Genomic DNA, 57671 nt, shown 5'->3' with positions numbered 1-57671 from the left:
CGGTGATCGGCCTGATCCTCAAACTGCGCACTCGCGGCACGCCGAACGCCGTGGTGGAAAACCTCAATGCGCGCATCAACGCCTGGTGGGTGATGGTGGTGGTGATCGGCATCGCCTTCTGGCTCGGCACCGGCGCGGTGATCCTGCTGTTCTACGCCGTGTCGTTTTACGCGTTGCGCGAATTCCTCACGCTCACGCCGACGCGCCGCAGCGATTACCCGGCGCTCGTCGCCGCGTTTTATCTGGCGTTGCCGCTGCAATATTTGCTGATCTATTTCGACTGGTACGGACTGTTTTCGATCTTCATTCCGGTCTACGTATTCCTGCTGCTGCCAATCCTCGCCTCGCTCGGCGGCGACAGCACACACTTCCTCGAACGCGCCTCGAAAGTGCAGTGGGGCCTGATGATCGCGGTGTTCTGCGTGTCGTTCGTGCCGGCGCTGCTGACCCTCGACATCGCCGGTTACGAAGGACGCAACCTGCTGCTGATCGCCTATTTGGTGATCGTCGTGCAACTGTCCGACGTGTTGCAGTACGTGTGCGGCAAGTTGTTCGGCAAACACAAAATCGCCCCCAACCTGTCGCCCTCGAAAACCGTCGAAGGCTTCGTCGGCGGCGTGCTCCTGTCCTCATTGATCGGCGCAGCGCTGTGGTGGACCACCCCGTTCAACCCGTGGCAGTCGTTCCTGATTGCACTGCTGATCAACTTGCTCGGCTTTGCCGGCGGGATCGTCATGTCGGCGATCAAACGCGATCGCGGCGTGAAGGATTGGGGCCACATGATCGAAGGTCACGGCGGGATGCTGGATCGGCTGGACTCGGTGTGTTTCGCGGCACCGATCTTCTTTCATCTGGTTCGGTATTGGTGGACTTGAGGTAGCTCGATTCGTTATTTCACAGTAAAAAAAACCGCAGCCAATGCTGCGGTTTTTTTCTCCAAGCGGTCGTTACTGGAAAGTCGGCTCTGCGTAATTGGTTGAGGTAGCACGGAGCGTCCCCAAACCTGACAGTACAATAATGACCATCACCAGCCCCGCAGCGATGGGCACTCCGAAACCCGCGCGCGCACCGAAAGCGTCGATGATCACCCCCGCTAATACACCACCGAGCGCAACGCCGATGCTGATTCCGGTGGTCATCCATGTCAGCCCTTCGGTGAGCCTGGACGCTGGAACGATGATCGTTCCGAGATTCATCACGATGACCATCGTTGGCGCGAAAGACACGCCCGCCACAAAGAGCATTGCCGCCAGGAAATACACGTCCGGCGAAAGGACCGGTAATACCGCGGTCACGGCCGTCACCACTATGCCGATCAGAAATTGCTTCTCAATTGCCATGGACACCCTTAACGCGCCAAAGGTAAGCCCAGCAATCATTGAGCCGAGCGCATAGGCTGCCAGGATGAAACTGGCAGAGGTTGGCCACCCTTGTTCTGTGGCAAAGGCTACAACCGCGACGTCGATCGAACCGCCAATCACGCCCATCGCCAACAGCGCCAGAACGATAATGCGAAGGCCGGGGATACGTAATGTCGAGTCGGCGCTTCTCTTCATATCGACGACCACTGCGGGTTCCGTTTTCCGCTGCATGAGAAAAGCAGCCACGCCAATAATCAGCAATATAACGGCAACCAGCGGCCCGGCTTCAGCGAAAAAACTGGTGCTCAAACCAATGGCCAGCGGCGGACCAATGATGAAGGCCAGTTCGGTCAAAACGGTGTCAAGGGAGAACGCCGTGTGTAGTTGCGGTTTGCCCCGGAAGAGCTGAGTCCAGCGCGCTCGGATCATCGCCGGCATGCTCGGCATCGTTCCCGCCAACGCGGCAAGAACAAACAGGACAGATGCCGGCGCTCTCATATAAACCGCAAAGATCAACGCAAGCAGCATGCCGATGCTGAAGGCAGTCACCCATGGAAGCACGCGACTTTGGCCTCGCCGGTCCACGAGTTTGGAGACCTGTGGGCCAACCAGCGCATTAGCCAAAGTAAAAGTGCCTGCAACCGAGCCCGCCAGCCAGTAGAGACCAGTTTGCTGGACCAGCATCGTAATGATGCCGATACCAATCATTGCTTGCGGGAGACGAGCGATGGAGCTCGCGACTACTAACCCCATAACGCCTGGAGCGGTCAGAAGTTCGCGATAGGGATTGGCCATGAGTTCTCCAGTTTTATAACTCGGCGGTAGCTGGGGCTCAACCGCGGAACAGGCTCAACGTTTGGACCTGGTCGTAGGTTCGTGACAATTCATATAGGATCTGCTAATTCACGTTTTTCGGTGCGACGTTGTCCTAGCCGAAACAACGGCAAGGGTCTGCTCTCTCAATATCGAAGTCAATAACGTTAATCAGATAAAAAATGAAGAGATTCGAGTGCTGGCGCTCGGCTGATCAGCAGTCAAGACTGCGATTTCTTTAAATATGGTCAGTATCCTAATTCATGAATCCAAAAGAAGTTTTCGTCGTCAGAAAAAGAGCTAATTGAAGTAGGAAAACGTCACTACTTAGAAGCGAGGAAATGTTATACCTGTTCAGAACCTTGGCCCGCGAAGGAAAATATCGTGTTGCCTGCACTGTCCTGATGTCGAGGTGTAATAAATTCCCTGTTAAGGATCGGCTATTCGTTCTCCTTAACAAGGGCGCTTGTGGATTCACATCAGGAGGTTAGCCACGTTAGTGATTACCCATTGGGAATCGAGATGTTTGCGTAAAATTTTTGGGCTATTCGCCAATGAAAATCGCGAATACCTGTTCGTCAGCAATTTGGCTACCATCGTGCCAGACAGAAACGTGCATGTAGTGAAGCCCGGTATATGACGCATCTTCCCAGTGAGAAGCAAAATATTCTCCAGAGTCTCTACGTACGGCTGAAACATCGTTGTGATGGTTGCCATTAATTGGTTCTTTAACTTCCGCTGCTTCCTTGCCAGTGTTCTCAACACGAAATCTTACAGATACGCCTGTTAAGTTTTCTGCCAAAAAGAATGCCGCTTTAAATGTTATTCCGTATGGTTTGTAAATTGAGCGCGAGCAAGCATGATAATCAGTGTCGGCCTGAGTTTGATATTTTGTTTTCACACTTGCCGTTATTTTTATTTTTCTTTGTTCGTCTCTTGGACTTGGTAAAAGCGGAAAATATAGCTTGTGATTTAAAACATATTGCTTATAGTTTAAAGGGGTATTTTCACGAGTTCTATAGTTGGGTGTCACATATCGCTCTAGCTCGCCACCAACGTTTTTATGCTCGATGATAGGCTTAGGAAGGTCAAGCATGTCACAGAGACTTTGTCCGAGCATGACGCGATTACGAGGGGCTTTTTGCTGTAACTTGGCAGCTACATCAACATGGAATGAAGTGGCAGTGACTTCTGAAACACCTGGATAACCATACATTCCCCAGAGCACTTTATCGTGCGGTCCGTAATCGATACCGATACGTATACCAATATCTTCGTCTAGTCCAAAATTTTGAATTTCGGGCTGAACGATATCTTTCATGAATTGGACAAGGTATGTTCCGCAGTTAATAGCGTCTATTGCTGAATCTCGGGGGCTACTGCCGTCGCTTCGAAAAAAGGCTAAAACCGCATCTCCCATAATTCTATGTACATGTCCATCAAAAGCCTGAATGCATTCTATTGCACACTTGATAATCGTATTTTTATAGAAAAAAACTTTCTCCAAATCATATATAACGCCCAGCCGAGTAGACCCTTTTATATCCATAAACAACGTGGTGACGTATCCATTAGAAATAGATTTGCTCTTCGCTAATTCGTCAAAATCGGGGTGTCCGCCTATTTTTGTTTTGCTCAATATCCGCTTCCCAAAGAGTTCACGAATTTTTTCGTTAACATCAAAATCGCGAATCGGAAAATTATTGCCTGCAGATATTGATTCAGTAACGTAGTTTTCCAATCCTCCTAAAGCTGCATCATTTAAACTCCGATCAAAAGATTTATGAGTTCTCGAGTTTGAGAATACATCGCCAAAAACGTCTTTCATCCCTGACATAGCGCAACTCCAAAGTGGTGTAGGCAAGTTGCAATAGCAAGCGCTACAAGTGAGATTATAGTTATTTTTGAGAACAACGTCGACTTAGCTATAAGTTGGAATTTTAGCTGAGTTATGGTTGCCACTTCATGGATCTGAACACAGAGGTCTCTTTCGATTTCCTTGCTCGATCTCTCAGCCATGGTGGACTTAAAGCTTTCGACCGAAAAATTATTCGCAACGGAACCAAAGAATATCATAGAAGGATCAACTGGCTTAGCATTACTGGCGCTGGTTAAGTTTGGCCAAATGCTTTTTATTACCCAATATAACGCAACGCTCGTACTTATGAAAACAGTAACCAGAAGAGCTAGAATGACCCATTTGTATAAACCATTGTAAATATTCACGGTTTCTATCTTTAATAAAATCCCACCAAATACTGCCACATTGAAGGACGCTAGCAAGCCGCTTTTGAAATTAACGCTGCCTATATAGACGTCATATCTTTTCAACGTTTCCCATAAGCTTGATATTCTCGTTTTATCTTCGTCATTCATAGCGCTATCTTTGGAGAGAATATTATCTGTCATACGAATTCCCTATAAATTGCAAACTCCTATGCAGTGTGCTTGGAGGCTGGCTTTCTGACATTACCCTAACTTGCATAATTACTTCAACTACGAAAGCGCGCCTTCAACGTGAATCTCAGCTTGAGGATCCGTAGGTCTGACGACTCGTAGAACCCGCTAAGCTCTAAATGAAAGCTCACGAAATTCAATGATCCCTCCAAGACGAAGCTCCGTGATGTCTTCTGCCATATACGGAAATCACTTGTGATGGCGAAGCATCATCTCTTTGATGGGCACGGGAAGGGTCCTACGCAGAGATTGTGACGCTCAGGAAATCTTTAAAAAATCATAATCAGTGGACTGGATTGAGATTGTCGAACACTAGGTAGCCTTGGAGTAATCACGATTCGTAGTCAAGGAGATGCCCTCCGTCCTGACACATGACTGCGAAGGTCACGGCGGGATGCTGGATCGGCTGGACTCGGTGTGTTTCGCGGCACCGATCTTCTTTCATCTGGTTCGGTATTGGTGGACTTGAGGTAGCTCACACCTGGATTTCACAGCAAAAAAAACCGCAGCCAACGCTGCGGTTTTTTTTGTTTCGGCATCAGCTGTGGATAACTTATTCCACAGTCACCGACTTGGCCAAGTTACGCGGCTGATCGACATCTGTACCTTTCAACACCGCCACGTAGTACGACAACAACTGCAACGGGATGGTGTAGAGGATTGGCGACAGGATGTCGTGGATGTGCGGCATCTGCACCACGTGGGTGCCTTCGCCGTTGCTCATGCCAGCCTTTTCGTCAGCGAAGACGATCAGCTCGCCGCCACGCGCGCGGACTTCCTGGAGGTTGGATTTGAGCTTCTCCAGCAGTTCGTTGTTCGGCGCCACCGTGACCACTGGCATGTCGTTGTCGACCAGCGCCAACGGGCCGTGTTTCAGTTCGCCGGCCGGGTAGGCTTCGGCGTGGATGTAGGAGATTTCCTTGAGCTTCAAGGCACCTTCCATCGCGACCGGGTATTGCGCGCCACGGCCAAGGAACAGGGTGTGGTTCTTGTCGGCGAACAGTTCGGCGATTTTTTCCACGGTGCTGTCCATCGCCAGGGCTTCGCCGAGACGGGTCGGCAGGCGACGCAGTTCTTCCACCAACGTTGCTTCCATGCCCGCCGCCAGGGTGCCGCGCACTTGGCCGAGGGACAGGGTCAGCAACAGCAGGCCGACGAGCTGGGTGGTGAAGGCTTTGGTCGAAGCCACGCCGATTTCGCGGCCAGCCTGGGTCAGCAGGGTCAGGTCGGATTCACGCACCAGCGAGCTGATGCCGACGTTGCAGATTGCCAGGCTGGCGAGGAAACCCAGTTCCTTGGCGTTGCGCAACGCGGCCAGGGTGTCGGCGGTTTCGCCGGACTGCGAAATGGTCACGAACAGCGAGTCGGGCTGCACCACTACTTTGCGGTAGCGGAATTCACTGGCGACTTCGACCTGGCACGGGATGCCGGCCAGTTCTTCGAGCCAGTAACGCGCGACCATACCGGCGTGGTAGCTGGTGCCGCAGGCAACGATCTGCACATTGCGCACTTTGGCGAACAACTCCGGCGCTTCCGGGCCGAACGCTTCTACCAATACTTGTTGCTGGCTCAGGCGACCTTCCAGCGTGCGTTGCACGACCGAAGGCTGCTCGTGGATTTCCTTGAGCATGTAGTGACGGAACTCGCCTTTTTCGGCGGATTCAGCGTTGTCGCCGTACTGCACGGTTTCGCGCTCGACGAGTTGACCGTCTAGGTCCCAGATCTGCACGCTGTCGCGGCGAATCTCGGCGATATCGCCTTCTTCCAAGTACATGAAGCGGTCAGTCACCTGACGCAGCGCCAATTGGTCGGAAGCGAGGAAGTTTTCGCCCATGCCCAAGCCAATCACCAGCGGGCTGCCGCTGCGTGCTGCGACCAGACGGTCTGGCTGATCAGCACTGATCACTGCCAAACCGTAAGCGCCGTGCAGTTCTTTGACGGTGGCTTTGAGTGCGGTGGCCAGATCCGGCAGATCCTTGAGCTTGTGCGCCAGCAAGTGCGAGATGACTTCGGTGTCGGTGTCCGAGGAGAACACGTAACCCTGCGCCTTCAATAGTTCGCGCAGGGCTTCGTGGTTCTCGATGATGCCGTTGTGCACGACCGCCAGGTTCTGCCCGGAGAAATGCGGGTGCGCGTTGCGTTCGCACGGCGCGCCGTGGGTGGCCCAACGGGTGTGGGCGATGCCCAGACGACCGACCAAAGGCGCCGCTTCCAGCGCCATATCGAGCTCGCTGACCTTGCCCGGACGGCGCACGCGATCAAGGATCCCGTCGTTGGTGAAGACCGCCACACCGGCGCTGTCATAACCACGGTATTCGAGGCGCTTGAGGCCTTCGACGAGGATGGCGGTGATGTTACGTTCAGCGACTGCGCCGACAATGCCACACATGTTATTTCTCCTGACTGACAGCCGCGAGGATCAAATTGATTCCGCGAGCCTGTATCTGATCCCGTGCCTCTTGCGGCAGGCGATCATCGGTAATAAGGGTATGGACGCTGCTCCAGGGCAGCTCCAGGTTGGGAATCTTGCGGCCGATCTTGTCGGCCTCGACCATCACCACCACTTCGCGGGCGACTTCAGCCATGACGCGGCTCAAACCCAGCAGTTCGTTGAAGGTCGTGGTGCCGCGGACCAGATCGATGCCATCGGCACCGATGAACAACTGGTCGAAATCGTAAGAGCGTAGTACCTGCTCCGCCACCTGCCCCTGAAAGGACTCGGAATGCGGGTCCCACGTGCCGCCGGTCATCAACAGCACCGGCTCGTGCTCCAGATCGCTCAAAGCGCTGGCCACGTTGAGGGAGTTGGTCATCACCACCAGACCGGGTTGTTGCCCCAGTTCCGGGATCATCGCGGCGGTGGTGCTGCCGCTGTCGATGATGATTCGCGCATGCTCGCGAATCCGCGTGACAGCGGCGCGAGCGATGGCTTGTTTGTATTTGGAAATCGGTTGACCGAGATCCGCCACCAATTCCTGTGGCATCGTCACCGCGCCACCGTAACGGCGCAGTAGCAGCCCATGGCTTTCAAGGGCGGCGAGGTCTTTGCGAACCGTCACTTCCGAGGTTTCGAAACGCTTGGCCAACTCGTCGACACTGACTTCGCCCTGCTCATTGAGCAAGGCGAGGATGTTGTGGCGACGTTGAGGTGTATTGCGCTTGGACATTGGCTACTAAGTTTCGATTCGAAAGATAACGGAAGCAATCAAAACCTATTGGCGAAACTTCGTCAAGCGCCGTTTAAGATTGGCAGACCTGCGGCGATGGGTTGTACTGCACGTTATTGGCTCCCGCTCGCGACCGCGTGCTGCTGGCCCGGATTTCAGCGTTTGAGGTGGATTGAAGCCATGGAAGAGTCCCTGATACTGGTGGATCAGAACGATCAGCAAATCGGCACTGGCCACAAAATGGCAATTCACCGTGAAGGGCTGATGCATCGCGCGTTTTCGCTGTTCATCTTCGACCGCCACGGGCGTTTGCTTCTGCAACAACGCGCGCAGAGCAAATATCACTCGGCCGGGCTGTGGACCAATTCATGCTGTGGCCATCCGCGCCCGGGCGAAACCACCGCGCAAGCGGCGCATCGCCGGCTCGGCGAGGAGATGGGTTTTGATTGCGTGCTGGAGGAAGTCACGACCCTGATCTACAAGGCTGAAGTGCCGGGCGATCTGATCGAGCACGAGTTCGATCACATTTACATCGGCCGCTTTGACGGTGAACTGCAGCTCAATCCCGAAGAAGCGGCGCAGGCGCGCTGGATCGAAACCGCGGAATTACTGCGCTGGATCGACGCCGAGCCGCAAGCGTTTACCGTGTGGTTCAAGACCATCCTGCTGGCCCCGGCGTGCGCGCTCGAACACTGGAAATCCCGCGCACAAGCCGGTTTGCAGATTGATCCGGTGGTTTACCAGGATCAAATCCTCACGCAAGTGTCGCGCACCTTTGCCCTGACCATCCCGCAACTGCCCGCCGAGCTCTACCCCGCTGTCGCCAATGCGTATTTGCTGTGCCGGATTGCCGACACCATCGAAGACGAGCCTGGGCTCAGCGTTCGGCAGAAACACCATTACGAAGACGGGTTCCTCAATGCGTTAGCCGGTGGCGCGGAGGCCCGGCGTTTCAGCGAAGACTTAAGCGAGCAACTGACAGAACAGACGCCGCTGGCTGAACGCGATCTGGTCCGGCACCTGCCTGAGGTGTTGAGCTTGTTCCACAGCCTGAAGGCTTCGCATCGCGCGGCGATCTTTGATTGCGTGAAGGTGATGACCGAAGGCATGAGCGAGTTTCAGGAGAATGCCGGGGTTCAGGGCTTGGCCACTCACCAGCAACTCGACCGTTATTGTTATTGCGTGGCCGGCGTTGTCGGAACGCTGCTGACCGATCTGTTCATCGATTACGACCCGACGCTGTTAGCGCACAAAACCAAGCTGCATCACTTGGCCCTGTCGTTCGGCATGGGTTTGCAATTGGCCAATATCCTCAAGGATCAGGCGGACGACCGTAAACGCGGGATCAGTTGGCTGCCGCAAGACTTGCTGGCCAGGCACGGCGTCGAGTTGGCGCAAGTGCAATCCGCACCCAATGAAATGGTCTACGCGCAGGCGGTTGATGAGCTGATCGGTACCGCCCACTCGCATTTGCAACGGGCACTGGACTACGCGCTGCTCATCCCTGGCAGGCATGCGGGCATTCGGCGTTTCATGTTGTGGAACATCGGATTGGCGTTATTGACGTTGCACAACGTCCATAAAAATCCAACCAGACCTGTAAAGGTCTCGCACGCCGGGGTGGCGTGGATTATCGGGTCGACGCGGCTGTTGCAGCGATCGAATGGCGGCCTGCGCGTGCTGTATAAAATCGCTGCACGCGGGTTACCGGTGACACCGCTGGAAGCCGAGTGGCATGTGCCACTCGACTGTTAGCCAGCTGTTTCTTCGAGGTTATTTCAGCGGGGGATAAAACCTGAGCTGTGGATAACTCAGCTCTTTTTGATTTTCTCCGGACGCTTCCAGCCATCGATGTTGCGCTGACGTGCGCGACCGACCGCCAATTGAGCGTTATCCACATTTTGCGTAATGGTCGAACCGGCCGCCGTGGTTGCGCCGCTGGAGATATCCACAGGCGCGACCAGCGAATTGTTGGAGCCGATGAACACGTCTTCACCCAACACGGTTTTCCACTTGTTCGCGCCATCGTAGTTGCAAGTGATGGTGCCCGCGCCGATGTTGGTGCGCGCGCCGACTTCGGCGTCGCCCAGGTAAGTCAGGTGACCGGCCTTGGCGCCTTCGCCCAGATGGGCGTTTTTCAGTTCGACGAAGTTACCCACATGCGCGCGCGCTTCGAGCACGGTGCCCGGACGCAGACGCGCGAACGGACCAGCATCGCTGCCCTCGCCGAGAATCGCGCCTTCAATGTGACTGTTGGCCTTGATCACCACGCCTTTGCGCAGGGTGCTGTCCTTGATCACGCAGTTCGGACCGATGACCACGTCATCTTCGATGACGACTTTGCCTTCGAGGATCACGTTGATGTCGATCAGTACGTCGCGACCGACGCTGACTTCACCGCGTACATCGAAGCGTGCCGGGTCGCGAAGCGTGACGCCTTGCGCCATCAAACGACGGCCGGCGCGCAGTTGGTAGTGACGCTCGAGCTCGGAAAGCTGCTTGCGATCGTTGGCGCCCTGCACTTCCATGGCGTCGTGCGGCTGTTCGGTGGCCACCACCAGACCATCGCTGACTGCCATCGCAATCACGTCAGTCAGGTAATACTCGCCTTGCGCGTTGTTGTTGGAGAGACGGCTCATCCAGTCGCCCAAACGCTCGAACGGCACGGCCAGAATGCCGGTGTTGCCTTCGGTGATTGCGCGCTGGGCGTCGTTGGCGTCTTTCTGCTCGACGATGGCGGTAACCTTGCCGTCGGCGTCACGCACGATGCGCCCGTAACCAGTCGGGTCGTCCAGTTCAACGGTGAGCAGGCCCAGTTGCTGCGGCTCGACTTTTTTCAGCAGGCGTTGCAGGGTTTCCACTTCGATCAGCGGCACATCACCGTAAAGGATCAGCACGGTATCGGACTTGATGAAAGGAACGGCCTGCGCCACGGCATGCCCGGTGCCCAGTTGCTTGTCTTGCAGGACGAAATTCAGATCATCCGCCGCCAGGCGATCGCGCACAGCGTCGGCGCCGTGGCCGATCACTACGTGAATGCGCTGTGGGTCGAGTTGCCGGGCGCTGTGGATAACATGGCCAAGCATCGAGTTGCCGGCAATCGGGTGCAGAACCTTGGGCAACGCCGAACGCATGCGAGTGCCTTGGCCGGCAGCGAGGATAACGATTTCTAGAGACATGACTGGCTACCATTCCTGGGTGGTCAGCAACTGCGACCAGGTGATGAAAATCGGAAAAGAAAAAAGGGTAGCCGAGGCTACCCTTTTTAATCAATCGCGCAACAAGTGATGGCCTGTTAGTGGCCGAACTTCTTGCGGATCTGCTGAACGGTGCGCAGCTGAGCTGTCGCCTCGGCCAGACGTGCAGCAGCAGAACCGTAATCGAACTCGGCGCCACGTTCATGCAAGGCTTTCTCGGCAGCCTTGACGGCTTGCTGAGCAGAAGCTTCATCCAGATCAGCAGCACGTTGCACGGTATCGGCAAGTACTTCGACCTTGTTCGGCTGAACCTCGAGGAAACCGCCGGAGATGTAGAACACCTCCTCTTCCCCGCCCTGCTTGATCAGGCGAATCGGACCTGGTTTGAGATTGGTGAGCAACGGCGCGTGACCCATGGCGATACCAAGATCACCGAGTGCACCGTGCGCAATCACCATCTCGACCAGACCGGAGAAGATTTCCCCTTCCGCGCTGACGATATCGCAATGGACTGTCATAGCCATCTGATTGCCTCAACCTAATGTGCGCCCGTTGCCGGGCGCCAGGGTTACAGTTTTTTGGCTTTCTCGATCGCTTCTTCGATGCCGCCGACCATGTAGAACGCTTGTTCTGGCAGGTGGTCGTAGTCACCGTTGAGGATGCCTTTGAAGCCTGCAATGGTGTCTTTCAGGGAAACGTATTTACCCGATGCACCGGTGAAGACTTCAGCCACGAAGAACGGCTGCGACAAGAAACGCTGGATCTTACGAGCACGGTTTACCAACTGCTTGTCGGCTTCCGACAGCTCGTCCATACCCAGGATCGCAATGATGTCCTTCAGTTCTTTGTAACGCTGCAGAACATACTGGACGCCGCGAGCGGTGTCGTAGTGGTCCTGGCCGATCACGTTCGGGTCCAGCTGGCGCGAAGTCGAGTCGAGTGGATCGACCGCTGGGTAGATACCCAGGGAAGCGATGTCACGGGACAGAACGACGGTGGCGTCCAAGTGGGCGAAAGTGGTCGCTGGCGACGGGTCAGTCAAGTCATCCGCAGGTACGTATACCGCTTGGATCGAGGTGATCGAACCGTTTTTGGTCGAAGTGATGCGCTCTTGCAGAGTACCCATCTCTTCGGCCAGGGTCGGCTGGTAACCTACTGCGGAAGGCATACGGCCCAGCAGTGCGGATACTTCAGTACCGGCCAGGGTGTAACGATAGATGTTGTCGACGAACAGCAGAACGTCGTTACCTTCGTCACGGAACTTCTCGGCCATGGTCAGGCCGGTCAGTGCTACGCGCAGACGGTTACCCGGCGGCTCGTTCATCTGACCGTAAACCAGTGCCACTTTGTCCAGAACGTTGGAATCCTTCATCTCGTGGTAGAAGTCGTTACCCTCACGAGTACGCTCACCCACACCGGCGAACACGGAATAACCGCTGTGCTCGATGGCGATGTTACGGATCAGTTCCATCATGTTTACGGTTTTGCCTACACCGGCACCACCGAACAGACCAACTTTACCGCCCTTGGCGAACGGGCAAACCAGGTCGATTACCTTGATCCCGGTTTCCAGCAGGTCGTTGCCGCCTGCTTGTTCAGCGAAGGATGGCGCAGGACGGTGAATGCCCCAGCGCTCTTCGGTGTCGATCGGGCCAGCTTCGTCGATCGGGTTACCCAGAACGTCCATGATCCGGCCCAGGGTCGCTTTACCGACCGGTACGGAGATGGCTGCGCCAGAGTCGGTAACTTCCAGACCGCGCTTCAAGCCCTCGGTGGAACCCATCGCAATGGTACGAACCACGCCGTCGCCCAGCTGCTGCTGAACTTCCAGGGTGGTTTCAGCCGCGCTTACAACTTTCAGCGCGTTGTAGATGCTCGGTACGCTGTCGCGTGGAAATTCCACGTCGATAACGGCGCCGATGATTTGAACGATACGTCCGCTACTCATAGCTGGATCCTCTGAATATTTGAACCGTTAAACCGCGGCAGCGCCGCCGACGATTTCCGAGATCTCTTGGGTGATCGCAGCCTGACGCGCCTTGTTGTAGATCAGCTGCAAATCGCTGATCAAATCACCGGCGTTGTCGGTAGCGTTCTTCATCGCGATCATCCGCGCAGCTTGTTCAGCCGCGTTGTTCTCGACCACCGCCTGGTAGACCTGCGACTCCACGTAACGGACCATCAAGCCGTCAAGCAGCTCTTTGGCGTCCGGTTCGTACAGATAATCCCAGTGGTGCTTGAGGTTTTGATCCGGGGTTGCCACCAATGGAATCAACTGCTCCACGGTAGGCTGTTGCGTCATGGTGTTGATGAACTTGTTGGACACAACGCTCAGACGGTCGATACGACCATCGAGGTAGGCATCCAGCATCACCTTGACGCTGCCGATCAGGTCATTGATCGACGGTTCTTCACCCAGGTGGCTGATAGCTGCTACGACGTTACCGCCGAAGTTACGGAAGAAAGCCGCACCCTTGCTACCAACAACACACAGATCGATCTCGACGCCGTTTTCACGGTTTACCGCCATGTCCTTGACCAGGGCCTTGAACAGGTTGGTGTTCAAGCCACCACACAAACCACGGTCACTGCTCACCACGACATAACCCACGCGCTTGATGGCGCGGTCGATCATGAACGGGTGGCGATATTCCGGGTTGGCGTTGGCCAAATGACCAATAACCTGGCGGATGCGCTCCGCGTAAGGACGGCTAGCAGCCATGCGCATTTGTGCCTTGCGCATTTTACTGACCGCCACTTTTTCCATGGCGCTGGTAATCTTTTGCGTGCTTTTGATGCTCGCAATCTTACTGCGAATCTCTTTTGCGCCTGCCATGTAACACCTATCAGGTTAGCAAGCGGGAGCCTTGCGGCTCCCGCTGCGGCTTACCAGGTTTGGGTGGCCTTGAACTTCTCGATACCGGCTTTCATGCCAGCGTCGATTTCGTCATTGAAGTCACCCTTAACGTTGATCTTGGCCATCAAATCGGCGTGATCGCGGTTGAAGAAAGCAATCAGCGCTTGTTCGAAGCTGCCGATCTTGGCGATTTCAATGTCAGTCAGGAACCCACGCTCAGCGGCATACAGCGACAGCGCCATGTCAGCGATCGACATTGGTGCGTATTGCTTCTGCTTCATCAGCTCGGTAACGCGCTGACCATGCTCAAGTTGCTTACGGGTCGCTTCGTCCAGGTCAGAAGCGAACTGGGCGAATGCCGCCAGTTCACGGTACTGAGCCAGAGCGGTACGGATACCACCGGAGAGCTTCTTGATGATCTTGGTCTGAGCGGCACCACCCACACGGGATACCGAAACACCGGCGTTCACTGCAGGACGGATCCCGGAGTTGAACATGGCCGATTCCAGGAAGATCTGACCGTCGGTGATGGAAATCACGTTGGTCGGAACGAACGCGGAAACGTCGCCAGCCTGGGTTTCGATGATCGGCAGTGCGGTCAGGGAACCGGTTTTGCCGGTCACTGCGCCGTTGGTGAACTTCTCTACGTATTCTTCCGAAACGCGGGATGCGCGCTCCAGCAGACGGGAGTGGAGATAGAACACGTCGCCTGGGTAAGCTTCACGGCCTGGTGGACGGCGCAGCAGCAGGGAAATCTGGCGGTAAGCCACTGCTTGCTTGGACAGATCGTCATAAACGATCAGCGCGTCTTCACCGCGGTCGCGGAAGAATTCACCCATGGTGCAACCGGAGTACGGTGCCAGGAATTGCAGTGCTGCAGATTCCGAAGCGCTCGCCGCGACAACAATGGTGTTAGCCAGTGCGCCGTTTTCTTCCAGCTTGCGAACCACGTTGGCGATGGTCGATTGCTTCTGACCGATCGCTACGTAAACGCAGAAAATACCGCTGTTTTTCTGGTTGATGATCGCGTCGATCGCCAGAGCGGTTTTACCGATCTGACGGTCACCGATGATCAGCTCACGCTGGCCACGGCCGACAGGGATCATGGCATCGACAGCCTTGTAGCCAGTCTGTACAGGCTGGTCTACCGACTTACGCCAGATCACGCCTGGAGCAACTTTCTCGACCGCGTCGGTCTCGGTGTTGCCCAGTGGACCTTTGCCGTCAACAGGGTTACCCAGTGCGTCGACTACGCGACCCAGCAGTTCCTTACCAACCGGAACTTCGAGGATGCGACCGGTGCACTTGGCGCTCATGCCTTCAGCCAGAGACTGGTAGGAGCCCAAAACTACGGCACCTACAGAGTCTTGCTCGAGGTTGAGAGCCATACCGAAGACGCCGCCCGGAAACTCGATCATCTCGCCGTACATTACGTCGGCCAGACCGTGAATCCGCACGATACCGTCAGATACGCTGACGACTGTGCCTTCGTTACGGGCTTGGGAGGTCACATCGAGCTTGTCGATGCGGCCCTTGATAATTTCACTTATTTCGGAAGGATTGAGTTGCTGCATTGCTCTGCTGCCCCTTCAAACTCAAGATTTCAATGCTTCGGCAAGGTTTGCGAGTTTTCCGCGAACCGAGCCATCGATAACCAGGTCGCCGGCGCGGATGACAATGCCCCCGATAAGGGATTTGTCTTCCTCGACTTGCAGGCGCACTTCCCGGTTGAGTCGTGCACTGAGAACCTTGGCGAGTTTGTCTTGCTGTTCTTGGTTCAATGCAAAAGCACTGGTCACTTCAACGTCTACCGATTTCTCTTGTTCGGCCTTGTACAGGTCGAACAGAGCGGATATCTCCGGCAAAAGCGGGAGACGGTCGTTTTCGGCAACGACGTTGATGAAGTTCTGTGCCTTCACATCAAACTTGTCGCCGCACACGTCAATAAACGTGGCGGCCTTGTCTGCGCTCGTCAGTCGCGGGGCCTTGAGCACGCGCTGCATAGTGTCGTCTTGCGACACTGCTGCAGCCAGGCCGAGCATGGCTGACCAAGAGGCCAGTTGCTGGTGGGCCTGGGCGTGCTCGAAGGCTGCCTTAGCGTAAGGTCGGGCCAACGTGGTCAATTCTGCCATGATCGCCCTCGCTTAAATTTCAGCAGCCAGTTTGTTTACCAGCTCCGCGTGCGCGTTTTGATCGATTGTGGCACCCAGGATCTTCTCTGCGCCGCCGACCGCCAGTGCACCCAATTGGGCACGCAGCGCGTCTTTGACACTGTTCAGTTCCTGTTCGATCTCGGCCTGAGCCTGAACCTTCACACGGTCAGCGTCGATACGGGCTTTTTCAACAGCCTCTTCAACAATCTGGTTACCGCGTTTCTTGGCTTGCTCAATGATTTCGGCTGCCTGAGCTTTCGCTTCGCGCAGTTGCTGACCCGCTTTATCTTGGGCCAGCTCCAGGTCGCGAGCTGCTCGGGCGGCAGCGTCCAGTCCATCCGCGATCTTCTTCTGACGTTCGTGCAAAGCCGCGATGACCGGAGGCCACACGAACTTCATGCAAAACAGTACAAAAATGAAGAACGCAACGGACTGGCCAATCAGGGTTGCATTAATGTTCACGCCAACACCTCGCTCGTTCGTTGCACATCAAACCAATCACTCGAAGGTTCGAGTGATTAGCCAGCGAGTTGACCAACGAATGGGTTCGCGAAGGTGAAGAACAGAGCGATACCAACACCGATCATGGTTACGGCGTCGAGCAGACCGGCAACGATGAACATTTTGACTTGCAGCATTGGAACCATTTCTGGCTGACGCGCTGCGCCTTCCAGGAACTTGCCGCCCAACAGGCCGAAACCAATTGCGGTACCCAGTGCACCCAGGCCGATCAACAGTGCAACAGCGATAGCGGTTAGACCAACTACAGTTTCCATCTTTCCTCCCGACTTTTACGTCGTATGGTTTAGGTTTTTTAGATTTTAAAGCGGTAAAACAAATCGTTTCATAAGCCCTGTTCGGGCACCCACCCGTTTGACCGGGTGGGACATCAGACTAGTCGAGACTGGTCTTAATGGTTCTCTTCGTGCGCCATCGACAGGTAGACGATGGTCAGCATCATGAAGATAAACGCCTGCAGGGTGATGATCAGGATGTGGAACACAGCCCACGCCCACTGCAGAACTACGCCCAGGCCGCTAAGCCAGAGCAGACCGCTGCCGAACATCACAGCAATCAGAATGAAGACCAGTTCGCCGGCGTACATGTTGCCGAACAGACGCAGTGCCAACGAAATCGGCTTGGCGATCAGTGTCACGAACTCCAGCAGGAAGTTCACCGGGATCAGCAGGGCTTGAACGAAGATGTTCTTGCTGCCGAAAGGGTGCAGGGTCAGTTCGCCGATGAAGCCGCCGATGCCCTTGACCTTGATGCTGTAGAAAATGATCAGCGCGAACACCGACAGGGCCATGCCCAGGGTAGCGTTCGGGTCAGTGGTCGATACGGCACGGAATGGAATGTGCGCATCACCGGTGATCAGGATGGCCAGCTGAGGAATCCAGTCGACCGGTACCAGGTCGACGGCGTTCATCAGGAACACCCAGACGAAGATAGTCAGTGCCAGCGGTGCAATCACCGGGCTACGACCATGGAAGCTGTCTTTCACGCTGCCATCGACGAATTCGACCAATACTTCAACGAAGTTCTGCAAAGCACCCGGTTGACCCGAAGTCGCCTTCTTTGCCGCCATGCGGAAAATCAGAACGAAGATCAGACCCAATGCGACCGACCAGCCGAGAGTATCGACGTGGAAAGCCCAGAAGCCCATTTCCTTGGCTTCTGCTGCGGTGTGGGCAAAGCCCCAGCCGCCGGTAGGATGCTGACCGAAGGTCAGGTTCTGCAAGTGGTGCTGGATATAGCCCGAAGCGGTTGTCTCTGCCATGGTTGCCTCAAACGCCCTAAGGTCTCGAAAGTCTTGTTCTCATCAGCAGGGGCGCGAACCAGCTGACCAGTTGGGTCAACACGAAGACGCCGAATACAGCTAACGGCGCCAATGGCTTCACACCTGCAAACGTCAATGCAAAGAGCACTGCCGTCAGAATTAATTTGCCCGCCTCGCCAGCATAAAAAGACCGGACGATGGCTTGAGCTGCTCGGGCGCCGGAAAACCGAAATGCCCTGTGAGCGAAATAAACATTGGGTAACAAGGCTATCAGGCCTCCGCAAAGACCTGAGTACCCGGCAACGACTCCATACCATTGCCAGAGCGCCAGAGCGGCAATGAGCAAAACGATAAATTGAGCCATTAACACCGGAAAAACTGCCAGGCGATGGAACGGCAAGCGGTTTGGCGTGCGGGTTTCCATCACTTTTACTCCCCAATGGTCGGCTGCCAGAATTCAGTAACTTGGCATAATTTGTGCCGACAAAATGCGCGCAGAGTATAGGGGCGGTTCAGCCCCTATTCAACTGTCAGGTAGTGATTTCCGACTGCGCGCTACATGAGGAAATGTTTCAGCGGATGTGCGCAAGCACGCCTTGAAGCTCGTCGAGAGAGTTATAACCAATCACCAACTGCCCTTTACCCTTCTTTCCATGACGGATCTGCACCGCAGAGCCTAGGCGCTCGGCCAGGCGCTGTTCGAGTCGAGCGATATCCGGATCGGGTTTTGCCGCTTCCACCGGCTCCGGTTTGCCGCTCAACCACTGGCGAACCAGTGCCTCGGTTTGGCGCACGGTCAGCCCGCGTGCGACAACGTGTCGCGCCCCTTCGACCTGTTGATCCTCCGGCAAACCGAGCAAAGCACGTGCATGACCCATTTCCAGGTCACCGTGCGAGAGCATGGTTTTGATGACTTCCGGCAATGCGATCAAGCGTAGCAGGTTCGCCACGGTGACCCGGGATTTGCCCACGGCCTCTGCAACTTGCTGCTGAGTCAGCTGGAATTCCTGCTGCAAACGCTGCAGGGCCACGGCTTCTTCGATCGGATTGAGGTCTTCGCGCTGAATGTTTTCGATCAGCGCCATGGCGATCGCGGTTTCATCCGGCACATCGCGCACCATCGCCGGGATGGTTTCCTGGCCAGCCTGCTGGCTCGCGCGCCAGCGACGTTCACCGGCAATGATTTCGAAACGACCGCTGCCGATCGGACGCACCACAATGGGCTGCATCACGCCTTGGGCCTTGATCGACTGCGCCAGCTCTTCGAGTGCCTGCGGGTCCATGTCGCGACGCGGCTGATACTTGCCACGCTGGATCAGGTCCAGCGGCAGATGCTGCAGCTCACGCTGATCGGCCTGCACCGCTTGCTCTTCGAGCGAGCTGACAGTCGGACCACTCAGCAGTGCATCCAGTCCACGTCCGAGACCTCGTTTCTTGACGGCCATGGGGATTCCTTAAGTTGCCTGAGCGGCGGCGGTGCGTGAGTTTTTGCGTTGACGGCGCACCAGCTCGCCGGCCAAAGCCAGGTAAGCGATGGCGCCACGCGATGATTTGTCGTACGCCAGCGCCGGCATGCCATAACTCGGCGCTTCGGCCAGGCGGATGTTGCGCGGAATCACCGTGTCGTAGAGCTGCTCGCCAAAGTGTTCCTTGAGCTGCGCCGAAACGTCGTTCATCAGGCTCAGGCGCGGGTCGTACATGGTCCGCAACAGGCCTTCGACTTTCAGGTTCGGGTTCAGCAGTTCGGCGATGCGCTTGATGTTATCCACAAGGTCGCTCAACCCTTCGAGCGCGAAATACTCGCACTGCATCGGGATGATCACCCCATCGGCCGCAACCAGCGCGTTCAATGTCAGCATCGACAGGGACGGTGGGCAGTCGATCAGAATGTAATCGTAGTTTTCGCGGATCGGCGCCAGCGCGCTGCGCAGACGACTTTCCTTCATCTGCATTTCCAGCAGCACCACTTCGGCCGCGGTCAGATCGCGGTTGGCCGGCAACAACTGGTAACCACCGTGCTCGGAGTAATGCATGGCCTGAGCCAGATCGCATTCGCCGATCAACAGGTCGTAGACCGAGTTTTCCAAGCCATGTTTATCCACACCGCTACCCATGGTGGCGTTGCCTTGTGGATCAAGATCGATCAACAGCACCCGGCGCTTGGTAGCGACCAGGGAAGCTGCGAGGTTGATGCAGGTGGTGGTCTTGCCCACACCACCCTTCTGGTTCGCTATCGCGAATACCTTAGCCATTCTTGCTTGTGTTCCCAATCATGCCGTGCGGCGCAGTATCAGCAGATGGCGTTGGCCTTGGCAACCGGGTACGGCCAGGGCGTGTTCGCTATCGAGGTGGAAGTCTGCCGGCAATGCTACCAGCTCATCGGCGGGATGAACGCCCTTCATTGCCAGCCACCGCGTATCGCGGTCGCCGAGATGACGCGTCCAGTTGCTGAAGTTTTCCATGCTGCTGAACGCCCGGGAAATGATCCCGTTGAAAGGCTGTTCTGGCTGGAAAGCTTCAACGCGACTGTGGATAACTTGCAGGTTATCCAGTTTGAGTTCGAGTTTGACCTGGGTCAGGAAGCGGGTTTTCTTGCCATTGCTGTCCAGGCACGTGACCTGCGACTCGGGAAACAGGATAGCCAACGGGATACCGGGCATGCCGCCACCGCTACCAACGTCCAGCCACCGACCGTTTTGCACAAACGCCATCACGCTCAAGCTGTCGAGCAAATGCCGCGAAACCATTTCATCCGGATCGCGCACGGCGGTCAGGTTGTAGGCCTTGTTCCATTTGATCAACAGGGCCAGATAACCCAGCAGCAACGCGTGCTGGGTTTCGGTCAGCGTGACACCGAGTTGGCGAGCACCTGTGGATAACTCTTCTGCGTGTTGCGAGGTGACCAACGAACTCAAGCGCTTTGCTCCAACTGACGGCCCGCGCCGCGTTTTTTCAAATGAATCATCAACAGCGAAATGGCTGCCGGGGTGACGCCCGGGATACGCGAGGCCTGGCCGAGAGTTTCTGGTCGGGTCGCGCCGAGCTTGCTCTGGATCTCTTTGGAGAGACCGGAGATGTTCGTGTAATCGATATCCACAGGCAGTTTGGTGTTTTCACTGGCACGCAGACGGACGATTTCGTCCTGCTGGCGATCAATGTAACCGGCATATTTGGTCTTGATTTCGACCTGCTCGGCGACCTGTGGATCTTCTGCGCCACCGCCAGTCACGGCGATCAGACCAGCGTAGTCGATTTCCGGACGGCTCAAGAGGTTGAGCAAGTTGTATTCGTGGGTCAGCGGCGTACCGAATTTTTCGGCAATCGCATCGCCCTGCTCGGTGTTCGGGCGAACCCAGGTACTTTTCAGGCGCTGCTCTTCGAGATCAATGCTTTCGCGCTTCTTGCAGAACGCCGCCCAACGCGCGTCATCGACCAGACCCAACTCGCGACCTTTTTCGGTCAAGCGCAGATCGGCGTTGTCTTCGCGCAGGATCAAACGGTATTCGGCCCGGGACGTGAACATCCGGTACGGTTCCTGGGTTCCCAGGGTAATCAGGTCATCGACCAACACGCCGATGTACGCCTCATCGCGACGCGGGCACCAGGCGTCTTTGCCCTGAGCACGCAGCGCGGCGTTGGCTCCGGCCAGCAAACCTTGGGCGCCGGCTTCTTCGTAACCGGTGGTGCCGTTGATTTGCCCGGCGAAAAACAGACCGCCGATGACTTTGGTTTCGAGGCTGTACTTCAGGTCACGCGGGTCGAAGTAGTCGTACTCGATGGCGTAACCCGGGCGAACAATGTGCGCGTTTTCCATGCCACGGATCGATTGCACGATCTGCAATTGCACGTCGAACGGCAGGGAAGTTGAAATCCCGTTCGGGTACAGCTCGTGGGTGGTCAAACCTTCCGGTTCGATGAAGACCTGATGGCTTTCCTTGTCGGCAAAGCGATGGATCTTGTCTTCGATCGACGGGCAATAACGCGGGCCAATGCCTTCGATCAGACCGGCATCGGAATACATCGGCGAACGGTCGAGGTTGGCCGCAATGATTTCGTGAGTTCGGGCGTTGGTGTGGGTAATCCAGCAGCTCACCTGTTTCGGGTGCTGCTCTTTGGAACCCATGAACGACATCACCGGGATCGGCGTGTCGCCCGCTTGCTCGGTCATCACCGAGAAATCCACCGAACGGCCGTCGATACGCGGCGGTGTGCCGGTTTTCAAACGACCGACGCGCAGTGGCAATTCACGCAGACGATGGGCCAGGGCAATCGACGGCGGATCACCGGCACGACCGCCGGAATAATTCTGCATGCCGATGTGGATAAGTCCACCGAGGAAGGTGCCAGTGGTCAACACCACGGAATCGGCGAAGAAGCGCAGACCCATTTGCGTGACAACACCGCGCACGTGTTCCTGTTCAACGATCAGGTCATCAGCGGCTTGTTGAAATATCCACAGGTTCGGCTGGTTTTCCAGGGCTTCGCGGACAGCGGCCTTGTACAAAACCCGGTCGGCTTGAGCACGAGTGGCGCGTACGGCCGGGCCTTTGCGGCTGTTCAACACGCGAAACTGGATACCACCCTTGTCGGTGGCCATGGCCATCGCGCCGCCGAGGGCATCGATTTCCTTGACCAAGTGGCTTTTGCCGATCCCGCCAATGGCCGGGTTGCAACTCATGGCACCGAGGGTTTCCACGTTGTGCGTCAGCAACAGGGTTTTTGCCCCCATACGTGCTGACGCCAGTGCTGCCTCGGTACCGGCATGACCGCCGCCGATGACGATCACTTCAAAACGGGAAGGGAAATCCACCACGCACCTCGTGCCTGCTTAAGTAGGTAATTCAGGAATAGTTTGAGCCCGGGTTTCTGGACCAGGTCGGCAAGTATAGGGACTTCGCCCTTCCTAAAGAACCCTTTGCACAAAATTTAACCAGCTGTGGAGAAGTCGGGTTAATAGAAATTAAAAAGAGAGAAATTTATTAAATCTTTGTTTTTATGTTTATTTCTACTGAGCACCTTTTCTGTGGATAGATCGCTACAGGCCTTTATATTCAATATGTACAGAGATTCAAAACCCTGTGTTCATGTGTCAATGAGTCCCTTGGATAACCGGTGTAAGCCTGTGGATGAAACGGGTGGTTATCCACAGATGGGTTTATCTTCATTTTTCACGCCCTGTTATCAACTGCCCTTAGAGGCACTTATTCACAGGGCTTAATCCACAGAAAGTCGCTTTTGCTCGAATTCCACACAGCAAAATTCCAGCCGATGGCTCTGGCAGACCTTCGTCGTTTGGAAAAAACTGCGAGAAAACAGCCGATACGCGGTGGACGGTGGCTATTGTTAGTAGACGTAACAGAAGCTAATAATAGGCATTATCATTAACAAGCCCTGTTCTCTATGCCCTTAACCTCCCACACGGCAGCCGTTCAACAGATCTATGAGCAGCACCATTCCTGGTTGTACGGGTGGCTCAAGGGCAAGTTGCATGACACCTGCGATGCGGCCGATGTCGCGCATGACACCTTTCTGCGCATTCTCGGCTCGCGCAATGCCTTGCAGATTCGTGAACCTCGGGACTATCTGGCCACCATCGCCCGGGGTCTAGTGATTGATCGCTACCGTCGACGGGCGATCGAAATCGCCTACTTGGAAACCCTGGCCGCCCGCCCCGAGGCCACGGCAATCAGCGAAGAAGACAAGGCGTTGATCATCGAAACCCTGGTTGCTGTGGATAAAGCCTTGGCGGGATTAGGCGCGCGGGCGCAGCGGATATTCATGCTGTCGCAGATTGAAGGCCTGACTTATCAACAGATCGCCTGTGAACTGAAGGTGTCGCTGACCACGGTGAAGAAGCACATGATCCGCGCGCTTACCGAATGCTCTTTGATCATGGCGTCTCTTTAATGACCGCCGCGCCTGATCGCAAAGTCTTCGAAGCGGCGGCCAGTTGGTACGTGCAGTTTCAGAGCGAACCGCCCTCGCCCGCGCAACGCCAGGCCTGGCAGCAGTGGGTCGAGAGCAATCCGGCGCACCTCGCAGCATGGAATCAGATGGAGCAACTGCAACGGCACTTGGGCGCAATGCCCCGAGACCTGACGCGCCGCGCCTTGTCCTCGACGCAACAACGCCGGCAGGTGCTGAAGCTGTTGCTGATCCTCGCTGGCAGCGGATACGTCGGTTGGAATGTGCAAAAACACACGGCGTTGGGCGATGTCTGGGCCGAATATTCCACCAAGGTCGGCCAGCGTCGCAGCATCGAATTGGCGGACGGCAGCCAGATTCACCTCAACACCAACACCGGCATCGATGTGCTGTTCGATGGCCAGCAACGCCTGATTCGTCTGCGTTCGGGGGAAATCCTCGTCCGCACGGGCAAGCTCGGCGACCCGCGAGCGTTTTTCGTCGAGACCGAGGAAGGACGGATTCAAGCGTTGGGCACGCGGTTTTCGGTGCATCAGCTATCCGCCAAAACGCGGGTCGGTGTGCTGGAAGATCGCGTGAGCATTCAGCCCAATGACCAGCAAAGCAGCCCGCGCGTATTGAACGCCGGCGAAGGCGTGGACTTTCAAAGCGACCGCGTCGGTGCGATTCATCCCTACAAATTGGCCGAAGCCGCGTGGATCAACGGCCAATTGATTGTTCTGGACACGCCGCTGGGCGAGGTCATCCGCGAGCTTGGGCGCTATCGTTCCGGGGTTCTGCAGTGTGACGAACGTGCCGCGCAGTTGCGGGTTTCCGGGACTTTTCGCCTCGATTCCACCGATGCAGTGCTGGCCAATCTGCAAGCTTCGCTGCCGATCAACGTGCGCTATTTCACGCGTTATTGGGTGTCGATCAGCCAGGCCGTTTGATCCTCGGGAAAATAAATCTGGCGCGGGGTTATCTTTTTCAGCCCTGACACGGCCCTACAGGTAATCGCGATCTACGCGGCTCTTTGCCACCTTCAGGGCTTACCCATCCATGCGACTTCCTACGTTCCGACTGCGCTTTTCCCACCACTGCATTGCCTACAGCTTGTTGATGACCAGCGCTGCCAGTTGCCTGGTGACGACCAGCCCTGCGCTTGCGGCCAGCGTCACGCAACGCTATGCCATCGCGGCCGGTCCGCTGGACAACGCGTTGAGCCAGTTCGCGTCGGCAGCCAATGTGATCCTCTCATTCTCGCCGCAGCAAACCGCGCAGCTGCGCAGTCAGGGCTTGGCCGGCAGCTATTCGGTCGAACAGGGTTTCGCCATGTTGCTGCAGGGCTCCGGTTTGCAGGCCGTTTCGCAGGCGCCGGGCAGCTATATTCTGCAAGCCGTGCCGGTGTCGGGGCCGTTGGTGCTCGGGGAGACCAACATCAGCGGCGTGGAACAGAATGAGATGAACCTGGATTACGCCGCCGACGTTGGCTACAAGGCTTCGAACAGTCGGGTCGGTACGAAAACCAGTACGCCGCTGTCGGAAACGCCGCGTTCGGTGTCAGTCGTTACCGCGCAACGAATGAAGGATCAGAAGTCGCAGACGCTGACAGATGTTTTGGGTTATGTGCCGGGGATCTTCGCGCCACCCTTTGCCGCTGGCGACAGTCTGGCCGGTGATCTGTTTTTCATCCGCGGTTTCAACGCCACCGATTATGGCTACGGCTTGTTGCGCGATGGCCTACGCGTGCAGGGCAATCGGTATGACACCAGCACCGAACCTTACGGCCTCGAGCGCGTGGAAATCTTCCGCGGCCCGTCCTCGCTGCTGTACGGCGAGAACGCGCCGGGCGGGCTGGTCAACCTGGTGAGCAAGCGCCCTACCGCAGCGCCTCAGGGTGAAGTGCAACTGAGTTACGGCTCCAACAACCGCCGCCAATTGGGCGTCGATGTCTCCGGGCCGCTGGACGATGACGGCAACATCCTCGGCCGCATCGTCATGCTTGGCCGCAACGCCGAGACCCAAACCGACCATGTGCCGGACGATCGCATTTACATCGCGCCGTCGCTGACCCTGAATTTCGACGACTACAACACCCTGACACTGTTGGCCAACTACCAGAAAGACCACACCAACATGGAACTTGGCCTACCTGCCGCCGGCACTTTGCTGACGAACCCCAACGGCAAGTTATCCAAAGACACCATGCTCGGCGATCCTGACTGGAACACCTTCGAGCGCGAGACCTGGAGCACGGGTTATGAATTTACCCACAGCTTCAACGACGATTGGCAGTTCCGGCAAAACTCGCGCTACATGCAGTCGCGCATCACCCGCCACGAAACCTGGCCGGGCAACCTGAACAACGGCGGTTTCGGCACCCGACTGAACATGACCGCCTACGATCGCTTCAACAAATCGATGGTCTACTCGCTGGACAACCAGTTGGAAGGCAAATTCGACGTTGGCGGTTTGCAAAACACCGTGTTGTTCGGCGGCAGTTTTGACCGGACTTCGTTTAATCAGGATTGGAACGCCGGGCTGGTCGGGCCGATTGATGTCTACAACCCGGTGTACCTGCGCGACCCGACGACGCCAATCGCGGTGCAAAACACTTTGCTTGAGCAACAGATGAAAGGTGTTTATGCACAGGTGCAGAGCAAGTACGACCATTGGTTGTTCCTGCTCGGTGGCCGTCAGGATTGGGTCGACAGCGATTTCCGCGACAAAGTGGCGCGCGGCAGCAACATCAGTTCCGAGGACAAGAAATTCACCTATCAGGGCGGGGTGATGTACCAGTTCGACAACGGCCTGACGCCGTACGTGAGCTACTCGACCGCGTTTGTCCCGGTGCAGCAGATCTCCAATTCCGGCGCGCCGCTGGAGCCGATCACCAGCAGCCAATATGAAGTCGGTTTGAAGTACGAGCCGCCGGGCTGGGATACCGCGTTTACCGCCTCGGTCTACGACCTGCGCAAAAAGGATGACACCTACTTCGACGCGACCACCGCGAGTTATCGCCAGGTCGGCGAGAGCCGCGCCAAAGGTGTGGAGCTGGAGCTCAACAGCAACCTGACGCCAAACCTCAACGTGACGGCGGCCTACACCTACACCGATGCGCGGATCACCAAGGATTCGGCAACGTCACTGGTCAAGGATCACCAAATGACCGGCGTGCCGCGCAATCAGGCCTCGGTCTGGGCCAAGTACCGATTCCTCGAAAGCAGTTTGAAGGGACTGTATGTCGGTGGCGGCGTGCGGTACTTCGACAGCGCGTTTGCCTACACCGCGCCAACTCTCTACGGCAAGCTCGATGCCGGCGACGTGACGTTGGTGGACGCGGCGATCGGTTACCAGATCGATCGAAACTGGACCGTCGACCTGAATGCGAAAAACCTGTTCGACAAGGAATACGTGTCTGGCTGTAACGACGCCGGACGCTGCTACTGGGGCGAAAGCCGAACTTTGTTAGGTTCTGTGTCGTACAACTGGTAAAAGCAAAAAGGGCTGTGGATAAGTTACCCACAGCCCGCTGCGTTTATTTACCGATACAAAAACTGGAAAAGATCCGACCGAGCAAATCATCGGAGCTGAACGCCCCGGTGATTTCGCCCAACGAATGCTGCGCCTGGCGCAAATCCTCTGCCAACAACTCACCAGCACCCGCGAGGGTCAGCTGCGCTCGGCCGTGCTCAAGCGATGCGCTGGCATGGCGCAACGCTTCCAAGTGACGTCGGCGGGCGCTGAAGCTGCTTTCCGAGGTCTGCTCGTAGCCCATGCAGGTCTTCAGGTGCTCGCGCAGCAACTCAAGGCCTTCGCCCGCCGACTTGGCGCTGAGGCTGATGGTGACATGGCCATCGTCGCTGACTTCCAGGGCAATCGCTTCGCCGGTCAGGTCAGCCTTGTTGCGGATCAGCGTGACTTTGGCCGGGTCCGGGCGGGTTTCGAGGAATTCCGGCCACAGCGCAAACGGGTCCAGCGCTTCCGGCGCGGTGGCGTCGACCACCAGCAGCACTCGATCTGCTTCGCCAATGGCTTTCAACGCACGCTCGACGCCGATTTTTTCAACCTGATCATCGGTATCGCGCAGGCCAGCGGTGTCGACCACGTGCAGCGGCATGCCATCAATGTGGATATGTTCGCGAAGAATGTCGCGAGTCGTGCCGGCAATCTCGGTAACGATCGCAGCTTCTCTACCGGCCAACGCGTTGAGCAAACTGGATTTGCCGGCATTCGGCCGCCCGGCGATCACCACGTTCATGCCGTCGCGCAGCAAAGCGCCCTGCCCGGCTTCGCGCAGCACTGTGGATAACTCGTCGCGCACTTTGTCGAGCATGCTCAATACGTGGCCATCGGCGAGGAAGTCGATTTCTTCTTCCGGGAAGTCGATGGCGGCTTCGACGTAGATGCGCAGGCCGATCAATTGCTCGGTGAGGTTATGCACACGCTGGGAAAATGCCCCTTGCAAGGAACGCAGGGCATTGCGCGCAGCCTGTGCAGAACTGGCCTCGATCAAATCGGCAATCGCCTCGGCCTGGGCGAGGTCGAGTTTGTCGTTGAGGAACGCGCGTTCGCTGAATTCGCCCGGCCGGGCCAAACGGCAACCCAATTCCAGGCAACGCTTGAGCAGCATGTCGAGGACGATCGGGCCGCCGTGGCCCTGAAGTTCCAGTACGTCTTCGCCGGTAAACGAGTTCGGCCCGGGAAAATACAGGGCGATGCCTTCGTCCAATACTTCGGCGTCTTCACTGAGGAACGGGCCGTAGTGCGCGTATCGCGGTTTCAGTTCGCGGCCGCTGATGGCTTTGGCCGCCACGCTCGCCAGCGGCCCGGAAATACGGACGATGCCCACACCGCCGCGACCTTGAGCGGTGGCGACGGCAGCGATGGTTTCACGAGGAACGCTCATAAACCGGTATCCAGACAAAAATGACAGATAGCAAAACGCCCCACTAGGGGGCGTTTTGAGTGGTTATCCACAGAGTAAGTTACGCAGCAGCATTCTTGGTAGCGGCTTCGATCTTACGTGTGATGTACCACTGTTGGCTGATGGACAGCACGTTGTTGACCACCCAGTACAGCACCAGACCAGCTGGGAACCACAGGAAGAAGAAGGTGAAGATGATTGGCATCATTTTCATCACTTTCGCCTGCATCGGATCCGGCGGAGTCGGGTTCAAGCGCTGCTGGATAAACATGGTTGCGCCCATGATGATCGGCAGGATGAAGAACGGATCCTTGATCGACAGGTCAGTTATCCACAGCATGAATGGCGCTTGGCGCATTTCTACGCTTTCGAGCAGAACCCAGTACAGCGAAAGGAAAACCGGCATCTGCACGAGGATTGGCAAGCAGCCGCCCAGTGGATTGATCTTCTCTTTCTTGTACAGCTCCATCATGGCTTGCGACATTTTCTGCCGGTCGTCGCCATGTTGCTCTTTCAGCGCAGCCAGTTTCGGTGCCACTGCACGCATGCGCGCCATGGATTTGTAGCTGGCAGCCGACAATGGGAAGAAAAGCCCTTTGATCAGCATGGTCAGGAAGATGATCGACCAGCCCCAGTTACCAACAATCGCGTGGATGTGTTGCAGCAACCAGAAGATTGGCTGGGCGATGAACCACAGGATGCCGTAGTCGACGGTCAATTCCAGACCTGGGGACAACTCTTTCAGCACAGCCTGGCTTTTCGGACCGGCGTACAGCAAGGCGCTGACTTCACCTTTGGCACCCGGCGCAATGCTTACAGCTGGCGCGGTGTAACCGATGATGTAGTTGCCTTTGCTGTCTTTACGGGTCTGGACGACATTGTTTTCGCCCTTCGCCGGAATCCACGCGGTCACGAAGTAGTGTTGCAACCAGGCAACCCAGCCACCGTTAACGGTTTCTTTCAGCTGAGCCTTGTCCATGTCCTTCATCGACACTTTTTTGTACGGCTCGTTACTTGTCCACAGGGCGGCGCCCAGGTAAGTCGCGGTGCCAGTAGCAGTGCTGGATGATGGATCGGAGCTGGCGTCACGCTTCAGTTGGGCAAACATTGCACCCGACCAAGGCTTTTCGCTGGTGTTATCGATCAAGTAGGAAACGGTTACGTCGTACAAGCCGCGTTTCACGGTGAAGCGCTTGATGTAGTTGACGCCGTCCTTGCTGAACTTCAGGTCCACGACCAATTGGTCTTGGCCATCAGCCAGTTGGTAAAGCTTCTTCTCCGAGGCGTAAACCGGACGACCGGTAGGACTTGCGTCCGGACCATCAGTGCCGATCAAACCGCTTTGGGCCAGATAAGTCCGCTCGTTGCCGTTATCGAACAGCTGGAATGGAATTTCCGGATGATCCTGGCGACGTGGATACAGCGGCAGTGTCAACTGAGCAACATCACCACCTTGTGGATCGATTGCCAGGTTGAGCACATCCGTTTTGATCTGGATGAGGTCTTTACTGACAGCTACCGGAGTTTCGGCAGGTGCAGTGCTGGTATCGCTTGCAGCGCGTGGAATGTCGTCACTGACAGAAGCATTATTGCCAGTCGCCGTGTCCGGTAGACCCGGTGCGGTAGTACTGGAAGCAACATTCTGAGTCGGCAGGGCAGCCTGGCCATAGTCCTGGTTCCATTTAAGAACCATAACGTAGGACACGATTGCCAGGGCGACGATCAGGATCGTGCGTTTGATATCCATGATTACTCGGCCATCGAAGAAGAACGGGAGGTAGGGATAGGTGGAACCGGGTCGTAACCACCGGGATTCCACGGATGACAGCGACCTAAACGACGAAAGGCCAGCCAGCCACCGCGCAGAAGGCCATGATTTTCTATGGCTTCATACGCGTAGCAGGAACAACTGGGGTAGAAACGACAGTGACTGGCCATCAAGGGACTAATGGCATAGCGATAAAACTGGATCGGAACGAGTGCCAGTTTACGCATCGGGACTGTCTACCCCTACAGTTTCGGTTTTGACTGCTGGTACTGGCGTGCTGCGTGCCAGACGCTTCCAGAGTTTGCCGAAATGCTGAATCAATTCGGGGTTTTCTACGTCCCCCAAACCTTTGCGCGCGACGATAACAATGTCCCAACCGACCAGTGATTCCTGGTTCAGACGGAACGATTCGCGCATCAGACGTTTGAGGCGATTGCGCTCGACGGAGAGCTTTACGCTCTTTTTCCCGATAACCAGCCCGAGACGGGGGTGATCAAGATCGTTGTTGCGCGCAAGGAGCAGGAGATTTTTCCCCGGAACCTTGCCGGTAGGGGAGTCAAAGACTGCCTTGAAATGCCGGGGGGTAAGCAAACGCTTCTCCCGACTGAAGTCCTGACTCACCTCCAGTGCCGGATTATCAAACTGCCAGACGCGCACGACCTTTGGCGCGACGACGCGACAGGACGGCGCGACCGTTTTTGGTTGCCATGCGAGCACGGAAGCCGTGGGTACGAGCGCGTTTGATAGTGCTTGGTTGGAAAGTACGTTTCATTGTCGTGTTACCTGGTTCGTCCACAACGGGCCGGAATGGCCCCCGTTTTAAGAGACCGGGGATTCTAGAGAAAGCAAGCCTCTAGGTCAATTTCCAACCAACGTTTCCTTATAAATAGATCTGCAGGGGTTTGTCCGCTCGACACCCTTCGCTAGATATAGAAATAAAGAAGGAAATTATTTAAAGCTTTTCTGTAAAGCTTATAAAAGCTAGGGACGCCATCTTCTGTGGATAACTGCATCCAGCCCTTCTAACTCGCGATGTACAGAGAATGACAAGTACAGTGGAAAACGGTGGTCAGCCTGTGCTGCGCTATCGGATAAGCTGTGTGTGGAATGGCCAGTTATCCACAGGCCAGTTATCCACCGAGTTTACCCCCCACTTGTCCAGTGCCCTCAGAGGCGGTTATCCACAGGGCTTATGCACATACCGCTGGTCGCCTTTTCAGGGGTTAACGCATTGATAATTCATGGCCTGTGCGCAACCTGCATGTGGATAAGTGGACGGCTGGCCGCTACAATGGCCGCTTGTTTTTGCCTCACCGGCTTTCAACTTAGGGGATATCCGTGTCAGTGGAACTTTGGCAGCAGTGCGTGGAGCTTTTGCGCGATGAGCTGCCTGCCCAACAATTCAACACTTGGATCCGTCCACTACAGGTCGAAGCCGAAGGCGACGAGTTGCGTGTCTACGCACCGAACCGCTTTGTTCTCGACTGGGTCAACGAAAAGTACCTGGGCCGCGTCCTTGAACTGCTCGATGAGCACGGCAATGGCCTCGCGCCTGCGCTGTCCTTATTAATAGGCAGCAAACGCAGCTCGGCACCTCGCGCGGCACCTAATGCTCCGCTGGCGGCCGCTGCTTCGCAGGCACAGTCCGTGCAAGCGCCGGTCAATGCGCCAGCGCCGGCTCCGATCGCGAACACCCAGACCAAACGTCCTACGCAAAAAATCGCCGACGTCAGTGAAGAGCCGTCCCGCGACAGCTTCGACCCAATGGCCGGCGCCAGTTCGCAACAGGCGCCGATTCGCGCCGAACAGCGCACCGTGCAGGTCGAAGGCGCGCTCAAGCACACCAGCTATCTGAACCGCACGTTCACCTTCGAAAACTTTGTCGAAGGCAAGTCCAACCAGTTGGCCCGTGCGGCAGCCTGGCAAGTGGCCGATAACCCCAAGCACGGTTACAACCCGCTCTTCCTTTATGGCGGCGTTGGTTTGGGTAAAACCCACTTGATGCACGCGGTGGGTAACCACCTATTAAAGAAGAACCCGAATGCCAAGGTCGTGTACCTGCATTCCGAGCGTTTCGTGGCCGACATGGTCAAGGCGCTGCAACTGAACGCAATCAATGAATTCAAACGCTTCTACCGCTCGGTGGATGCGCTGCTGATCGATGACATTCAGTTCTTCGCCCGCAAGGAACGTTCCCAGGAAGAATTTTTCCACACCTTCAACGCCCTGCTTGAAGGTGGCCAGCAGGTCATTCTCACCAGTGACCGCTACCCGAAAGAAATCGAAGGCCTCGAAGAGCGCCTGAAATCCCGCTTCGGCTGGGGCCTGACGGTTGCCGTCGAGCCGCCGGAGCTGGAAACCCGCGTGGCGATCCTGATGAAAAAGGCCGATCAGGCCAAAGTCGATCTGCCCCACGATGCAGCGTTCTTTATTGCCCAGCGCATTCGCTCCAACGTCCGTGAGCTGGAAGGCGCGCTGAAACGCGTGATTGCCCACTCGCACTTCATGGGCCGCGACATCACCATCGAGTTGATTCGCGAATCCCTGAAAGACCTGTTGGCGCTGCAAGACAAACTGGTCTCTGTGGATAACATTCAGCGCACCGTCGCCGAGTACTACAAGATCAAGATTTCCGACTTGCTGTCCAAGCGTCGTTCACGCTCGGTCGCCCGTCCGCGTCAGGTTGCAATGGCCCTCTCCAAAGAGTTGACTAACCACAGCCTGCCGGAAATCGGCGATGTGTTTGGCGGCCGCGACCATACGACTGTTTTGCACGCCTGCCGCAAGATCAACGAACTCAAGGAATCCGACGCGGACATCCGCGAGGACTACAAGAACCTGCTGCGTACACTGACCACTTGATGAACACCAGCGCAGCTTATTAAGGCAAGGGACTAGACCATGCATTTCACCATTCAACGCGAAGCCCTGTTGAAACCCCTGCAACTGGTCGCCGGCGTCGTCGAGCGCCGACAGACCTTGCCGGTGCTTTCCAACGTGCTGCTGGTTGTCGAAGGCCAGCAACTGTCGCTGACCGGTACCGACCTGGAAGTCGAGCTGGTCGGTCGTGTGCAACTCGAAGAGCCGGCTGATCCGGGTTCCATCACCGTGCCTGCGCGCAAGCTGATGGACATCTGCAAAAGCCTGCCGAACGACGCGCTGATCGACATCAAGGTTGATGAGCAGAAGCTCGTGGTGAAAGCCGGCCGTAGCCGCTTCACCCTGTCGACCTTGCCGGCCAATGATTTCCCTACCGTGGAAGAAGGCCCGGGCTCGCTGACCTGCAGCCTGGAGCAAAGCAAACTGCGCCGTCTGATCGAGCGCACCAGCTTCGCCATGGCCCAGCAGGACGTTCGTTACTACCTCAACGGCATGTTGCTGGAAGTCTCCGAAGGCATCATTCGCGCCGTGGCCACCGACGGTCACCGTCTGGCCATGTGCTCGATGAAAGCCGATATCGGTCAGCCGGATCGTCACCAAGTGATCGTGCCACGCAAGGGTATCCTTGAACTCGCGCGCTTGCTGACCGAGCCGGATGGCCAGGTCAGCATCGTTCTGGGTCAGCATCACATCCGCGCAACCACTGGTGAATTCACCTTCACTTCGAAACTGGTCGACGGCAAATTCCCGGATTACGAACGTGTGCTGCCCAAGGGTGGCGACAAGTTGGTGCTCGGTGACCGTCAGGCACTGCGCGAAGCCTTCAGCCGTACCGCGATTCTGTCCAACGAAAAGTACCGCGGTATCCGTCTGCAACTGGCCAATGGTCAGCTGAAGATCCAGGCGAATAACCCGGAACAGGAAGAGGCGGAAGAAGAAGTCGGCGTTGAGTACAACGGCGGCAATCTGGAAATCGGCTTCAACGTGAGCTACTTGCTCGACGTGCTGGGTGTGATGACCACCGAGCAGGTTCGCCTGATCCTGTCCGACTCCAACAGCAGTGCGCTGGTGCAAGAGTCCGACAACGACGACTCGGCTTACGTTGTCATGCCGATGCGCCTGTAATCATGTTCAGCAGAAGCTAGATGTCCTTAAGTCGCGTCTCGGTCACCGCGGTGCGCAATCTGCACCCGGTGACCTTCTCCCCCTCTCCCCGAATCAACATTCTTTACGGCGCCAACGGCAGCGGCAAAACCAGTGTTCTGGAAGCCATACACCTGCTGGGGCTTGCCCGTTCGTTTCGCAGCAGCCGTCTGTTGCCGGTCATTCAATATGAGCAACTGGCGTGCACCGTGTTTGGTCAGGTTGAATTGGCTGAGGGCGGACACAGCGCGTTGGGGATTTCCCGGGACCGCCAAGGTGAGTTCCAGATACGCATCGACGGCCAGAATGCGCGCAGCGCTGCGCAACTGGCGGAGATCCTGCCACTGCAGTTGATCAACCCCGACAGCTTCCGGCTGTTGGAGGGTGCGCCGAAGATTCGAAGGCAGTTTCTCGATTGGGGTGTGTTCCACGTGGAACCACGTTTCATGTCCACTTGGCAGCGCTTGCAGAAGGCCCTGCGCCAGAGAAACTCTTGGCTGCGGCATGGTACACTTGACGCCGTTTCGCAAGCGGTTTGGGACAGGGAACTGTGCCAGGCCAGCGCAGAAATTGATGAATACCGCCGCGCCTATATCAAAGCCTTGAAACCTGTCTTTGAACAGACATTGAGCGAACTGGTTGAGCTTGAGGGTTTGACGCTCAGCTATTACCGGGGTTGGGATAAGGACCGCGAACTGAGTGCGGTGCTCGCCGGGTCCCTGCAACGGGATCAGCAAATGGGCCACACCCAGGCCGGACCACAACGCGCTGACTTGCGTCTTAGATTGGGCGCACACAACGCCGCGGACATCTTGTCCCGGGGTCAGCAGAAGTTGGTGGTCTGCGCATTGCGGATTGCCCAAGGGCACCTGGTTAGCCAGGCCCGACGCGGCCAGTGTATTTATCTGGTGGATGACTTGCCGTCCGAACTCGACGAGCACCACCGCCGCGCGCTTTGCCGCTTGCTGGAAGACTTACGCTGCCAAGTGTTTATCACTTGTGTAGATCACGAATTATTGAGGGAAGGCTGGCAGACGGAAACGCCAGTCGCTCTGTTCCACGTGGAACAGGGCCGTATCACCCAGACCCACGACCATCGGGAGTGAAGGCATTGAGCGAAGAAAATACGTACGACTCAACGAGCATTAAAGTGCTGAAAGGCCTGGATGCCGTACGCAAACGTCCCGGTATGTACATTGGTGACACCGACGATGGCAGCGGTCTGCACCACATGGTGTTCGAAGTGGTCGATAACTCGATCGACGAAGCTCTCGCCGGCCACTGCGACGACATCAGCATCATCATCCACCCGGATGAATCCATCACCGTTCGCGACAACGGTCGTGGCATCCCGGTAGACGTGCACAAAGAAGAAGGCGTCTCGGCGGCCGAGGTCATCATGACCGTGCTGCACGCCGGCGGTAAATTCGATGACAACTCCTACAAAGTGTCTGGCGGCCTGCACGGCGTAGGCGTCTCGGTCGTGAACGCGCTGTCCGAAGAGCTGATCCTTACCGTTCGCCGCAGCGGCAAGATCTGGGAACAGACCTACGTCCACGGTGTTCCACAAGAGCCGATGAAAATCGTCGGCGAAAGCGAAACCACCGGTACCCAGATTCACTTCAAGCCATCCGACCTGACCTTCAAGAATATCCACTTCAGCTGGGACATCCTGGCCAAGCGCATTCGTGAACTGTCCTTCCTCAACTCCGGTGTCGGCATCGTCCTCAAGGATGAGCGCAGCGGCAAGGAAGAACTGTTCAAGTACGAAGGTGGTCTGCGTGCGTTCGTTGAATACCTGAACACCAACAAGACTCCGGTCAACCAGGTGTTCCACTTCAACATCCAGCGTGAAGACGGCATCGGCGTGGAAATCGCCCTGCAGTGGAACGACAGCTTCAACGAGAACCTGTTGTGCTTCACCAACAACATTCCTCAGCGCGATGGCGGTACTCACCTGGTGGGTTTCCGTTCCGCACTGACGCGTAACCTCAACACCTACATCGAAGCGGAAGGTCTGGCGAAGAAGCATAAAGTCGCCACCACCGGTGACGATGCCCGTGAAGGCCTGACCGCAATCATCTCGGTGAAAGTGCCGGATCCGAAGTTCAGCTCCCAGACCAAAGACAAGCTGGTTTCTTCCGAAGTGAAGACCGCGGTCGAACAGGAAATGGGCAAGTACTTCTCGGACTTCCTGCTGGAAAACCCGAACGAAGCCAAACTGGTCGTCGGCAAGATGATCGACGCCGCGCGTGCTCGTGAAGCGGCGCGCAAGGCCCGTGAGATGACCCGACGCAAAGGCGCGCTGGATATCGCCGGCCTGCCGGGCAAACTGGCTGACTGCCAGGAAAAAGACCCTGCCCTTTCCGAACTTTACCTCGTGGAAGGTGACTCTGCTGGCGGCTCCGCCAAGCAGGGACGCAACCGTCGCACCCAAGCGATCCTGCCGCTCAAAGGCAAGATCCTCAACGTCGAGAAAGCACGTTTCGACAAGATGATCTCTTCGCAGGAAGTGGGCACCTTGATCACCGCGCTGGGCTGTGGCATTGGCCGCGACGAGTACAACATCGACAAGCTGCGTTATCACAACATCATCATCATGACCGATGCTGACGTCGACGGTTCGCACATCCGCACCCTGCTGCTGACCTTCTTCTTCCGTCAGTTGCCGGAGCTGATCGAGCGCGGCTACATCTACATCGCCCAGCCGCCGCTGTACAAGGTCAAGAAAGGCAAGCAAGAGCAATACATCAAAGACGACGACGCCATGGAAGAGTACATGACGCAGTCGGCCCTGGAAGATGCGAGCCTGCACTTGAACGAAGACGCCCCGGGTATTTCCGGTGAAGCGCTCGAGCGTCTGGTGAACGACTTCCGTCTGGTCATGAAGACCCTCAAGCGTCTGTCGCGCCTGTACCCACAGGAACTGACCGAGCACTTCATCTACCTGCCAGCGGTCAGCATGGAGCAACTGTCTGATCACGCCGCCATGCAAGACTGGATGGCCCGCTTTGAGACTCGCCTGCGCACCGGCGAGAAGTCTGGCCTGGTTTACAAAGCCAGCCTGCGTGAAGACCGTGAACGTAACGTCTGGCTGCCAGAGGTCGAACTGATCTCCCATGGCCTGTCGAACTACATCACCTTCAACCGCGACTTCTTCGGCAGCAACGATTACAAAACCGTAGTTTCGCTGGGCGCTCAACTGAGCACCCTGCTCGACGACGGCGCGTACATCCAGCGCGGCGAACGCAAGAAGCCAGTCACCGAGTTCAAAGAAGCGCTCGAATGGCTGATGGCTGAAAGCACCAAGCGTCACACCATTCAGCGCTACAAAGGTCTGGGCGAAATGAACCCGGATCAGCTCTGGGAAACCACCATGGACCCAGCCCAGCGCCGCATGCTCAAAGTGACCATCGAAGACGCCATTGGCGCGGACCAGATCTTCAACACCCTGATGGGTGATGCGGTCGAACCCCGCCGTGACTTCATCGAAAGCAATGCGTTGGCGGTTTCCAACCTGGATTTCTGATTCGGGCAGCCCATCGCAAACCAAAAGGCCAACGCATCAGCGTTGGCCTTTTTATTTGGCTTGAGAAAATAACCCGGTCGCTGCTCCCCTCACCCGCCAACCACCCCCACACTTTCCAGCCGATACCCATACCCGTAAATCGTCAACAGCTGCCAACCGCGATCAGCGGTCAAACCCAGCTTATTGCGCAGTCGGTAAATGTGCGTGTCCAGTGGCCGCGAGGAGACCATTTCTTCATGGCTCCAAAACCGTCCATATAGATATTCCCGCGACAGCGGCCGACCCAGGTTGGTGAACAGACACCGCGCCAGTCGATATTCCCGCTCGGTCATGCCGATTGGCGTACCCGCGCGGGTGACGGTTTGTTCGGCGTCGTCGAATACCAGGTCGTTGAAGTTGAGCACTTCGCCGTTGCTGGCGCGTTGTTGGCTGTGTCGGCGCAGAACGGCGGCGACCCGGGCTTTCAGTTCGTTGGGGCGGAAGGGTTTGCTGACGTAATCGTCGGCGCCGGCATTCAGTGCCTGGACGATATCGCTTTCGGCGTCGCGGCTGGTGAGCATGATCGCGGGGGGCGGGGCGTCCATGTGTTCACGGGTCCAGCGCAGAAGCGCGAGGCCGCTGAGGTCGGGCAGTTGCCAGTCGAGGACCAGCAGGTCGAAAGTTTCCCGACGCAGTTGCCGCAGCAGGTCTTCGCCACGCTCGAAACTGTGCAGCGTCCAGGCGTGCTCGCCCGGCTCGGCCATTTGCCGCAGCGTCTGCTCCACCCGGCGCAATTCGGCGGGTTCATCGTCCAGTATCGCAACACGCATGTGCGGTAATTCCTTGATGGCCGGTTGGCGATAGACGATACCGCCTCGGCCGAATGAGCGAAAGTAAGCAACGCCCCGTTGGTCGTCGTCCGCTATGATTCTGCAAATCCAATCTGCCAATCAGACCAGTGACTTATGACGCTAATTCACCCTCCCCTGCACTATCAGTCATTTTTATGACCAATCAACGCCGCCACGAAAGTCGCGAGCCGACCCAGGTTCAGCGGCTGTTCCGGCAATTGGTTCGGGAATGGCTGTGGATCAGTCTGATTCTGCTGCCGCTGACGGCCTTGCTTTCATTGAGCGCGCAGTCCGGCAAACACGAAGCGCTGGGCGCGCTGTTGTCGGTCATTCTGGTGGCTTGCGTGCTCGGCTTGCTGTTGCTGCGCCCGCGTCTGGCGCTGTGGATAACCTTGGGCGGTATGGGCTGCACATTGCTGGTCAGTGCTTTTCTGGCCGAGCAACGTTGGTGGTGGTCGCCCACCGCGAGTCTGCTCGGCATGCTCTTCGGTTACCTGATCTGGAACTGGCGACGCCTCAGCGTGGTGCTGACCTATTTCGGCTGGGAGTTGGCGCGGCTGGATAACGAACCCAAAGTCTTTCCGGAACGTCGTCGTGCGCAATTTCCGACTGGCGACCGTTTGCAGGGCCAAGTCATGGCACTTGAACAAGCCATGAGCCGGACCCGCGATACCCGGCGCTTCATCGCCGATGGCCTGGAGTATCTGCCGGTGGCCACGCTGATCAGCGATCCTCAAGGCCGGATCCTGCTCGGCAACCGCAACGCGCGGGATTTGTTCGGCGGCGATCTGGTCGGTGATGAGGTGCTTGAACGGTTGACTCAACTCGGTCATCCCGAGTTGCTCAACGGCTCTCGGCCAGCGTTGGCGAACCTGGCGACAGTTGAGTTCAGAGACATTCAGGGCCGGAGCTTGCGTCTGGAACGCGCCGCATTACTGCCGGTTGATGGCGAAACTCCGATCGGCTGGCTGCTGAGCCTGACCGACCTGAGTGTCGAGCGCGATGCCGAAGAGCAACGGGGCGTGCTGCTGCGCTTCCTGTCCCACGACCTGCGCGCACCCCATTCGGCGATCCTCGCCCTGCTCGACGTGCACCGTCAGCAGATGGGTGGCGACACGCCGTTGTTCGAGCAGATTGAACGCCAAGTTCGCCGGGCACTCGATCTCACCGACGGCTTCGTGCAATTGGCCAGGGCCGAGTCTGAGGCTTATCAGTTCGTGCCCAGCCTGTTTGCGATGGTAGTGCTGGATGTCTTCGATCAAGCGCTGAGCATCGCGCAGCTGAAAAGTATCGAGCTCGTCCATGATCTGCAGGACGAGGCGCAGGAAAGCCTGATCATGGCCGATCAGGGTTTGCTGACCCGGGCGTTGTTCAACCTGGTGGAAAACGCCATCAAGTACAGCGCCAGCGGCACGCTGATCCGTTTGCAGGTTCGCTGCGTTGATGGCTGGTTGATTTGTGAGCTGATCGATCAGGGCAAAGGCATCGGCGCCGAAGAGCTGCCCGAGTTGTTCAGCCAATACCGACGCTTCTCGTCCGCTCAGGGCATTGATGGTATTGGCTTGGGATTGTCGATGGTCAAAGCAGTGGTCGATCGCCACGGCGGTCGCATTGAGTGCGCCAGCGAGATTGGCAAAGGCACGCGTTTCAGTCTGCATTTCCCTCTGATCGAGGAGTAAATCGCGGGCATAAAAAAACCGGCTATATCAGCCGGTTTTTTTACGTCCGAAAAAAACTTATGCACCTTTTCCGGCGTTTTATGAGCTTAGGAAATATGTATATAAATCATAAGCCTACAAGCAGAAATGGCTGTTTTCGGAAGAAACGGTACACAGGTTATCCACAGAATCTCAGACAGCCACTTGATCAGTTTCAACCGGGGTTTGTGGCGCCGGTGGCAGCGAGCCCATGTCGCGCTGCATTTGTTCGTTCCAGGCCTGGACCCGGTCGTTCAGCGCAGCCACGGCGCGCGGCCCTGTACCCTCGGCGTACATCGGTTCGCCGATGATCACGGTGATCACACCCTGCTTCTTTGCCCAACCGGTTTTCGGCCAAAACTTGCCGGCATTGTGTGCAATCGGCAGCACCGGAAGCGCCGCGTTGACCGCCAAAGCGCTGCCACCGCGCGAGAACTTGCCGACAGTGCCGTACGGCACGCGCGTACCTTCCGGAAAGATCAGCACCCAAACGCCGTCCTTGAGCAACTCATCGCCCTTCTTCGCCACATGCTTGAGCGCGGCTTTCGGGTTATCGCGGTCGATGGCGATCGGTCGCAGCATCGCCATGGCCCAGCCGAAAAACGGCACGAACAGCAAAGAGCGTTTGAGCACTTGGCTCAGCGGTTCGAAATAGGCCGAGAGGAAAAACGTTTCCCAGGTGCTCTGGTGATTCGACTGAATCACGCAGGGGCGCTCAGGCACATTCTCCGCGCCTTTGATTTCGTAGCTGATGCCCAGAAAAACCTTGCTCAGCCACAGTGCGCAGCGGCACCAGTACACGTTGATAAAACGATAACGCGCCTTGAACGGCAGAAACGGCGCGATAAAAAAGCTCAGGCTGCACCAGAGCAAAGAGCTGGTGCCCAGCAACAGATAAAAGAGGAAAGTTCTGATGGCCTGCAGTATCGACATGGTGACGTTTACCGTGCGGGCTCTGCCCGTCTATATAAAGCGCAATCCCGATCAATCCTTGGTCAGGAATCTCGAAACGCTCTAATTGTGGATAAGTTCTGCGGCAATCGCCGCCAGATCGTCAAAAATCAAGGTGCCTACCGGCAGGGTCTTGCCCTGAGTCTTTTCGCCTTTTCCGGTTTTAACTAAAACTGGCTGAGAATCGACGGCTTTGGCGGCTTCCAGGTCACCGAGAGAATCGCCGACGAACCATAAGTTTGTCAGCGACACGTTGTAATGAGCGGCGATGGTTTTCAACATCCCGGGTTTTGGCTTGCGGCAATCGCAGCCATCGTCTGGCCCGTGCGGGCAATAGACGATCAGCCCGACCTCGCCGCCCTGCTCCGCCACGAGCGAACGCAAGCGCTCGTGCATGGCGTCCAGAGTGGCGATGTCGTAATAGCCGCGAGCGATGCCCGACTGGTTGGTAGCGATGGCTACCGTCCAGCCGGCCTTGCTCAACTGCGCGATGGCTTCGATCGAGCCGGGGAGCGGAATCCACTCCTGCACCGACTTGATGTAAGCGTCGGAGTCGTAATTGATCACCCCGTCCCGATCGAGAATCAGCAGTTTCAAACAGTCTTACCCCAGCAGCGAAATGTCGGCAACGCCGAGGAACAGCCCACGCAGACGCGACAGCAAGGCATAACGGTTGGCGCGCACGTTGGCGTCGTCGGCGTTGACCATTACGGCTTCGAAGAACGCATCGACCGGCTCGCGCAAGGCCGCCAGGCGAGCCAGCGATTCGCTGTACTGACGCGCCACCGCCATTGGCTGGACAGCTTGGTCAGCCTGCTGGATCGCCGAATACAGCGAGAACTCGTTGGCGTTGTCGAAGTACTTGGCTTCGACTACCGCCGGCACCGAGCCTTCGAACTTGCTCAGCAGGTTCGAAACGCGCTTGTTCACTGCGGCCAGTGCTGCAGCTTCCGGCAATTGACGGAAAGCTTGCACCGCTTGCACGCGCTGATCGAAGTCCAGCGCCGAACCCGGCTTCAAGGCACGTACCGACAGATAAGTCGCAACATCGACGCCTTCGTCTTCGTAACGGGCACGCAGACGGTCGAAGATGAATTCCAGCACCGAATCGTTGAGGCCCGCCGCTTTGATCTTGCCGCCGAACGCCGATACCGCAAATGCGACTGCGTCGTTGAGGTCGAGCTCAAGCTTCTTCTCGATCAGGATGCGCAGCACGCCGAGGGCTGCACGGCGCAGGGCATACGGGTCTTTGCTGCCGGTTGGCAACATGCCGATACCGAAGATCCCGACCAGCGTGTCGAGTTTGTCAGCGATGGCCACGGCCGCACCGGTCAGGGTGGTCGGCAGTTCAGCGCCAGCGCCGCGCGGCATGTACTGCTCGTTCAGCGCCAGTGCGACTTCTTCCGGCTCGCCGTCATTCAGCGCGTAGTAGTAACCGGCGACACCTTGCATCTCCGGGAACTCGCCGACCATTTCGGTCGACAGGTCGCATTTCGACAACAGGCCGGCGCGCGAGGCCCAGGCTGCGTTGCCGCCAATGCGCTGCGCGATGAACGCGGCGAGTTTGGAAACGCGTTCGGCTTTGTCGTAGACGCTGCCGAGTTTTTCCTGGAACACCACGTTCTGCAGGCGCAGGTTGAAGTCTTCGAGTTTCTGCTTCTTGTCTTGCTTGAAGAAGAACTCGGCGTCGGTCAGGCGTGGGCGAACCACTTTCTCGTTACCGGCGATGATCTGCTGCGGGTCTTTGCTTTCGATGTTGGCCACGGTAATGAAACGTGGCAGCAACTTGCCGTCGGCATCCAGCAGGCAGAAATACTTCTGGTTGTCCTGCATGGTGGTGATCAGCGCTTCTTGCGGCACGTCGAGGAAGCGTTCCTCGAACGAGCACACCAGCGGCACCGGCCATTCAACCAGCGCAGTCACTTCGTCGAGCAAGGCCGGCGGCACGATGGCCGTGCCTTCCTGCATCGTCGCCAGTTCTTCGGTGCGTTTGCTGATCAGTGCGCGACGCTCGTTGGCGTCGGCCAGCACGTAGGCGCCACGCAGGTCGGCCAGATAGTTGGCCGGCGCGGTGATGCGCACGCTTTGCGGGTGATGGAAGCGGTGACCACGGGAATCGCGGCCGGACTTCTGTGCGAGGATCGTGCAATCGATGACCTGGTCACCGAGCAACATCACCAGCCATTGGGTCGGACGCACGAATTCTTCTTTGCGCGCCCCCCAGCGCATGCGCTTGGGGATCGGCAGGTCGTTCAGCGAATCTTCAACGATGGTCGGCAGCAGGCTCGCGGTCGGTTTACCGGCGATGCTCTGGCTGTAACGCAGTTTCGGACCGCTCTGATCGATTTCGCTCAGATCGACGCCGCACTTCTTGGCGAAACCCAGGGCAGCCTGGGTCGGGTTGCCGTCGGCATCGAACGCAGCCTGACGCGGCGGGCCGTCGAGGTTGATGCTGCGATCCGGTTGCTGGGTGGCCAGCGCGGTAATCAGCACAGCCAGACGACGTGGCGCGGCGTACACGGTTTTGGCTTCGTAGCTCAGGCCAGCGGCTTGCAGGCCTTTGTCGATACCGGCGAGGAACGCGTCGGCCAGGGTGTTCAGGGCTTTAGGCGGCAGTTCTTCGGTGCCCAATTCAACCAGGAAATCCAGAGCACTCATTGTGCAGCCTCCAGCTTAGCCAACACTTCATCACGCAGATCCGGGGTCGCCATCGGGAAGCCCAGCTTGGCGCGCGCCAGCAGGTAGGCTTGCGCAACGGAACGCGCCAGAGTGCGCACGCGCAGAATGTATTGCTGACGCGCAGTCACCGAGATTGCCCGGCGCGCATCCAGCAGGTTGAAGGTGTGGGACGCCTTCAAGACCATTTCGTAGCTCGGCAACGGCAGCGGCTGGTCGAGTTCGATCAGGCGCTTGGCTTCGCTTTCGTAGAAATCGAACAGCTCGAACAGTTTCTCGACGTTGGCGTGTTCGAAATTGTAAGTCGATTGCTCGACTTCGTTCTGGTGGAACACGTCGCCGTAGGTGACTTTGCCCATCGGGCCGTCAGCCCAGACCAGGTCGTAGACCGAATCCACGCCTTGCAGGTACATCGCCAGACGTTCCAGACCGTAGGTGATCTCGCCGGTCACCGGGTAGCACTCGATGCCGCCCGCTTGCTGGAAGTAAGTGAATTGCGTCACTTCCATGCCGTTGAGCCAGACTTCCCAGCCCAGACCCCAGGCGCCCAGTGTCGGCGATTCCCAGTTGTCTTCGACGAAGCGGATGTCGTGGACCAATGGGTCCAGGCCAACGTGCTTGAGAGAGCCCAGGTACAGTTCCTGGAAGTTGTCCGGGTTCGGCTTCAGGACTACCTGAAACTGGTAGTAGTGCTGCAGACGGTTCGGGTTTTCGCCGTAGCGGCCGTCAGTCGGGCGACGACTGGGCTGCACATAAGCGGCGTTCCAGGTTTCCGGGCCGATGGCGCGCAGAAACGTGGCTGTGTGGAAAGTGCCGGCGCCTACTTCCATATCGTAGGGCTGAAGTACCACGCAACCTTGCTCGGCCCAGTATTGCTGGAGGGCGAGGATCAAGTCTTGGAAGGTACGCACGGCTGGCGTAGGCTGGCTCACGAAATTCACCTGTTTCTTGGGCTGCGATTTAAAGAGCGGGAGTATACCCGATTCGTTGCTGCGCACGCCCCCTGGAGCCTTATGCCACGCTGCTTTTGGTGTTCCGAAGATCCGCTGTACATGGCATATCACGATCAAGAGTGGGGCACGCCGCTACGCGATGCGCAGGGATTGTTCGAGTTGCTTTTGCTCGAAGGGTTCCAGGCCGGCCTCTCATGGATCACCGTGTTGCGCAAACGCGAGCGCTACCGCGAGGTGCTGTTCGGCTTCGACGTGCAGCGCGTGGCGCAGATGAGCGATGCGGAAATCGATGAATTGATGCTCGACCCCGGGATCATCCGCAACCGCCTCAAACTCAACGCCGCCCGCCGTAATGCCCAGGCCTGGCTGGCGCTGGAGGATCCGGTGGGGTTTCTCTGGTCGTTCGTCGATGGCAGGCCTGTGATCAATCATTTCAAGGATCGCAGTGAAGTGCCGGCCGTAACGCCGACTGCCGTGGAAATGAGCAAAGGCCTGAAAAAGGCCGGTTTCACGTTCGTCGGCCCGACCATTTGCTACGCGCTGATGCAGGCCTCGGGCATGGCCATGGACCACACCCAGGATTGCGATCGCTACGCGACGCTGGCGAACGGCGGTTAGAATGGCCGCCTTCGGACACCGCACAAGATCAGGAGTGACCTGTGGATAAGTTTAAAGGCGCCTTGCTGGTAGGCGCTCTGCGGCTGTTTGCCCTGCTCCCGTGGCGAGCCGTGCAAGCCGTCGGCGCAGCCATTGGCTGGATGATGTGGAAAACCCCCAACCGTTCCCGCGACGTGGTGCGGATCAACCTGGCCAAGTGCTTCCCGGACATGGACCCGGCCGAGCGCGAACGCCTGGTCGGGCAGAGTCTGAAAGACATCGGCAAGTCCCTCACCGAGAGCGCTTGCGCATGGATCTGGCCGGCTCAGCGTTCGATTGATCTGGTGCGCGAAGTCGAAGGCCTCGATGTGTTGAAAGATGCCTTGGCGTCCGGCAAAGGTGTGGTCGGCATCACCAGCCACCTCGGCAACTGGGAAGTGTTGAACCACTTCTATTGCAGCCAGTGCAAACCGATCATTTTCTATCGCCCACCGAAGTTGAAAGCGGTCGACGATTTGCTGCGCAAGCAGCGCGTGCAGTTGGGTAACCGCGTGGCGGCCTCGACCAAGGAAGGCATCCTCAGTGTCATCAAGGAAGTGCGCAAGGGTGGTGCAGTGGGCATTCCCGCTGACCCGGAACCGGCCGAATCCGCCGGGATCTTCGTGCCGTTCTTCGCCACGCAAGCGCTGACCAGCAAGTTTGTGCCGAACATGCTTGCGGGCGGCAAAGCGGTCGGGGTGTTCCTGCATGCGCTGCGTTTGCCTGACGGCTCTGGCTACAAAGTGATCCTCGAAGCGGCGCCGGAAGCCATGTACAGCACGGATACCGAGACCTCTTGCGCGGCCATGAGCCAAGTGGTCGAGCGGTATGTGCGGGCTTATCCGAGCCAGTACATGTGGAGCATGAAGCGTTTCAAAAAACGTCCACCGGGCGAAGAACGCTGGTATTGAAGAACTTGGCACACTCTGTGGATAACCCAAACCTGTAGGAGCGAGGCTTGCCCGCGAAGGCGTCCTTATGAACGCCAACAGCTTCGCGGGCAAGCCTCGCTCCTACACGGTCCGGGTTATCCACAATTGTTCACGCAAGGGCGCAGAAGATGTCCGAACACCGCAAGTCATTCCGCATCAAGATCAGCCACGAGAGTTTCGGCGAGTGTCTGGGACAGACCCGCAATCTCTCGACCACTGGCGTTTACGTGCAGCATCCGAGCCTGTCGGCATTGCCCACCGGCGCTGTGGTTTATGGGCAGGTGCAGGATTTACCCACAGGTGCGCCGCGAGTGCGCATGGAAGTGGTGCTGGTGGATGCCGAAGGGATTGGCCTGCGCTATCTCTGATCAGAGCGCCTGACGGTCGAGTTTTTTCAGGAAAACCGTCATTTCCTTTTCCGCTTGTTTGTCGCCGTGCGTGCGGGCGGCTTCCACGCCTTGCTCCCACGCCTGCCGCGCGGTGGCGTGATCGGCGAGCGCCAAGTGCGCCTTGCCCAGCAGCTTCCACGCCGCCGAATATTTCGCATCGAAATCGACGCAACGGCGGAAATGCTCGGCAGCCTTGGCGTTCTCTCCCAAATCCAGATAACCCTTACCGAGACCAAAGCGCAGCAATGCGTTATCCACACCCTTGGCGAGCATTTTTTCCAGTGATTCGATCATGGTTGGCACCTTCAGGTTAGGTGGAAAGGTTGAGATCGCCTTCGCGGGCAAGCCTCGCTCCTACAGGTTATGAGTCGTTCGCATAATGTGTGTACGACTCGACCTGTAGGAGCGAGGCTTGCCCGCGAAGAGGCCTTCGGCTCAGAAAAAGCTCAACCCCACATGAAACAGCTTCTCCACATCGCGAATATGCTTCTTGTCCACAAGGAACAGAATCACATGGTCGCCCGCCGCAATTACCGTGTCGTCATGGGCGATGATCACGTGTTCATCGCGAATAATCGCGCCAATCGTGGTCCCCGGCGGCAAGCCGATATTGCCGATGGCCTTGCCAATCACCTTGCTCGACTTCGCATCGCCATGGGCAATCGCCTCGATGGCTTCCGCCGCACCGCGCCGCAGTGAGTGCACGCTGACGATATCGCCACGGCGCACGTGAGCCAGCAACGTGCCGATGGTCGCCAGTTGCGGGCTGATGGCGATATCGATGTCGCCGCCCTGGATCAAATCCACGTACGCCGGGTTGTTGATGATCGTCATCACCTTCTTCGCGCCCAGCCGTTTGGCCAGCAGCGACGACATGATGTTGGCTTCGTCATCGTTGGTCAGTGCGAGGAAGATATCGGCGTCGGCGATGTTCTCTTCCAGCAACAAGTCGCGGTCCGAAGCGCTGCCCTGCAACACCACAGTGCTGTCCAGGGTGTCCGAGAGATAACGGCAGCGCGCCGGGTTCATCTCGATGATTTTCACCTGATAACGGCTTTCGATGGCCTCGGCCAAGCGCTCGCCAATCTGCCCGCCGCCGGCAATCACAATGCGTTTGTAGGTTTCATCGAGGCGGCGCATTTCGCTCATCACCGCACGAATATTCGCCTTGGCGGCGATGAAAAACACCTCGTCGTCCGCCTCGATCACCGTATCGCCCTGCGGCAGGATCGGCCGATCGCGGCGAAAAATCGCCGCTACGCGGGTTTCGACATTCGGCATGTGCTCGCGCAATTGCCGCAGTTGCTGACCGACCAGCGGCCCGCCGTAATAGGCTTTTACCGCGACGAGTTGCGCTTTGCCTTCGGCGAAGTCGATCACCTGCAACGCGCCGGGATGTTCGATCAGGCGCTTGATGTAGTTGGTCACGACTTGTTCCGGGCTGATCAGCACATCGACCGGAATCGCTTCGTTGTTGAACAGGCCGCCGCGCGTCAGGTACGCCGCTTCGCGCACCCGGGCGATTTTGGTCGGGGTGTGGAACAAGGTGTGGGCGACCTGGCAGGCGACCATGTTGGTTTCGTCGCTGTTGGTCACCGCGACCAGCATGTCGGCGTCGTCGGCGCCGGCCTGACGCAGCACTGTCGGGAACGACGCGCGGCCCTGCACGGTGCGAATGTCGAGACGGTCGCCGAGGTCGCGCAGGCGTTCGGCATCGGTGTCGACCACGGTGATGTCGTTGGCTTCGCTGGCCAAATGTTCCGCCAGCGAACCGCCGACCTGCCCTGCGCCAAGGATGATGATTTTCATCCAGTCACTCCCTTGAAAATCCGGTTAACCGCGCGCGGCGGCAATCTTGATCAGTTTGGCGTAGTAGAACCCGTCATGCCCGCCCTGCTGGGCCAGCAATTGGCGACCATGCGTTTGCTTGAGCCCGGCCGTGGTCGCGAGGTCCAGCTCACGCGCGCCCGGCGTGCGGGCGAGGAAGGCTGCGATGACTTCGGTGTTTTCGGTCGGCAGCGTCGAGCACGTCGCGTAAAGCAGAATGCCGCCGACTTCGAGCGTCAGCCACATCGCGTCGAGCAATTCGCCTTGCAGCACCGCGAGCGCGGCGATGTCGTCGGGTTGGCGGGTCAACTTGATGTCCGGGTGACGCCGGATCACCCCGGTCGCCGAGCATGGCGCGTCGAGCAGGATGCGCTGGAACGGTTTGCCGTCCCACCAGGTCGCGGTGTCGCGGCCGTCGGCGGCGATCAATTCGGCGCTCAGGCCCAGGCGCGCGAGGTTTTCGCGGACGCGCACCAGGCGTTTCGCTTCCAGGTCCACCGCCACCACGCCGGCCAGTGCGGGCTCGGCTTCGAGGATGTGGCAGGTCTTGCCGCCGGGCGCGCAGCAGGCGTCGAGCACGCGTTGGCCCGGCGCGAGGTCGAGCAAATCAGCGGCCAATTGCGCGGCTTCGTCCTGCACGCTGATCCAGCCTTCAGCGAAGCCTGGCAAGCTGCGCACGTCGGCGGCGGCGTCGAGGATGATGCCGTCGCGGCTGTAGACGCACGGGTTGGCGCCGATGCCCGCTTCGCTGAGCAACGCGAGGTACGCGTCACGGCTCTGATGGCGACGGTTGACTCGCAGAATCATCGGCGGATGCGCGTTGTTCGCCGCACAAATGGCTTCCCACTGCTCCGGCCAGAACGCTTTCAGGGATTTTTGCAGCCAGCGCGGATGCGCGGTGCGCACCACCGGATCGTGTTCCAGCTCGGCCAGCAGCGCTTCGCTTTCGCGTTGCGCGCGACGCAGCACGGCGTTGAGCAAGGCCTTGGCCCAGGGCTTTTTCAGCTTGTCGGCGCAACCGACGGTTTCGCCAATGGCGGCGTGCGCCGGGACGCGGGTGTAGAGCAATTGATAGAGCCCGACCAGCAACAACGCCTCGACATCGGCGTCCGCTGCTTTGAACGGTTTCTGCAACAACTTGGCCGCCAGCGCCGAAAGACGTGGCTGCCAACGCGCGGTGCCAAACGCCAGGTCTTGAGTAAAGCCGCGATCGCGGTCTTCAACCTTGTCCATTTGCGTCGGCAGGGAACTGTTGAGCGAGGCCTTGCCGTTAAGCACAGCGGCGAGTGCCTTGGCGGCGGCCAGACGCGGGTTCATTGAGCGTCCGCCGCTTGCTCGAGGACAGTTCCAAGCACGGTGCCGACGGCGAATTTCTCGCGGCGGCTGTTGAACAAGTCACTGAAGTTCAGCGCCTTGCCACCGGGCAATTGCAGGCGGGTCAGGCACAGCGCCTGTTCACCGCACGCGACGATCAAACCGTCCTTGCTGGCGCTGAGGATTTGCCCCGCTGCGCCCTGCCCTTCGGCGAGTTTCGCGGCCAGCACTTTCAGCGCTTCGCCATTCAGCGTGCTGTGGGTGATCGGCCATGGATTGAAGGCGCGGACCAGACGTTCCAGCTCAACCGCCGGACGGCTCCAGTCGATGCGCGCTTCATCCTTGTTCAATTTGTGTGCATACGTGGCGAGGCTGTCGTCCTGCACTTCGCCTTCCAACGTACCCGCAGCGAGGCCGGCAATCGCTTGCAGCACCGCTGGTGGACCGATTTCGGCCAAACGATCATGCAGGCTGCCGCCGGTGTCTTCGCCCGTAATCGGCGTGCTGACTTTGAGCAGCATCGGCCCGGTGTCGAGGCCCAGTTCCATGCGCATCACGGTCACGCCGCTTTCGCTGTCGCCCGCTTCGACGGCGCGCTGGATCGGCGCCGCACCGCGCCAGCGTGGCAGCAAGGATGCGTGGCTGTTGATGCAACCGAGGCGCGGAATGTCCAGCACCACTTGCGGCAGGATCAAGCCATACGCGACCACCACCAGCAAATCCGGCTTCAGCGCGGCCAGTTCAGCCTGGGCGTCGGCGTTGCGCAGGGTCGGCGGTTGCAGCACCGGGATGTTGTTTTCCAGGGCCAACTGCTTGACCGGGCTCGGCATCAGTTTTTGCCCTCGGCCCGCCGGACGGTCCGGCTGGGTGTAGACCGCGGCGATCTCGTAAGGGCTGGCGAGCAGGGCCTTGAGGTGTTCGGCGGCGAATTCCGGGGTGCCGGCAAAGACGATGCGCAGTGGCTCAGTCATGGAAGCTCTCGATTACAAAGCAGTCTGAAAAGAAAAAGGCTTGCCGCAGCAAGCCTTTGAAAGGAGGGCATCAAGCGTTCTGGCGATGGAGCTTTTCCAGTTTCTTCTTGATTCGGTCGCGCTTGAGGTTGGACAGGTAATCGACGAACAACTTGCCGTTAAGGTGGTCGCATTCGTGCTGGATGCACACCGCGAGCAGGCCTTCGGCGATCAGTTCATACGGTTTGCCGTCGCGGTCCAGGGCCTTGATTTTGACCTTCTGCGGGCGATCGACGTTTTCGTAGAAGCCTGGCACCGAGAGGCAGCCTTCCTGGTATTGCTCCATCTCGTCGGTGAGGGTTTCGAACTCGGGGTTGATGAACACCCGAGGCTCGCTACGGTCTTCGGAAAGGTCCATCACGACGATACGTTTGTGCACGTTGACCTGGGTCGCGGCGAGGCCGATGCCTGGCGCTTCATACATTGTTTCAAACATGTCATCGACCAACTGACGCACTTCGTCGTCCACTACGGCCACAGGTTTGGCGATAGTGCGCAGGCGCGAGTCGGGAAATTCGAGGATGTCTAAAATGGCCATAAGCTTAATTGCTGCACATGTGAGGTAAAGTCGGGTCGATGGCCTGGCGGGTCCGAGGATGCAGGCTACCGTTGTAAAACGTAGCTTCTTTTGAAGAAGCGAGCCACGGGGGCTCTGGCGTTTTACGCGAACGCACATAATAAAGGGATTCACCGCATGAGGAAATCACTACTCGCCTTGCTCCTTCTGGCCTCGGCTGGTTTGGCGCACGGGCAAGTGCAACTCAGGGAAGGTTTTCCGCAGCAATACACAGTGGTACAGGGCGACACACTTTGGGACATCTCCGGCAAATTCCTTCGTGAACCGTGGAAATGGCCCGAACTCTGGCAGGTCAATCCACAGATCCAGAACCCCAATCTGATCTATCCCGGCGACTTGCTGACCCTGACTTACGTCGACGGCCAGCCGCGCCTGACGCTCAATCGCGGCGCGTCGCGCGGCACCATCAAGCTCTCGCCGCGTGTGCGCAGCAGCCCGGTGGCCGATGCGATCCCGAGCATTCCGCTGCAATCGATCAACAGTTTTCTGCTGAGCAACCGCATCGTCGACAAGGTCGAGGACTTCGACACAGCGCCTTACATCGTCGCCGGCGACGCCGAACGAGTGCTCAGCGGCACCGGTGACCGGATCTTCGCGCGCGGGCATTTCGACCCGAACCAGCCGGTTTACGGGATCTTCCGCCAGGGCAAGGTCTACACCGATCCGCAGACCAAGGAATTTCTCGGGATCAACGCCGACGACATCGGCGGCGGCGAAATTGTCGCGACCGAAGGTGATGTCGCGACGCTGGCGCTGCAACGCACCACCCAGGAAGTGCGCCTCGGCGACCGTTTGTTCAGCGGCGAAGAACGCGCGATCAATTCGACGTTCATGCCCAGCGCACCGAAAACGCCGATCGACGGCTTGATCATCGATGTGCCGCGCGGCGTCACGCAGATTGGCGCGATGGACGTGGTTACGCTGAACAAGGGCCAGCGCGACGGTTTGGCCGAAGGCAATGTGCTGGTGGTGATGAAAACCGGCGAAACCGTACGTGATCGCGTGACCGGTCAGCCGCTGAAAATTCCCGACGAACGTTCAGGTCTGCTGATGGTTTTCCGCACTTACGACAAGCTCAGTTACGGCCTGGTCCTGACCGCGTCGCGCTCGCTGGCGGTGATGGACAAGGTGCGCAATCCTTAGCAGGCTTCACAAGTTACCAACAGAGTTATCCACAGCTTATTCCCGGTTCGACGGGGCTCATAACGATCAAGGATGATCCATGACTATCGCTGTTGCTGCACCGGTTTCGCCTGCGGAACTGGAAGCTCGTCTACGCCTGCACCGCTTGCCCGATCTGGGCCCGGTGCGTTTCAAGAAACTGCTCGAAGCCTTCGGCTCGGCCTCCAAAGCCATCAGCGCGCCGGCCAGTGCCTGGCGTTCGCTGGGCTTGCCGGCGAGCTGCGCCGAGGCGCGGCGCGCGGAGCATATTCGCGACGGCGCCTATCACGCATTGGCCTGGCTAGAGCGTCCGGGCCAGCATTTGCTGATGTGGGACCAACCGGACTACCCGGCGTTGCTCGCGGAAATCAGCGATGCGCCGCCGCTGCTGTTCGTCGCTGGCGACCCCGGCATCCTCGATAAACCGCAACTGGCGATGGTCGGCAGCCGCCGTGCTTCAAGACCGGGAATGGACACGGCGGCGGCGTTTTCACGAAGTCTGGCCGGCGCCGGTTTTGTCATCACCAGCGGCTTGGCGCTCGGTATCGACGCCGCCGCGCACCAGGGCGCTTTGGACGTGGGCGGGCAAACGGTAGGGGTGCTTGGCACGGGACTTGAAAAGTTTTATCCACAGCGCAATCGCCGCCTCGCCGACGCGATGATTGCCAGCGGTAGCGCGGTGCTTTCCGAATTCCCTTTGGACGCCGGCCCGACTGCGAGCAACTTCCCTCGTCGCAACCGAATCATCAGCGGTCTGTCGCTCGGCGTGCTGGTGGTCGAAGCCAGCGTCGCCAGTGGTTCACTGATTACTGCGCGGCTGGCGGCGGAACAGGGGCGCGAGGTTTATGCGATTCCTGGCTCGATTCATCACCCCGGTGCCAAGGGTTGCCATCAACTGATCCGCGACGGCGCGATGTTGGTGGAAACCATCGAGCACATCCTCGAAGCCTTGCGCGGCTGGCAGCAATTGCCATTGGCCATCAACGCTGCGCCGGCGATTCATCCGTTGCTGATGCTGCTGCACGCGGCGCCGCACACCAGTGAAGCGCTGGCGCACAGCAGCGGTTGGGCGCTGCCGAAAGTGCTGGTGGCGCTGACCGAACTGGAAATGGATGGCCGGGCGGTGTGCGAAAGCGGTCGCTGGTTTGCGCGGGTGAGCTAGGTTTTATAAGGAGAATCGGTAAACTGCGCAGAGCCTTATTCCGGAGAGTTTTTCATGGTCAACAGTTGGCGTGTGCAGCAAGCCGCGCAAGCAATTCGCGCAGGAGCGGTAATCGCCTACCCGACCGAAGCCGTCTGGGGTCTGGGTTGCGACCCGTGGGATGAAGAAGCGGTGGCGCGTTTGTTGATGATCAAGGGGCGGGCGGTGGATAAGGGCCTGATCCTGGTGGCCGACAACATTCGCCAGTTCGACTTCCTCTTCGAAGACTTTCCCGAGCTGTGGATGGACCGCATGGCCAGCACTTGGCCGGGGCCGAACACTTGGTTGGTGCCGCACCAGAACCAGTTGCCGCAATGGATTACCGGGGTGCACGAAACCGTGGCGCTGCGGGTCAGCGATCATCCGCTGGTGCGCGATTTGTGCGCATTGGTCGGGCCGCTGGTGTCGACATCCGCCAACCCGCAGGGCCGCCCGGCAGCGCGCACGCGGATTCGCGTCGAGCAGTATTTCCGTGGGCAGATTGATGGGGTGTTGGGCGGCAATCTCGGTGGGCGCAAGAACCCGAGCGTGATCCGCGATCTGGCAACCGGGAATGTGGTACGCCCGGGCTGAGACCGCATTGAGCCCATCGCGAGCAAGCTCGCTCCCACAGGAGATTTGTGATCAACACATAATCCATGTGGGAGCGAGCTTGCTCGCGATGGCGTCCGTCAAGGCAACAAAACCGTCGAACCCGTCGTGCGCCGCGCCGACAATTCGCTCTGCGCCTTCGCCGCATCGGCCAGCGAATACTTCTGGCTGATGTCGACTTTCAGCTTGCCGCTGCTGATCATCTCGAACAGCTCATCGGCCATGCGCTGCAGGTTTTCGACGTTGTTCGCATAGGTCGCCAGGGTCGGCCGGGTCACGTACAGCGAACCCTTCGCCGCGAGAATCCCCAGGTTGACCCCGTCCACCGCGCCCGACGCATTACCAAAACTCACCACCAGACCGCGCTGCTGCACGCTGTCCAGCGACGTCAGCCAAGTGTCCTTGCCGACGCCGTCGTAGACCACCGGGACTTTTTTCCCGTCGGTCAATTCCAGCACCCGTTGTGCGACGTTTTCGTGGCTGTAATCAATCGTTTCCCACGCGCCGTTGGCCTTCGCCAGCGCGGCTTTCTCGGCTGAACTGACCGTGCCGATCAGCTTCACGCCCAACGCCTTGGCCCACTGGCACGCGAGGGAACCGACGCCGCCCGCCGCCGCGTGGAACAAAATGGTTTCGCCGCCCTTGAGTTCATAGGTCTGGCGCAACAGGTACTGCACGGTGAGGCCCTTGAGCATCACCCCGGCGGCTTGTTCGAAGCTGATGGCAGCCGGCAACGCCACCAGGTTGGCTTCTGGCAACACGTGGATTTCACTGTAGGCGCCCAACGGACCGCTGCCGTAAGCGACGCGGTCGCCGACCTTGAAGCGGGTCACTTCGCTGCCCACCGCTTCGACAATCCCCGCGCCTTCGGAGCCCAGGCCCGACGGCAAGGCTGGCAGCGGATAGAGGCCGCTGCGGTAATAGGTGTCGATGAAGTTAAGACCGATGGCCTTGTTGGCGACGCGCACTTGCTGCGGGCCGGGCTCGGCGGGTTGGTAATCAACATACTCGAGCACTTCGGGGCCGCCATGGGCGCGGATCTGGATACGCTTAGCCATTTGCCTTCTCCATTCGTCGTCGTTGTGAAGCTGCCTATCGGACTCCTTAGCTTGATCTTCGTCAACTGCGGCGTGCCCGCGTGCAATGTTATGCTACGCGCCCATTTGCGCCGGCCCCCGCTCCCATGGAGCGCCGCGTAGTTTTGCCCGATTCAAGGTGATGACATGACGACCCGCACCGACGCCGTAAAAGCCTACCTGCTTGACCTGCAAGATCGCATTTGCGCCGCTCTGGAAACCGAGGACGGCGGCACGCGTTTCGTCGAAGACGCCTGGGCCCGCCCCGCCGGCGGTGGCGGTCGGACCCGCGTGATCGAAAACGGCACGGTGATCGAAAAGGGCGGCGTCAACTTTTCCCACGTCTTTGGCAGCGGTCTCCCACCGTCCGCCAGCGCCCATCGGCCGGAACTGGCCGGGCGCGGCTTCGAAGCCCTCGGCGTGTCGCTGGTGATTCACCCGCACAACCCGCATGTGCCGACGTCTCACGCCAACGTGCGCTTTTTCATCGCCGAAAAAGAAGGTGAAGAGGCCGTGTGGTGGTTCGGCGGCGGCTTCGACCTGACGCCGTATTACGGCAATGAAGAAGACTGCATCCACTGGCATCGCATCGCCGAACAGGCCTGCGCGCCGTTCGGGGCCGACGTCTACCCGCGCTACAAAGCCTGGTGCGACAGCTATTTCCACATCAAGCATCGCCACGAACCGCGCGGCATCGGCGGGCTGTTTTTCGACGATTTGAACGAGTGGGATTTCGACACCAGTTTCGCGTTCATGCGCGCCATCGGCGACGCGTTCATCGACGCTTATCTGCCGATCGTGCAGCGGCGCAAGCATGCTGCGTTCACCGCGCAACAGCGTGAGTTCCAGGAGTTTCGCCGTGGCCGTTACGTCGAATTCAACCTGGTTTACGACCGTGGCACGCTGTTCGGTCTGCAATCGGGCGGACGCACCGAGTCGATCCTCATGTCGCTGCCGCCGCAAGTGCGCTGGGGCTACGACTGGAAAGCCGAGCCGGGCAGCGAAGAAGCGCGGCTGACCGAGTACTTCCTGCAAGATCGCGATTGGCTGGCTGAGGCCTGAACGAGGGAATCTGATGGATCGTTATGTTGTTTTCGGTAACCCGATTGGCCACAGCAAGTCGCCGATGATCCATCGTCTGTTTGCCGAGCAGACCGGCGAACAGTTGGACTACAGCACCTCACTGGCGCCGCTCGACGACTTTTCCGACTTCGCCAAGGCATTTTTCGTCGAAGGTCGTGGCGCTAATGTCACCGTGCCGTTCAAGGAAGACGCTTATCGTTTGGCCGACAGCCTGACCGCCCGCGCGCAACGGGCCGGCGCGGTGAACACGTTGAGCAAACTCGCCGACGGCTCGCTGCTCGGCGATAACACCGACGGCGCCGGGCTGGTGCGTGATCTGACGGTGAACGCCGGGTTCAGCCTCACGGGCAAACGCATTCTTGTGCTCGGTGCCGGCGGCGCGGTGCGCGGGGCGTTGGAACCGTTGCTGGCGGAACAACCGGCGTCGCTGATCATCGCCAATCGCACGGTGGAAAAAGCCGAATTGCTCGCGCAATTGTTTGCCGACCTGGGGCCGGTTTCTGCGAGTGGTTTTGATTGGTTGCAAGAGCCGGTGGACCTGATTATCAACGCGACATCGGCCAGCCTGTCAGGCGATGTACCGCCGATTGCCGGAAGTCTGGTCGAGCCGGGTCGGACGGTGTGCTACGACATGATGTACGGCAAAGAGCCGACCTCGTTCTGCTGCTGGGCCCGGGAACAAGGCGCGGCAGTGGCGATGGACGGTTTGGGCATGCTCGCCGAACAAGCCGCGGAAGCGTTCTTCGTGTGGCGCGGCGTACGCCCCGACACCGCGCCGGTGCTGGCCGAACTGCGCCGACAACTGGCGCTGTAACGTCGCTCGCCTGTGGC

53 protein-coding genes and 1 pseudogene (1 of these 54 running past the window's edge) are annotated in these 57671 nt (G+C 58.0%); 19 read left to right on the top strand and 35 right to left on the bottom strand.

All coding sequences use genetic code 11. The annotated features are described in order from the left end of the window. On the top strand, positions 1–875 hold the 3' portion of the coding sequence (locus BI292_RS05770; protein WP_092275755.1) for a phosphatidate cytidylyltransferase. Its footprint begins 58 nt before the window's first position; 875 of the gene's 933 nt are visible here — the last part of the coding sequence; its start codon lies off the left edge, out of view; it ends in the stop codon at positions 873–875. A gap of 72 nt (positions 876–947) precedes the next feature. On the opposite strand, the gene BI292_RS05765 is transcribed toward BI292_RS05770, so the two are convergent. The 3 genes from BI292_RS05765 to BI292_RS05755 form a co-directional block, all read right to left on the bottom strand. Beyond that, positions 948–2156 carry an MFS transporter gene (locus BI292_RS05765; protein ID WP_101207266.1) on the bottom strand — a complete coding sequence of 403 codons (1209 nt, stop codon included), beginning with the start codon at positions 2154–2156 and terminating at the stop codon, positions 948–950. Positions 2157–2718: 562 nt separating this feature from the next. After that, positions 2719–4011 carry an adenylate/guanylate cyclase domain-containing protein gene (locus tag BI292_RS05760; protein ID WP_256592616.1) on the bottom strand — a complete coding sequence of 431 codons (1293 nt, stop codon included), beginning with the start codon at positions 4009–4011 and terminating at the stop codon, positions 2719–2721. Further along, positions 3999–4583 carry a Pycsar system effector family protein gene (locus tag BI292_RS05755; protein ID WP_101207265.1) on the bottom strand — a complete coding sequence of 195 codons (585 nt, stop codon included), beginning with the start codon at positions 4581–4583 and terminating at the stop codon, positions 3999–4001. Before BI292_RS05755 ends, BI292_RS05760 begins: the two co-directional genes overlap by 13 nt. Positions 4584–5001: 418 nt before the next feature. Between BI292_RS05755 and BI292_RS05750 the strand changes: the two are divergent. Beyond that, positions 5002–5100: pseudogene (locus BI292_RS05750) on the top strand (phosphatidate cytidylyltransferase); the annotation flags it as partial. Positions 5101–5184: 84 nt separating this feature from the next. Here the strand turns inward: BI292_RS05750 and glmS are convergent. Both glmS and BI292_RS05740 read right to left on the bottom strand, forming a co-directional pair. Next, positions 5185–7020, bottom strand: coding sequence for a glutamine--fructose-6-phosphate transaminase (isomerizing) (gene glmS, locus BI292_RS05745; RefSeq protein ID WP_101207264.1), 1836 nt, complete (start codon positions 7018–7020; stop codon positions 5185–5187). Position 7021: 1 nt separating this feature from the next. Next, on the bottom strand, positions 7022–7798 hold the full coding sequence (locus BI292_RS05740; RefSeq protein ID WP_092275748.1) for a DeoR/GlpR family DNA-binding transcription regulator: 777 nt from the start codon (positions 7796–7798) through the stop codon (positions 7022–7024). 180 nt (positions 7799–7978) lie between these two features. Between BI292_RS05740 and idi the strand changes: the two genes are divergently transcribed. After that, a complete protein-coding gene (gene idi, locus BI292_RS05735; protein ID WP_101207263.1) occupies positions 7979–9553 on the top strand; it encodes an isopentenyl-diphosphate Delta-isomerase in 1575 nt (524 codons plus the stop codon). Positions 9554–9609: 56 nt separating this feature from the next. Here the strand turns inward: idi and glmU are convergent, their stop codons facing one another. The 14 genes from glmU to mnmG all read right to left on the bottom strand — a co-directional run bounded on the left by glmU (position 9610) and on the right by mnmG (position 22595). Continuing rightward, positions 9610–10977: a bifunctional UDP-N-acetylglucosamine diphosphorylase/glucosamine-1-phosphate N-acetyltransferase GlmU gene (gene glmU / locus BI292_RS05730; protein ID WP_101207262.1), complete on the bottom strand. Its 1368-nt coding sequence runs from the start codon at positions 10975–10977 to the stop codon at positions 9610–9612. 116 nt (positions 10978–11093) lie between these two features. After that, the gene (locus tag BI292_RS05725) at positions 11094–11519 is read right to left on the bottom strand and encodes a F0F1 ATP synthase subunit epsilon (protein ID WP_092275739.1); all 426 of its coding nucleotides are present in this window, start codon (positions 11517–11519) and stop codon (positions 11094–11096) included. Positions 11520–11563: 44 nt separating this feature from the next. Further along, positions 11564–12943 (bottom strand): F0F1 ATP synthase subunit beta, encoded by a 1380-nt coding sequence (gene atpD / locus BI292_RS05720; protein WP_092275736.1) that lies wholly within the window; start codon positions 12941–12943, stop codon positions 11564–11566. A 27-nt stretch (positions 12944–12970) separates the two neighbouring features. Further along, positions 12971–13831 carry a F0F1 ATP synthase subunit gamma gene (gene atpG / locus BI292_RS05715; protein WP_092275733.1) on the bottom strand — a complete coding sequence of 287 codons (861 nt, stop codon included), beginning with the start codon at positions 13829–13831 and terminating at the stop codon, positions 12971–12973. Between the two features lie 50 nt (positions 13832–13881). Beyond that, a complete protein-coding gene (atpA, locus tag BI292_RS05710) occupies positions 13882–15426 on the bottom strand; it encodes a F0F1 ATP synthase subunit alpha (protein ID WP_092275730.1) in 1545 nt (514 codons plus the stop codon). 21 nt (positions 15427–15447) lie between these two features. Beyond that, complete coding sequence (locus tag BI292_RS05705) at positions 15448–15984, bottom strand: F0F1 ATP synthase subunit delta (RefSeq protein ID WP_017341700.1); 537 nt, start codon at positions 15982–15984, stop codon at positions 15448–15450. 12 nt (positions 15985–15996) lie between these two features. Next, positions 15997–16467: a F0F1 ATP synthase subunit B gene (locus BI292_RS05700; protein WP_008027535.1), complete on the bottom strand. Its 471-nt coding sequence runs from the start codon at positions 16465–16467 to the stop codon at positions 15997–15999. A 56-nt stretch (positions 16468–16523) separates the two neighbouring features. After that, positions 16524–16781, bottom strand: coding sequence for a F0F1 ATP synthase subunit C (gene atpE / locus BI292_RS05695; RefSeq protein ID WP_002555987.1), 258 nt, complete (start codon positions 16779–16781; stop codon positions 16524–16526). Between the two features lie 134 nt (positions 16782–16915). Beyond that, complete coding sequence (gene atpB / locus BI292_RS05690; protein ID WP_092275727.1) at positions 16916–17785, bottom strand: F0F1 ATP synthase subunit A; 870 nt, start codon at positions 17783–17785, stop codon at positions 16916–16918. A 16-nt stretch (positions 17786–17801) separates the two neighbouring features. After that, the gene (locus BI292_RS05685; protein ID WP_054048155.1) at positions 17802–18209 is read right to left on the bottom strand and encodes a F0F1 ATP synthase subunit I; all 408 of its coding nucleotides are present in this window, start codon (positions 18207–18209) and stop codon (positions 17802–17804) included. Positions 18210–18357: 148 nt separating this feature from the next. Then, a complete protein-coding gene (locus BI292_RS05680; protein WP_101207261.1) occupies positions 18358–19230 on the bottom strand; it encodes a ParB/RepB/Spo0J family partition protein in 873 nt (290 codons plus the stop codon). Between the two features lie 9 nt (positions 19231–19239). After that, a complete protein-coding gene (locus BI292_RS05675) occupies positions 19240–20037 on the bottom strand; it encodes a ParA family protein (protein WP_092275719.1) in 798 nt (265 codons plus the stop codon). An 18-nt stretch (positions 20038–20055) separates the two neighbouring features. Further along, positions 20056–20700 carry a 16S rRNA (guanine(527)-N(7))-methyltransferase RsmG gene (gene rsmG / locus BI292_RS05670; protein WP_101207260.1) on the bottom strand — a complete coding sequence of 215 codons (645 nt, stop codon included), beginning with the start codon at positions 20698–20700 and terminating at the stop codon, positions 20056–20058. Further along, complete coding sequence (mnmG, locus tag BI292_RS05665) at positions 20697–22595, bottom strand: tRNA uridine-5-carboxymethylaminomethyl(34) synthesis enzyme MnmG (protein WP_101207259.1); 1899 nt, start codon at positions 22593–22595, stop codon at positions 20697–20699. The genes rsmG and mnmG overlap by 4 nt, the downstream gene beginning before the upstream one ends. Positions 22596–23185: 590 nt before the next feature. Here mnmG and BI292_RS05660 point away from each other — a divergent pair. The 3 genes from BI292_RS05660 (at position 23186) to BI292_RS05650 (ending at position 27184) form a co-directional block, all read left to right on the top strand. Next, positions 23186–23692 (top strand): sigma-70 family RNA polymerase sigma factor, encoded by a 507-nt coding sequence (locus tag BI292_RS05660; protein ID WP_101207258.1) that lies wholly within the window; start codon positions 23186–23188, stop codon positions 23690–23692. Next, positions 23692–24639 carry a FecR domain-containing protein gene (locus BI292_RS05655; protein ID WP_101207257.1) on the top strand — a complete coding sequence of 316 codons (948 nt, stop codon included), beginning with the start codon at positions 23692–23694 and terminating at the stop codon, positions 24637–24639. Before BI292_RS05660 ends, BI292_RS05655 begins: the two co-directional genes overlap by 1 nt. Before the next feature lie 109 nt (positions 24640–24748). After that, positions 24749–27184 (top strand): TonB-dependent siderophore receptor, encoded by a 2436-nt coding sequence (locus BI292_RS05650; RefSeq protein WP_101207256.1) that lies wholly within the window; start codon positions 24749–24751, stop codon positions 27182–27184. Between the two features lie 43 nt (positions 27185–27227). Here BI292_RS05650 and mnmE read toward each other — a convergent pair whose 3' ends face one another. The 5 genes from mnmE to rpmH form a co-directional block, all read right to left on the bottom strand. Further along, positions 27228–28598, bottom strand: coding sequence for a tRNA uridine-5-carboxymethylaminomethyl(34) synthesis GTPase MnmE (gene mnmE / locus BI292_RS05645; RefSeq protein WP_101207255.1), 1371 nt, complete (start codon positions 28596–28598; stop codon positions 27228–27230). Positions 28599–28677: 79 nt separating this feature from the next. Further along, positions 28678–30363: a membrane protein insertase YidC gene (gene yidC / locus BI292_RS05640; protein ID WP_092275698.1), complete on the bottom strand. Its 1686-nt coding sequence runs from the start codon at positions 30361–30363 to the stop codon at positions 28678–28680. A gap of 2 nt (positions 30364–30365) precedes the next feature. Beyond that, entirely contained in the window at positions 30366–30611 is a 246-nt protein-coding gene (gene yidD / locus BI292_RS05635) for a membrane protein insertion efficiency factor YidD (protein WP_080761984.1), read from the bottom strand. Then, positions 30604–31005: a ribonuclease P protein component gene (gene rnpA, locus BI292_RS05630; protein ID WP_197675593.1), complete on the bottom strand. Its 402-nt coding sequence runs from the start codon at positions 31003–31005 to the stop codon at positions 30604–30606. Before rnpA ends, yidD begins: the two co-directional genes overlap by 8 nt. A 16-nt stretch (positions 31006–31021) precedes the next feature. Next, positions 31022–31156, bottom strand: coding sequence for a 50S ribosomal protein L34 (gene rpmH, locus BI292_RS29000; RefSeq protein ID WP_003213577.1), 135 nt, complete (start codon positions 31154–31156; stop codon positions 31022–31024). A gap of 566 nt (positions 31157–31722) precedes the next feature. Here rpmH and dnaA point away from each other — a divergent pair. From dnaA to gyrB, 4 genes are read left to right on the top strand one after another with little or no spacing between them, the layout of a single operon-like run. Beyond that, the gene (dnaA, locus tag BI292_RS05620; protein ID WP_101207254.1) at positions 31723–33246 is read left to right on the top strand and encodes a chromosomal replication initiator protein DnaA; all 1524 of its coding nucleotides are present in this window, start codon (positions 31723–31725) and stop codon (positions 33244–33246) included. 39 nt (positions 33247–33285) lie between these two features. After that, positions 33286–34389, top strand: a complete 1104-nt coding sequence (gene dnaN, locus BI292_RS05615) for a DNA polymerase III subunit beta (protein WP_101207253.1) — start codon at positions 33286–33288, stop codon at positions 34387–34389. A gap of 20 nt (positions 34390–34409) precedes the next feature. After that, complete coding sequence (gene recF / locus BI292_RS05610; RefSeq protein WP_008007898.1) at positions 34410–35513, top strand: DNA replication/repair protein RecF; 1104 nt, start codon at positions 34410–34412, stop codon at positions 35511–35513. 5 nt (positions 35514–35518) lie between these two features. Continuing rightward, positions 35519–37936 carry a DNA topoisomerase (ATP-hydrolyzing) subunit B gene (gyrB, locus tag BI292_RS05605; RefSeq protein WP_092275686.1) on the top strand — a complete coding sequence of 806 codons (2418 nt, stop codon included), beginning with the start codon at positions 35519–35521 and terminating at the stop codon, positions 37934–37936. A gap of 89 nt (positions 37937–38025) precedes the next feature. Here the strand turns inward: gyrB and BI292_RS05600 are convergent, their stop codons facing one another. Beyond that, positions 38026–38745 (bottom strand): response regulator transcription factor, encoded by a 720-nt coding sequence (locus BI292_RS05600; RefSeq protein ID WP_101207252.1) that lies wholly within the window; start codon positions 38743–38745, stop codon positions 38026–38028. Positions 38746–38921: 176 nt separating this feature from the next. Here BI292_RS05600 and BI292_RS05595 point away from each other — a divergent pair, with 176 nt between their 5' ends. After that, positions 38922–40445: a PAS domain-containing sensor histidine kinase gene (locus BI292_RS05595; RefSeq protein WP_101207251.1), complete on the top strand. Its 1524-nt coding sequence runs from the start codon at positions 38922–38924 to the stop codon at positions 40443–40445. A gap of 171 nt (positions 40446–40616) precedes the next feature. On the opposite strand, the gene BI292_RS05590 is transcribed toward BI292_RS05595, so the two are convergent. The 4 genes from BI292_RS05590 to glyQ form a co-directional block, all read right to left on the bottom strand. After that, entirely contained in the window at positions 40617–41396 is a 780-nt protein-coding gene (locus BI292_RS05590; RefSeq protein ID WP_092275677.1) for a 1-acyl-sn-glycerol-3-phosphate acyltransferase, read from the bottom strand. An 81-nt stretch (positions 41397–41477) separates the two neighbouring features. Then, on the bottom strand, positions 41478–42011 hold the full coding sequence (gmhB, locus tag BI292_RS05585; RefSeq protein ID WP_092275674.1) for a D-glycero-beta-D-manno-heptose 1,7-bisphosphate 7-phosphatase: 534 nt from the start codon (positions 42009–42011) through the stop codon (positions 41478–41480). A gap of 6 nt (positions 42012–42017) precedes the next feature. Continuing rightward, complete coding sequence (glyS, locus tag BI292_RS05580; RefSeq protein ID WP_092275671.1) at positions 42018–44072, bottom strand: glycine--tRNA ligase subunit beta; 2055 nt, start codon at positions 44070–44072, stop codon at positions 42018–42020. Further along, positions 44069–45022: a glycine--tRNA ligase subunit alpha gene (glyQ, locus tag BI292_RS05575; RefSeq protein ID WP_008155694.1), complete on the bottom strand. Its 954-nt coding sequence runs from the start codon at positions 45020–45022 to the stop codon at positions 44069–44071. Before glyQ ends, glyS begins: the two co-directional genes overlap by 4 nt. 81 nt (positions 45023–45103) lie before the next feature. Here glyQ and tag point away from each other — a divergent pair, with 81 nt between their 5' ends. From tag to BI292_RS05560, 3 genes are all read left to right on the top strand, one after another. Next, positions 45104–45661, top strand: a complete 558-nt coding sequence (gene tag / locus BI292_RS05570; RefSeq protein WP_101207250.1) for a DNA-3-methyladenine glycosylase I — start codon at positions 45104–45106, stop codon at positions 45659–45661. A gap of 41 nt (positions 45662–45702) precedes the next feature. Next, a complete protein-coding gene (locus BI292_RS05565) occupies positions 45703–46590 on the top strand; it encodes a lysophospholipid acyltransferase (protein ID WP_092275665.1) in 888 nt (295 codons plus the stop codon). A gap of 149 nt (positions 46591–46739) precedes the next feature. Next, positions 46740–46979: a PilZ domain-containing protein gene (locus BI292_RS05560; RefSeq protein ID WP_101207249.1), complete on the top strand. Its 240-nt coding sequence runs from the start codon at positions 46740–46742 to the stop codon at positions 46977–46979. Here the strand turns inward: BI292_RS05560 and BI292_RS05555 are convergent, their stop codons facing one another. The 5 genes from BI292_RS05555 to def all read right to left on the bottom strand — a co-directional run bounded on the left by BI292_RS05555 (position 46980) and on the right by def (position 51689). Further along, positions 46980–47294, bottom strand: coding sequence for a hypothetical protein (locus BI292_RS05555; protein ID WP_101207248.1), 315 nt, complete (start codon positions 47292–47294; stop codon positions 46980–46982). It lies immediately after the preceding gene. Positions 47295–47435: 141 nt separating this feature from the next. Further along, a complete protein-coding gene (gene trkA, locus BI292_RS05550; protein WP_092275656.1) occupies positions 47436–48809 on the bottom strand; it encodes a Trk system potassium transporter TrkA in 1374 nt (457 codons plus the stop codon). Between the two features lie 24 nt (positions 48810–48833). After that, positions 48834–50144, bottom strand: a complete 1311-nt coding sequence (rsmB, locus tag BI292_RS05545; protein WP_101207247.1) for a 16S rRNA (cytosine(967)-C(5))-methyltransferase RsmB — start codon at positions 50142–50144, stop codon at positions 48834–48836. Continuing rightward, the gene (gene fmt, locus BI292_RS05540; RefSeq protein ID WP_101207246.1) at positions 50141–51112 is read right to left on the bottom strand and encodes a methionyl-tRNA formyltransferase; all 972 of its coding nucleotides are present in this window, start codon (positions 51110–51112) and stop codon (positions 50141–50143) included. The genes rsmB and fmt overlap by 4 nt, the downstream gene beginning before the upstream one ends. A gap of 70 nt (positions 51113–51182) precedes the next feature. Beyond that, the gene (gene def, locus BI292_RS05535) at positions 51183–51689 is read right to left on the bottom strand and encodes a peptide deformylase (protein ID WP_092275647.1); all 507 of its coding nucleotides are present in this window, start codon (positions 51687–51689) and stop codon (positions 51183–51185) included. 156 nt (positions 51690–51845) lie between these two features. Here def and BI292_RS05530 point away from each other — a divergent pair, with 156 nt between their 5' ends. From BI292_RS05530 to BI292_RS05520, 3 genes are all read left to right on the top strand, one after another. Beyond that, positions 51846–52871, top strand: a complete 1026-nt coding sequence (locus tag BI292_RS05530) for a LysM peptidoglycan-binding domain-containing protein (RefSeq protein ID WP_101207245.1) — start codon at positions 51846–51848, stop codon at positions 52869–52871. Between the two features lie 79 nt (positions 52872–52950). Beyond that, a complete protein-coding gene (gene dprA, locus BI292_RS05525) occupies positions 52951–54051 on the top strand; it encodes a DNA-processing protein DprA (RefSeq protein ID WP_101207244.1) in 1101 nt (366 codons plus the stop codon). Positions 54052–54105: 54 nt separating this feature from the next. Then, entirely contained in the window at positions 54106–54663 is a 558-nt protein-coding gene (locus BI292_RS05520) for an L-threonylcarbamoyladenylate synthase (protein WP_092275638.1), read from the top strand. A gap of 98 nt (positions 54664–54761) precedes the next feature. Here BI292_RS05520 and BI292_RS05515 read toward each other — a convergent pair whose 3' ends face one another. Next, on the bottom strand, positions 54762–55739 hold the full coding sequence (locus tag BI292_RS05515; RefSeq protein ID WP_101207243.1) for an NADPH:quinone reductase: 978 nt from the start codon (positions 55737–55739) through the stop codon (positions 54762–54764). Between the two features lie 165 nt (positions 55740–55904). Between BI292_RS05515 and hemF the strand changes: the two genes are divergently transcribed. Together hemF and aroE are read left to right on the top strand one after the other, a co-directional pair. Further along, complete coding sequence (gene hemF / locus BI292_RS05510; protein WP_092275632.1) at positions 55905–56819, top strand: oxygen-dependent coproporphyrinogen oxidase; 915 nt, start codon at positions 55905–55907, stop codon at positions 56817–56819. A 13-nt stretch (positions 56820–56832) separates the two neighbouring features. Then, a complete protein-coding gene (gene aroE / locus BI292_RS05505) occupies positions 56833–57654 on the top strand; it encodes a shikimate dehydrogenase (RefSeq protein WP_101207242.1) in 822 nt (273 codons plus the stop codon). The last annotated feature ends 17 nt before the right edge of the window (positions 57655–57671 follow it).

The sequence above is a fragment of the Pseudomonas sp. 43NM1 genome (genome assembly GCF_002836905.1).
GTDB classification, from domain to species: Bacteria; Pseudomonadota; Gammaproteobacteria; order Pseudomonadales; family Pseudomonadaceae; genus Aquipseudomonas; species Aquipseudomonas prosekii.
This window is presented reverse-complemented; position numbering and strand designations above follow the sequence as displayed.

Coding starts and splice junctions, on each gene's coding strand:
- atpG (WP_092275733.1), bottom strand. CDS start 13,831: ATGGCAGGCGCAAAAGAGATTCGCAGTAAGATTGCGAGCATCAAAAGC.
- BI292_RS05655 (WP_101207257.1), top strand. CDS start 23,692: ATGACCGCCGCGCCTGATCGCAAAGTCTTCGAAGCGGCGGCCAGTTGG.
- mnmE (WP_101207255.1), bottom strand. CDS start 28,598: ATGAGCGTTCCTCGTGAAACCATCGCTGCCGTCGCCACCGCTCAAGGT.
- BI292_RS05685 (WP_054048155.1), bottom strand. CDS start 18,209: ATGGAAACCCGCACGCCAAACCGCTTGCCGTTCCATCGCCTGGCAGTT.
- BI292_RS05530 (WP_101207245.1), top strand. CDS start 51,846: ATGAGGAAATCACTACTCGCCTTGCTCCTTCTGGCCTCGGCTGGTTTG.
- atpB (WP_092275727.1), bottom strand. CDS start 17,785: ATGGCAGAGACAACCGCTTCGGGCTATATCCAGCACCACTTGCAGAAC.
- BI292_RS05650 (WP_101207256.1), top strand. CDS start 24,749: ATGCGACTTCCTACGTTCCGACTGCGCTTTTCCCACCACTGCATTGCC.
- idi (WP_101207263.1), top strand. CDS start 7,979: ATGGAAGAGTCCCTGATACTGGTGGATCAGAACGATCAGCAAATCGGC.
- dprA (WP_101207244.1), top strand. CDS start 52,951: ATGACTATCGCTGTTGCTGCACCGGTTTCGCCTGCGGAACTGGAAGCT.
- BI292_RS05765 (WP_101207266.1), bottom strand. CDS start 2,156: ATGGCCAATCCCTATCGCGAACTTCTGACCGCTCCAGGCGTTATGGGG.
- def (WP_092275647.1), bottom strand. CDS start 51,689: ATGGCCATTTTAGACATCCTCGAATTTCCCGACTCGCGCCTGCGCACT.
- BI292_RS05760 (WP_256592616.1), bottom strand. CDS start 4,011: ATGTCAGGGATGAAAGACGTTTTTGGCGATGTATTCTCAAACTCGAGA.
- BI292_RS05740 (WP_092275748.1), bottom strand. CDS start 7,798: ATGTCCAAGCGCAATACACCTCAACGTCGCCACAACATCCTCGCCTTG.
- BI292_RS05680 (WP_101207261.1), bottom strand. CDS start 19,230: ATGGCCGTCAAGAAACGAGGTCTCGGACGTGGACTGGATGCACTGCTG.
- BI292_RS05590 (WP_092275677.1), bottom strand. CDS start 41,396: ATGTCGATACTGCAGGCCATCAGAACTTTCCTCTTTTATCTGTTGCTG.
- BI292_RS05595 (WP_101207251.1), top strand. CDS start 38,922: ATGACCAATCAACGCCGCCACGAAAGTCGCGAGCCGACCCAGGTTCAG.
- BI292_RS05675 (WP_092275719.1), bottom strand. CDS start 20,037: ATGGCTAAGGTATTCGCGATAGCGAACCAGAAGGGTGGTGTGGGCAAG.
- BI292_RS05755 (WP_101207265.1), bottom strand. CDS start 4,583: ATGACAGATAATATTCTCTCCAAAGATAGCGCTATGAATGACGAAGAT.
- atpE (WP_002555987.1), bottom strand. CDS start 16,781: ATGGAAACTGTAGTTGGTCTAACCGCTATCGCTGTTGCACTGTTGATC.
- BI292_RS05600 (WP_101207252.1), bottom strand. CDS start 38,745: ATGCGTGTTGCGATACTGGACGATGAACCCGCCGAATTGCGCCGGGTG.
- atpA (WP_092275730.1), bottom strand. CDS start 15,426: ATGCAGCAACTCAATCCTTCCGAAATAAGTGAAATTATCAAGGGCCGC.
- dnaN (WP_101207253.1), top strand. CDS start 33,286: ATGCATTTCACCATTCAACGCGAAGCCCTGTTGAAACCCCTGCAACTG.
- recF (WP_008007898.1), top strand. CDS start 34,410: ATGTCCTTAAGTCGCGTCTCGGTCACCGCGGTGCGCAATCTGCACCCG.
- BI292_RS05660 (WP_101207258.1), top strand. CDS start 23,186: ATGCCCTTAACCTCCCACACGGCAGCCGTTCAACAGATCTATGAGCAG.
- BI292_RS05520 (WP_092275638.1), top strand. CDS start 54,106: ATGGTCAACAGTTGGCGTGTGCAGCAAGCCGCGCAAGCAATTCGCGCA.
- tag (WP_101207250.1), top strand. CDS start 45,104: ATGCCACGCTGCTTTTGGTGTTCCGAAGATCCGCTGTACATGGCATAT.
- yidD (WP_080761984.1), bottom strand. CDS start 30,611: ATGCGTAAACTGGCACTCGTTCCGATCCAGTTTTATCGCTATGCCATT.
- glmU (WP_101207262.1), bottom strand. CDS start 10,977: ATGTCTCTAGAAATCGTTATCCTCGCTGCCGGCCAAGGCACTCGCATG.
- hemF (WP_092275632.1), top strand. CDS start 55,905: ATGACGACCCGCACCGACGCCGTAAAAGCCTACCTGCTTGACCTGCAA.
- BI292_RS05555 (WP_101207248.1), bottom strand. CDS start 47,294: ATGATCGAATCACTGGAAAAAATGCTCGCCAAGGGTGTGGATAACGCA.
- BI292_RS05725 (WP_092275739.1), bottom strand. CDS start 11,519: ATGGCTATGACAGTCCATTGCGATATCGTCAGCGCGGAAGGGGAAATC.
- yidC (WP_092275698.1), bottom strand. CDS start 30,363: ATGGATATCAAACGCACGATCCTGATCGTCGCCCTGGCAATCGTGTCC.
- fmt (WP_101207246.1), bottom strand. CDS start 51,112: ATGACTGAGCCACTGCGCATCGTCTTTGCCGGCACCCCGGAATTCGCC.
- rsmB (WP_101207247.1), bottom strand. CDS start 50,144: ATGAACCCGCGTCTGGCCGCCGCCAAGGCACTCGCCGCTGTGCTTAAC.
- atpD (WP_092275736.1), bottom strand. CDS start 12,943: ATGAGTAGCGGACGTATCGTTCAAATCATCGGCGCCGTTATCGACGTG.
- BI292_RS05560 (WP_101207249.1), top strand. CDS start 46,740: ATGTCCGAACACCGCAAGTCATTCCGCATCAAGATCAGCCACGAGAGT.
- BI292_RS05515 (WP_101207243.1), bottom strand. CDS start 55,739: ATGGCTAAGCGTATCCAGATCCGCGCCCATGGCGGCCCCGAAGTGCTC.
- rpmH (WP_003213577.1), bottom strand. CDS start 31,156: ATGAAACGTACTTTCCAACCAAGCACTATCAAACGCGCTCGTACCCAC.
- glmS (WP_101207264.1), bottom strand. CDS start 7,020: ATGTGTGGCATTGTCGGCGCAGTCGCTGAACGTAACATCACCGCCATC.
- glyS (WP_092275671.1), bottom strand. CDS start 44,072: ATGAGTGCTCTGGATTTCCTGGTTGAATTGGGCACCGAAGAACTGCCG.
- BI292_RS05705 (WP_017341700.1), bottom strand. CDS start 15,984: ATGGCAGAATTGACCACGTTGGCCCGACCTTACGCTAAGGCAGCCTTC.
- aroE (WP_101207242.1), top strand. CDS start 56,833: ATGGATCGTTATGTTGTTTTCGGTAACCCGATTGGCCACAGCAAGTCG.
- trkA (WP_092275656.1), bottom strand. CDS start 48,809: ATGAAAATCATCATCCTTGGCGCAGGGCAGGTCGGCGGTTCGCTGGCG.